The 42514-nt window shown below is 62.8% G+C and carries 29 protein-coding genes; 8 read left to right on the forward strand and 21 right to left on the reverse strand.

Annotated features, from left to right (window positions below; genetic code table 11):
• The 11 genes from J4G38_RS21505 to J4G38_RS21555 form a co-directional block, all read right to left on the reverse strand.
• The coding region (locus J4G38_RS21505; protein WP_226163646.1) for a hypothetical protein at positions 1-1057 on the reverse strand (1057 nt) is incomplete at its 3' end.
• Between the two features lie 714 nt (positions 1058-1771).
• Positions 1772-2941, reverse strand: coding sequence for a glycosyltransferase family 4 protein (locus J4G38_RS21510; protein WP_210520970.1), 1170 nt, complete (start codon positions 2939-2941; stop codon positions 1772-1774).
• Positions 2942-3046: 105 nt separating this feature from the next.
• A complete protein-coding gene (locus tag J4G38_RS21515) occupies positions 3047-3874 on the reverse strand; it encodes a glycosyltransferase family 2 protein (RefSeq protein ID WP_317198221.1) in 828 nt (275 codons plus the stop codon).
• Positions 3875-3948: 74 nt separating this feature from the next.
• Positions 3949-5235 carry a glycosyltransferase family 4 protein gene (locus J4G38_RS21520; RefSeq protein ID WP_210520972.1) on the reverse strand — a complete coding sequence of 429 codons (1287 nt, stop codon included), beginning with the start codon at positions 5233-5235 and terminating at the stop codon, positions 3949-3951.
• Positions 5232-6236, reverse strand: coding sequence for a nucleotide-diphospho-sugar transferase (locus J4G38_RS21525; protein WP_210520973.1), 1005 nt, complete (start codon positions 6234-6236; stop codon positions 5232-5234). The genes J4G38_RS21520 and J4G38_RS21525 overlap by 4 nt, the downstream gene beginning before the upstream one ends.
• Entirely contained in the window at positions 6233-7468 is a 1236-nt protein-coding gene (locus J4G38_RS29030) for a glycosyltransferase family 4 protein (RefSeq protein ID WP_210520974.1), read from the reverse strand. The genes J4G38_RS21525 and J4G38_RS29030 overlap by 4 nt, the downstream gene beginning before the upstream one ends.
• Positions 7469-7480: 12 nt before the next feature.
• The gene (locus tag J4G38_RS21535) at positions 7481-8764 is read right to left on the reverse strand and encodes an O-antigen ligase family protein (RefSeq protein ID WP_210520975.1); all 1284 of its coding nucleotides are present in this window, start codon (positions 8762-8764) and stop codon (positions 7481-7483) included.
• The gene (locus tag J4G38_RS21540; RefSeq protein WP_210520976.1) at positions 8761-9978 is read right to left on the reverse strand and encodes a glycosyltransferase family 4 protein; all 1218 of its coding nucleotides are present in this window, start codon (positions 9976-9978) and stop codon (positions 8761-8763) included. Before J4G38_RS21540 ends, J4G38_RS21535 begins: the two co-directional genes overlap by 4 nt.
• Positions 9975-11573 carry a lipopolysaccharide biosynthesis protein gene (locus tag J4G38_RS21545; protein ID WP_210520977.1) on the reverse strand — a complete coding sequence of 533 codons (1599 nt, stop codon included), beginning with the start codon at positions 11571-11573 and terminating at the stop codon, positions 9975-9977. Before J4G38_RS21545 ends, J4G38_RS21540 begins: the two co-directional genes overlap by 4 nt.
• A 131-nt stretch (positions 11574-11704) precedes the next feature.
• Positions 11705-14101 (reverse strand): polysaccharide biosynthesis tyrosine autokinase, encoded by a 2397-nt coding sequence (locus J4G38_RS21550; RefSeq protein ID WP_210520978.1) that lies wholly within the window; start codon positions 14099-14101, stop codon positions 11705-11707.
• Between the two features lie 37 nt (positions 14102-14138).
• The gene (locus tag J4G38_RS21555) at positions 14139-14930 is read right to left on the reverse strand and encodes a polysaccharide biosynthesis/export family protein (RefSeq protein WP_210520979.1); all 792 of its coding nucleotides are present in this window, start codon (positions 14928-14930) and stop codon (positions 14139-14141) included.
• A gap of 696 nt (positions 14931-15626) precedes the next feature.
• Between J4G38_RS21555 and J4G38_RS21560 the strand changes: the two genes are divergently transcribed.
• From J4G38_RS21560 to bglX, 7 genes are all read left to right on the forward strand, one after another.
• Positions 15627-16238, forward strand: a complete 612-nt coding sequence (locus tag J4G38_RS21560; RefSeq protein WP_210520980.1) for a sigma-70 family RNA polymerase sigma factor — start codon at positions 15627-15629, stop codon at positions 16236-16238.
• Between the two features lie 146 nt (positions 16239-16384).
• Positions 16385-17446 carry a FecR family protein gene (locus J4G38_RS21565; RefSeq protein WP_210520981.1) on the forward strand — a complete coding sequence of 354 codons (1062 nt, stop codon included), beginning with the start codon at positions 16385-16387 and terminating at the stop codon, positions 17444-17446.
• A gap of 144 nt (positions 17447-17590) precedes the next feature.
• Complete coding sequence (locus tag J4G38_RS21570; protein ID WP_210520982.1) at positions 17591-20923, forward strand: SusC/RagA family TonB-linked outer membrane protein; 3333 nt, start codon at positions 17591-17593, stop codon at positions 20921-20923.
• Between the two features lie 191 nt (positions 20924-21114).
• Positions 21115-22668 carry a RagB/SusD family nutrient uptake outer membrane protein gene (locus J4G38_RS21575; RefSeq protein WP_210520983.1) on the forward strand — a complete coding sequence of 518 codons (1554 nt, stop codon included), beginning with the start codon at positions 21115-21117 and terminating at the stop codon, positions 22666-22668.
• A 194-nt stretch (positions 22669-22862) separates the two neighbouring features.
• On the forward strand, positions 22863-24230 hold the full coding sequence (locus J4G38_RS21580; protein WP_210520984.1) for a glucoamylase family protein: 1368 nt from the start codon (positions 22863-22865) through the stop codon (positions 24228-24230).
• A gap of 166 nt (positions 24231-24396) precedes the next feature.
• Complete coding sequence (locus J4G38_RS21585; RefSeq protein ID WP_210520985.1) at positions 24397-26142, forward strand: family 43 glycosylhydrolase; 1746 nt, start codon at positions 24397-24399, stop codon at positions 26140-26142.
• Between the two features lie 130 nt (positions 26143-26272).
• Positions 26273-28582, forward strand: a complete 2310-nt coding sequence (gene bglX, locus J4G38_RS21590; RefSeq protein ID WP_210520986.1) for a beta-glucosidase BglX — start codon at positions 26273-26275, stop codon at positions 28580-28582.
• On the opposite strand, the gene J4G38_RS21595 is transcribed toward bglX, so the two are convergent.
• The 3 genes from J4G38_RS21595 to J4G38_RS21605 are packed head-to-tail and all read right to left on the reverse strand — an operon-like array spanning position 28563 to position 30805.
• Entirely contained in the window at positions 28563-29387 is an 825-nt protein-coding gene (locus J4G38_RS21595; RefSeq protein WP_210520987.1) for a sensor histidine kinase, read from the reverse strand. The two genes, bglX and J4G38_RS21595, sit on opposite strands and share 20 nt — an antisense overlap.
• Positions 29366-30025, reverse strand: coding sequence for a hypothetical protein (locus J4G38_RS21600; RefSeq protein WP_210520988.1), 660 nt, complete (start codon positions 30023-30025; stop codon positions 29366-29368). The genes J4G38_RS21595 and J4G38_RS21600 overlap by 22 nt, the downstream gene beginning before the upstream one ends.
• Positions 30026-30079: 54 nt before the next feature.
• Positions 30080-30805: a hypothetical protein gene (locus J4G38_RS21605; RefSeq protein ID WP_210520989.1), complete on the reverse strand. Its 726-nt coding sequence runs from the start codon at positions 30803-30805 to the stop codon at positions 30080-30082.
• Positions 30806-31146: 341 nt separating this feature from the next.
• Here J4G38_RS21605 and J4G38_RS21610 point away from each other — a divergent pair, with 341 nt between their 5' ends.
• Entirely contained in the window at positions 31147-32031 is an 885-nt protein-coding gene (locus J4G38_RS21610) for an alpha/beta hydrolase family protein (protein WP_210520990.1), read from the forward strand.
• A 33-nt stretch (positions 32032-32064) separates the two neighbouring features.
• Here the strand turns inward: J4G38_RS21610 and J4G38_RS28750 are convergent, their stop codons facing one another.
• From J4G38_RS28750 to J4G38_RS21645, 7 genes are all read right to left on the reverse strand, one after another.
• Entirely contained in the window at positions 32065-32187 is a 123-nt protein-coding gene (locus J4G38_RS28750) for a hypothetical protein (protein ID WP_262906190.1), read from the reverse strand.
• A gap of 606 nt (positions 32188-32793) precedes the next feature.
• Complete coding sequence (locus J4G38_RS21615; RefSeq protein ID WP_210520992.1) at positions 32794-35535, reverse strand: alpha-L-rhamnosidase-related protein; 2742 nt, start codon at positions 35533-35535, stop codon at positions 32794-32796.
• A gap of 514 nt (positions 35536-36049) precedes the next feature.
• Positions 36050-37966, reverse strand: coding sequence for a DUF294 nucleotidyltransferase-like domain-containing protein (locus J4G38_RS21620; protein WP_210520993.1), 1917 nt, complete (start codon positions 37964-37966; stop codon positions 36050-36052).
• A gap of 144 nt (positions 37967-38110) precedes the next feature.
• Positions 38111-38827 (reverse strand): 3'-5' exonuclease, encoded by a 717-nt coding sequence (locus J4G38_RS21630; protein WP_210520994.1) that lies wholly within the window; start codon positions 38825-38827, stop codon positions 38111-38113.
• 93 nt (positions 38828-38920) lie between these two features.
• A complete protein-coding gene (locus J4G38_RS21635; protein ID WP_210520995.1) occupies positions 38921-39949 on the reverse strand; it encodes a LacI family DNA-binding transcriptional regulator in 1029 nt (342 codons plus the stop codon).
• 115 nt (positions 39950-40064) lie between these two features.
• The gene (locus tag J4G38_RS21640; protein WP_210520996.1) at positions 40065-42221 is read right to left on the reverse strand and encodes a beta-galactosidase; all 2157 of its coding nucleotides are present in this window, start codon (positions 42219-42221) and stop codon (positions 40065-40067) included.
• Positions 42222-42379: 158 nt separating this feature from the next.
• The gene (locus J4G38_RS21645; RefSeq protein ID WP_226163650.1) at positions 42380-42508 is read right to left on the reverse strand and encodes a hypothetical protein; all 129 of its coding nucleotides are present in this window, start codon (positions 42506-42508) and stop codon (positions 42380-42382) included.
• Positions 42509-42514: the final 6 nt, after the last annotated feature.

Below are 42514 nucleotides of genomic sequence, written 5' to 3' on the forward strand. Positions count from 1 at the left end.
GGTTGGGCAGGTTGACGTTGCCCGTCACCACGCTGGCGTACGTCGGGTCGATGTCGAAACGGTTGGTAAAGGGCAGCGTTGGGCCCCAGCACACGTAGCCCACCGTGTTGTCGGCAATGCGGATGTTCGCCCCGAACGCCGCCGCCGGCGAACTGTAGTAGTTGGAGGGATTAATGCCGCACCAGAGCTTGTTGAGCTTGTCGCCGTTGGGCAGGTAGCCGCTGGTCACCACCCGGTTATTGTGCACGTTCACGTCGTGCCCCGAGGCAATGTTGATGCCCCCGTTGCACGTGCTCACAAACTGGTTGTTGTCAATTTCCACATAACCCGTGGAGGTGGCCGCCGTCGTACCGGCGCCGTCGGTGGTCATGCCCGTGCCGTTGAAGTTGGAGCTGGTGGCCGGTATGGGGTAGGCGCCCTGCACGTAGTTGTCGTGCACCCGGGCCGGGCTGGCGCTGGTTCCGCCCGAGTCGTAGAAGTTCATATTGTCGCTCACCGTGCTCTGGTTCGGCGTATTAATAATCTGGTTCCAGGCAATTTCCAGGTTGGCCAGATTATTCACGGTGTTCAGCAACGCGAAGCAGGCCGTGCCCTGCTGGGGGTTGTTGCGGAAGCTGCCGTCGAGGTTGAACGCCCGGTTGTAGCGGATTTTCACCGTTTGGCTGCTGGTGCCATCGCCCGTCCAGCGGTCGAGCACCATGCCCTGGTTGCTTTCCAGGTAGTTGTGCTCCACCACCAGGTTTTGGCCCCGGTGCATGTAGAGGAACACGCCACGCCCGGTGTTGTCGGCGGTGGGCGTGGTGCCGTAGCCGCGGCACTCGCGCACCGTCAGGTCGGCGTGGTCCACGGGCGAGAAAATCAGGTCGCCGGGGCCCACCAGTGTGCAGTTCTGCAGAGTAACGGCCTGCCTGGTCCTGATTTGGATAACGGGCACCGAAGAGTCGGTACTGCGGTAGTTGCCTGAGTAAGTGCCACCTTGGGTGATGATGAGGGGGCCAGAATAGTTGAGGTTGGGGGCTTGGGCCCTCGCCGGGCTGGCGCCTAAGAATAGGACCATGATAAACAGCTTGCCAGCCCAAGGCAGCAGTTGGAGAGAAAAGCAGCGCCGTACCGACGCCGTAAGCGAGAATCTACTAGAATTTTGCATTCGTTAAGCGGTAAGTTAAAAAAAGTGTTTTCGGACATTATTCATAATCCAATTACTGGCCCTTTTTAGACGCAGCTCCAACTGTATTTTATTACATTATTTTATTAAAATAATATAGGTAATATAATCCATTCTATTTTTCACTGCTAAACAACAAAGCTTAGCTGCGATGGCTAATGCCAACCACCTCACCAACCCACAAATCTTTATCTATCATGCTTCTAGCTAATCCAGAAGTAAGACTCAGCCCTTGCTCGCTATTCAACAGGCGGCTTTAGCAAGGGGTTGGCAAACGCGGATGCGCCTTCAAATCCTACTAAAAGTCCCATTTATAATAGCGTATTTGCTACAAAAAAGACTTTTTTCATACTCAGCATCTTATTAAAGTTACAAAAATTAACCCCACCGTCTTACGCAAATGTACAATTGCCGATTTTAAGTGGCAAAATTTCTAGTAAAAAAATATTAAAAATCTTGCATTATACAGTGAAGTTGGTATGTAAAAAATCGAAAAAAACTAGCGTACGAGTCCGTAAGCAGCGTTTTTTGGCCGAGTAAATACCCTGTTATAAAATTGTGGCTTTCGAACGAAATGCCCCCGAAATGGCCTCGCCGAGCGGCCGTTCAGGCAGGCTCGTAGAGGGCCAGCAACAGCTGCAACGACCGGGTCAAGCTGAACTGTTCTTGCGCCTGCCGGTACCCGGCCTGGCCCAGACTGGCCTGCTGGCGGGGGTGCGCTGCCAGTTCAGCAATGGCGGCGGCTAGGTGGGCCGGAGTGGGCGGCACAAGGCGGCCCGTTTCATTATCGCGCACGAGGTCGCGCAGGCCCGGAGCGTCGTATACCACGGCTGGCACCGCACAGCTCTGGGCTTCCAGCAGCGAAATACTCAGTCCTTCGAACCGAGATGGCATAACATATATATCACTGGCAATCAGGATACTTCTCACGTTTTGCAACTGCCCCAGGAAACGCACTTCGGCATGCAGCCCCAGCGACTGGGCGTGGGCCTGCTCGGCTTGGTGCAGATGCCCATCGCCGATGTGCAGGTACACCACCCGGGCCGCCAGGGCAGGCGCCAGCAAGCTCAGGGCCGTGAAGATGTCGTGGTGGTTTTTGCTTTCGATGCAGCTGCCCACCGATACCAGCACCACATCATCGGGCCGCAGTCCCAGCTTTTGGCGGGCCTCGGCGCGCTCAGCGACCGACTTGGCGGGGTAAAACCGGGCGGGGTCGGTCCAGTTCGGCACCAGCACCGTGGGGTTGAAGCTCACGCGCCGCTCGGTTTCCTGCACGGAGGTGCCAATGGCCACGAACCGCACGCCCAGCAGCCGCCGGGCCAGCAACCGGTAGGCCACGCGCTTGACGCGCACCAGGCCCTGGAAATTGAAATTATTGTGGACGGTGTGCACGAAGCGCGGGATGCCGGCCTGCCGCGCCGCCAGGCTGTACCACAGGAAGTTTTGCTCGGTGTGGTTGTGCACCACGTCGAAGCGGTGTTGGCGCAGGAATTGGCGCACGGCGCTCAAATTGGGCCGCCGGCCTTCGATACAGGGCAAATAATGCACGGTGTAACCCGCCGCCGTCAGGATGTCGGCATAGTCGCTCTCATCGGCAGGAACGTCGCTGAGGATGTGCAGCTCAATACCGTGCTCCTGGAACGCGGGCGCGGCAATTTTGAGCATAATTTCGGCTCCGCTGAAACGCAGGGCGTGCAGCACGTGCAGCACCTTGAACGCCCGCAGCGGGGGGCGGCTGACAGCCGGAGCAGCAATTTCGGACGAAGCAGCGGACATGAGCGAAAAATAAACCGGCAGCAGTGGGTAAGATTGGGTTGTCAGCAAGCAAGCGGATAAGTCCTGCTCGGTAGACGTTGGCCGGCGGCTGGCACCGGGCGCCGGCTAGTGCAAAAAATAGCCCACCAGCCGGCGCGTGTAGCCGTTGAGCAGGAACAGCGGCACGTAGGGCCGGGGGCAATTTTTGAGGGCGAAGTGGGTGAAATTGCGCAGATTGCCGCCCCCTCTGATGCCGAACAGGTGCTGGTAGTAGCCGCGCAGGCTGCGCACGCGGCGGGTTTGCTCCTGGCCGCTTTCGTCGGGGTAGGTGCGCAGGCGGGCTTCGTAGTTGCAATACACCGGGAAGCCGTGGCGGCGGGCCACGCTGGTGTAGTCAAAATCGGCCAGGTAATGGGGCAGGCGTTTCTCATCGAACAGCCCAATGCGCTCGAACACGGCCCGGGGAATGAGCAGGCCGCGGCCCGGCAGGTACGTGACGGGGTGCAGGCCGTGGCGGGCCGCAGCGGGCAATTCGGCCAGCAAATCGTGGCGGCGGTGCAGCAGCCAGTCGAGGCGCTCGCCGCCATAAACGGGCTCGCCGGTATTCAGGTCCAGTTCCAGGGCGCCGAGGACGGCGGTGGGGTGGCTTTCGGCAGCGGCCAGCATCTGGGCCACAAAATCGGGCTCGGCCACGAGGTCATTGTTGAGGGTCATGACGCGGGTGGCCCCTTCGGCCAGGGCCCGGCGGATGCCCAGGTTCACGCCAGCAGTCCAGAAGAGGTTGCCGTCGCCGGTTTCGACCAGCACTTCCGGAAATTCGCGGGCCAGCATTTCGGCCGTGCCATCGGTAGAGCCGTCGTCGACCACGATGGTGCGGAAAGCCAGCGTCGTTTGCGCCCGCAGCGACAACAGACAATCGCGCGTGAACGCCAGCCGATTGAAAACAGGAATCACGATGTAAAGCATGGCACAGGCAATTAGCAACGGGGGAAATGGCAGAGGCCTCGCCCCTGCTCAAGGGCAAGCAATCAGGTGATGGGCGCGGGCTGGGCAGCCACGGAATGGGTTTTGGCGGGCCGGCCGGCTGGCCGCAGCAGGCGCGCCACCCGCCGCTGCAGCCGGGCGGCGCGGCGCGGCCAGGTTTGGGTGCGGGCAAACTCGTAGCCAGCCCGGCCCATGGCAGCGCGGGCCACCGGGTGGTCGTAGCAATACTCGACGGCGCGGGCCAGGGCGGTGGCGGTTTCGTGGGGGGTGGTGACGGGCACTTTGATGCCGGCGGTGGCCGGAATGAAGTCGTGCGCGCCCTGGTGGTCGAGGGTGATGACGGGCAGGGCGGTGGCCATGGCCTCCAGGAACTGGGCAGCAAAAGCATCACGCAGGCTGCCGAAAAGGAAGATGTCGTGGCTGAGCATGGCGGCCTGCACTTCGGACCATTCCACGCTGCCGCGCCAGGTTACGCGGCCTTCCAGGCCGTACCGGGCAATCCAGCCGGGCACCAGCGGTCCGAGCGGCCCGTCGCCGATGACGGTGAGGTGAAACGGCACCCGCACATCAACCCGCGAGAGGGCATCGAGCACCAGCGGCAGCGCCTTGCGCGGGAACAGCCGGGCCAGCCACAGCAGCTGCAGTGTGGGCCCGGGAGTGCGCACCGGGCATTCGGGCGAGATGAAGGACTCGGGCAGGCCAGAATCGAGGAACAGCTCTACCCGCTTGCCGCCCAGGCGGCGGGCCAGCACGGCCGTTTCGGAGTTGCTGACCAGCACCACAGCGGCCCGGCGCACGTTTTGGCGCACGTTGGGGTCGAAGGTCATCAGGAGCCAGCTGATGGCGTCGCGCAGGGTTTCGGTTTTGAACCAGCCCGGCAGGTAGGCTTTGAATGCCTTGGGCGCGCGCTGGGCACCGCCCACCGGGCCAAAAACCATCGGCCGGCCCAGGCGCCACATCCAGGAGCCCATTTGCAGGCTGGCGTAGGTGGCGTGATGCACGTAGTCGAAGGCTACTTGCTGGTTCAGCTTGCGGGCGTGCCGCCAGGCCAGGTATTGCCACACGAAGTAGTGCAGGTACACGCCAAACTGCCAGCGATGCAGAAAATCGACCAAAGCCGGCACCTGGACGTAGGTAACCTGCAGCTGGCCGGGGGCCAGCTCGGCCTGGTGCTCGGCCATAAACCGTTCAATATCAGCCTTACCATCGGGATGGGTGAGGCACCACACACGATGCCCCTGCCGGATGGTTTCCCAGGTCCAGTGGAAGCCGCAGCCGCTTTCGCCGCCCGAGGTGGGGTTGCAGGCATAAGCCGAAATCAGGACGTTCATGACGAAGCAGGGACAAGGGTGAGAGCGGGCGTTGCGACGGGTTCGGCCGCGGCGGTGGGGCGCAGGCGGGCCAGGCCGCGGCGTAGTTTGGCCGTCACGCGGCTCAACAGGAACTCGCGGAACCGCTGGCGGTCGCGGGGCCGGTCGGCCAGCACGAAGGCGGGGTGGCGCAGCGGCAGGGCCAGCTCGGCGGTGGGCACGTTGGCCAGCTCGTCGGTGGCATCCAGGGTGTGCGTGCCCTGGTCGCCGAAGCCGACGTTGCCGACCAGATTCACGGCCGGCACCACGCACAGACCCGAATTTGCGGCCACTGCAAAGTGCCACTGGTAGTCCCAGACGTGGGCCGGCACGGGCAGCTGCAACACGCCCGCAATCTTGGCCAGGCGGTAGCGGGTTTCCAGCGCCGAGCTGTAGTAGCCATCCAGCCGGCCCTGCTGCCGCAGCTCAGTAAAGCTGGTGAGGTGGAAATCGAACAGCTTCCAGGCCCGCCGCCAGGTGGCCCAGCCCCAGCTGTTGACCTGCGTGGAGAAATAATAGGAGTCGGCGCCCGGTGGCAGCGGCCGTTGCGCTTCCTGGCTGAAATTATTACCCCCGATGTGCATCACGCGGGTATCGGTGGCGTAGCGCGCCAGCAGTTCCCGGCAGTAGCCAAAGAAGCTGGGCACGGGCACGCAGTCGTCTTCGAGGATGATGCCGGCTTCTTCGTGCTCGAAAAACCAGCTGATGGCCGCCGCCGGGCCCTGGCCGCAGTTCAGGTTGTGCGAACGCAGTTGGGTCATCACTTCGCAGGGCCAGTCGATGCCCTCCAGCACCACGGCGCGGGCGGCGGCGCAGGTGGCCGCGTCGGTGGGGTGGCCGGGCCGGGGCCCGTCGGCGGCCACGTACAGCCGGGTGGGGCGGGCGCGCCGAATGGCTGCCAGCACCGCCCGCGTGGTATCGGGCCGATTAAAAATAAGGAACAGCACCGGCGTGGCCAGTGGCGGTGTCAGGGCCGCGCTCATGACGCGACCGGCATTGCCGCCGCGGCTGGGGCAGCGGGGGCGCCGGTCCCCGCTTTTTCGCGCGCCAGAATGGCGCGGTAAATATCCAGGGTGCGCTGCGTGATGGTGGCGGGGTCGTGGCGCTCGCGGGCCACGCGCATGGCTTCTTGGGCCAGGCGCTGGCGCAGGGGCTCGTCGGCGCAGAGGCGCAGCACCTGGTCGGCAATGGCGCGGGGGTCGAGGCGGGCAGCCAGGCCGGTGCGCTCGTGCTCCACCAGCGAGCCCACGCCGCCCACCAGCGTCACCACCACCGGCAGGCCGGCCACCTGGGCTTCGCACACCGTGTTGGGGCTGTTATCTATATAAGAAGGATGCAGCAGGCAGAATGACTGCCGCATCAGCTCCTGGAGCTCGTCGATGCTTTGCATGCCGCGCAGCTCCAGGTCGTCGGGGCCGATGGCGGTGAGGCGCTTGCGGCGGATGTGGCGGTGCACGCGCTCGGGCTGGGTCTGGCCCACGATGATGAGCTTGGCCGGAATCTGCTGTCGGATGAGGTTGAAGGCTTCCAGCGTTTCGCGAAAGCCTTTCATCACCTGCGCGCCGCCCAGGAACAGGAAGTGCGGCCGGCCGGGCTCCGGGGCGGGCTCGGCGGCGCAGTTCAGCTCAAAAAACTGGGGTCGAATCATTTCCCAGTTGATGTGGACGTGGCAGCCCGGACTCAGGCGCCGGCTCAGGGCCGTGTCCCAGGTGGTGCGGCACGACACATCGCGCACCTGGCGCAGGTAGCGCAGCTCGTAGTAGCTGGCCGCCAGCCACATAAACCGGCGCAGCGGGTCGCCAAAAGGCAGCACTTTCAGGTATTCCCACACAATGCCCTGCACCGAAAGCAGCGCCGGGGTGGGCAGCCCGGCCGTGGCCACGTGCAGCTGCGACTCGGAGCCGTGCACGTGAATCAGGTCGTATTCTTCGTGGTGGTGCCGCACGTAAGCCCGCAGAATGGCCACGCGGCGGCTGAAGAGCGTGACCAGGTCCTGGCGCCGGCCCGGCGTGTTCAGGAAAATGTAGTTCACGCCATCGGCCTCGTAGTATTCCACGGGCTCGGCCATGTCAGCGCCGGTGCCCAGCACAGTCAGGGCTATTTCATTGGGCCGGCGGGCCAGCTGGGCAATCAGGCTAATTATCCACGGAGTGCCGACCTCGCCCTCGTTGGGGTGCGGGTGAGCTGTCAGCCACAGAATTCGTAGGAGTTTCACAGCGGCAAGGGGTTAGGTTGCAAAAACGGGTTCGGAGCGGGAAGAAGGCTCGGGAATGACGGTGGGCTGCGGGGCGGCCGGGGCGGCCTTGGGGCGGGCGGTGGCGGCCAGCATCAGCCCCAGCAGGGGGTACATATAGGGCGGCCAGTCGTAAGAAAGGCCAAATACCAGGCAGCCCGCAAACAGGCCCACCAGCGCGGCGGCCTCGGCCGTGAGCGGGGCCGGGTACGCCAGCCGCCTGACAATCTGCACAAACAGCGGCACAATGGCCAGCAGCAACCCCAGCCAGCCGAAGTAAAACAGGCGGTCCATGTAGAAACTGTGGAAGTGGTGGCCCGTACCGTCGGCCCACATCGGCAGGTCGGAAGTGGGGTCGTAAAACTGCATGGGCACTTCGAAGCCTTCCAGCCGCCAGCCCATGAGCGGGCGCTCGGCCACCAGGGGCTGGTAGGACTCCATTTGCTTGATGCGCCAGCTGCCGGTGCCCTGCTTGTCGGCCTTGGTGATGTCCTCGTAGCTGGTTTCGAATTTCTTGATGACGGCCGGGTTTTGCAGCACTGTGGCCAGCCCGCCCACGAAGAGAATGGCCAGCGGCACGAGTACCAGCGCCGACACGCGGTGCAGCGAGAAGCGGGCGCTGGGCACGCGCCGCAGCACCAGCAGGTTCACGGGCAGGGCCATGAGCGTGGCCATCCACACGGAGCGGTGCTGCAGGAAAATAATCAGCCCAAGCCCCATCAGGAACAAGCCCATTGTCAGGCCATTGCCCCGCTGCAGGTACCAGTTCAGGCACAGCATCGTGGGCAGTAGCAGCATCAGGGCCGAGGTGGCTGAAAAGCCCCGGTCATTATCCAAAAAGGCCTTGAGACTCAGGGCCTCGGGGTGAATAAAAGCCAGGTTGAGCAGCAGCACCACGAAAAGGATGCCCACGAACTGCTTCAGCGGCGGCATGCCCCGGTTATAATAATAGGCATAGGTGCCGTATATCATAAACAAGGACAACACCTTAGAGAAGACGTGCAGGTAAATTATCCAGGTGCCGTGCGTGGCGTAGGACTCCAGCATCATCCCCAGCAGGTAGGCCATCGTGCATAGCACGGCGCGGCTCATGGTCGGCTCCAGGCGCTTCCAATACCAAAGCACGGTGCCCAGTCCCAGAATCAGCATTGCCAGCTCGTAGTGCAGCAGGTTGGAGTCGTCGGAGTCCTTCACCAGGAACTCCCAGAAGGCCTGCTCCAGCCCGCACGCCAACAGCAGCGGCAGCAGCATTTTGAAAGGGCGAAGGGAGAGTTTCATAGCGCGGCCGAAGGTGAAGTGCTTGATGGCCGGGACAGCCGCGCGGCCTGGGATGCAGTGGTGGGCGCGGCGGCGCGGCGGGCGCTTTCGTAGGCTTCGACCGTGCTGGCCAGCATGGCGGGCAGGTCGAACCGGGCGGTGGCGTGGGCGTGCTGGCGCTGGCGCAGCGCGGCCCGGGCGGCAGGGCTGGCCAGCAGCCGGTGCAGGCGCTCGGCCACGGCAGCGGGTGTGGCCGCCGGAGCAAACAGGGCTTCGGGGTCGTGGGCCAGTACTTCTGGCACGGCGCCCACGCCCATGGCCAGCACCGGCACATCGCAGGCCATGGCTTCGAGCAGCACCAGACCAAAGCTTTCGTTGGTGGCGGCGTGCACATAGAGGGTGCTGGCCCGCAGCAACGGCGCTACTTCGGCGCGGTGCCCGGCCAGCCACACCACATCTTGCAGGCCGGCGGCCGCGATGCGAGCCCGCAGCCTTGCTTCGTCGGGGCCAGTGCCCACCAGGCCGAGCAGGAAGTCGGAGCGCAGGGCCCGCAAGGCTTCGGCCACGGCCAGCAGAAAAATCTGATTTTTGCGCCCTTCAAGGTGGCCAATATTCAGCAGCACGGGGCGGCCGGCGGCCCGGGCCTGCAGCTCGGCGTCGGCGGGCACAGCGGCAAATTTCTGCAAATCGAGCCCGTGGGGCACCACTTTGTGCCGGGACTGGGCTGGCAGCAAAGGGGCCACCCGGAGCTGCACATAGCCGGACACGCTCACGAAATGCTCGGCCCGGCCCAGAAAGAAATTGTGCCAGCGCACCACCGTGCGGGCCGCCCAGCCGCGCAGGCCCAGCTGCCGCACCACTTCCTGGCCGGGGTGGTCGTTGAAGTGGCCGGTGACCACCACCGGCACGCGGCGGCCCAGGGCTTGGCGCAGCAGCCAGCCGGTGGTGGCGTCCTGGGCATTCACCACGTCGTAAGTAATGCCACGGTCGAGGGCGCTGAAAATGTTGGCGCAACTGTGGATTTCGCCGCCCAGGTGCTCACCTGCCGGGCCAGCCAGCGCCAGCAGGCGGCGCAGCGCGCCCCAGGGGCGCGACTGCCACCGGCTGGCACCGGCCGGCGTGAGCACCGTCACGGTATGCCCCAGGGCCCGCAGCCCGGCCGCCAGGCGCTGGTAATGAACCCGCACGCCGCTGGGTGCCTCCGGCACCATCATCGATACAAGCAGAATATTCATGACATCAGCGGGGCGGGAACGCCCAATGAAGTGTCAAAAGAGCTGTCGGCGCGAGCGGCTACGGGGTCGAGCCAGTCCGCGTAGCGGCGCAGGCCGGTGCGGCTCCACTCGGGCGCCCGCGGCGTGGTATCCAGCCGCCGCAATGCTTTTATTATCATGGGCCGCAGCTCGGGCGAGGGCCAGCGCAGCAGCAGGCCGCTCAGGGCCAGGGCGCCGGTTAGCATTTGCAGGCCAAATACCACCAGCCTTGGCCAGTCCAGCCCGCGCAGCGCCACCGAGGCGAGCAGGATGCTGGCCCCCACCACCAGGGCATTGCGCAGCCCCGGCAGGTAAATGGCAAACAAGGCCGGATAGCCCACGGCCAGGTCTTTATGCGTGATGCGCATATATAAGAGCGTGCGCACCACCTCCCCTATCCCAATGGCCGCCGCTATGCCCACGATGCCGTAGCCCCGCAGCAGCCAGAACAAGCCCACCAGCAACAGGATAAACTCGACATTCAACACCACTTTGCGCCGCAGGTTGGCACGGGCATCGGCCACAATTCCGGCAAACATCGTGGTCAGGCTCAAGGGAATGGCTACGCACAAGGCCCGCAGCACGGGAATGGAGGCATCCCACTTGGGGCCCAGCAGCACCCGCACCATTTCGGGGGCGGCCACGGCCACGCCCGCGCACAGCGGCAGCACCAAAGTGGCCACCAGCGTGCTGCTGCGCAGGTACAGCCCGCGCAGGCGGGGAACGTCCTGCTGCACCTGGCTGAACGCCGGGAAAGCCACTTTGGCCACGCTGTTCGTGAGGAAGTACATGGGCAGGTAGAGCAGCATAAACGCCCGATTGTAGAGGCCCAGCGCCACCGGCCCCAGCAGCCGCCCAATGAGCAGCGTGTCGAGGTTGCCGTTGATAAATTCCAGAAAACTAATGAGCGACACCTGGCTGCCGTAGCCCACCAGCGCCGAATAATGCTGCCAGCCAAACAGCGGCCGCAGCGGGTGCCGCACCACGGCGTAGGTGCCCACGCTGGTGATGAGCTGCTGGGCCAGACTGGCTGCCACCAGGCTCCACACCCCGGCCCCGGCCCAGGCGCAGCCCAGGCCCACGCCGCCGTAGGCCAGCACGTAGGCCAGGACATCGAGTTTGGCCAACACCTCAAAGCGCATCTCGCGGCGCAGCACGCTGGTGGCCGTGAGCCCCAGCGACGCCACCACGAACCCCAGGGCCAGGGCCCGCACCAGCGGCACCACCGCCGGGTTTTTCAGCACCAGCAGCGAGAGCGGCGCGAGCAGCCAGAACAGCCCCGCCACCACCGCGCCCAGCAGCAGCGAACCCGTGAAGGTGGCCCGCAAATCATTGGCAGTAAGCTTGGGCCGCTGCACCAGGGCGTGGCCCAGGCCCATTTCGGCAAAGTAGCCCCCGAAGCGCAGCACCACGCCCGCCAGCGCCACCAGCCCAAAGGCGGCGGGGTCCAGCAGGCGGGCCATCACGGCGGTATAGCCCACTTGCAGCACGGCCGTAACCACGGCCGCGGCCGTGGTCCACTTGATGCCGCGGAGGGCCGCAACGCCCAAAGGAGCCGATTGTGAACTGGTCGTCATAACGAAAACAGCGAAAAACGTAGCACTGAGCAGTCGCTTAACAGTAAACGGGTTGTTAGTTGGTAGTTGTTAGTCAATATGTTGCCTGCACACTAACCACGAGCAACTGACAACTAAAACAGCCCAATAGGCTACCGGCTATAGCCGTAGGCGTAGGCATTGGCCTTGTGGCTGTAGCCGTAGGTTTTGGCGAAATTCACGTCGTTGAGCACCGTGTATATGTTGGATACTTTGTTGGCGCGGTACAGCTCGTCAATCTGGCTCAGCATGTCCTTGGCCGTATAATTCTGGCGCACGATGTACAGGCTGGCGTCGAAATGGCGCAGCAGCACGAAAAACTCCGCCACGTACCCCATCGGGGGCGTATCGAGCACCACGTAGTCGTATTCGGCGCGCATCTGCTCCACCAGAGCGTCCATGGCGCGGCTTTCCAGCAGCACCATGGGATTGGGCGGGATGGCCCCGCAGCATACCACGTCCAGGTTGTCGACGCCGCTGGCGCTCATCGCCTCGTTCAAAGAAGCCTCGCCCGATAGGTAAGCGGACAGGCCGGGGCCTTGCGGACTGCCAAAGTAGTTGGCCACGGTGGGGCGGCGCAGGTCGCATTCCAGCAGCAGCACCCGCCGGCCGCTCGCCGCCAGCTCCGAGGCCAGGTTCACGGCGCAGAACGTTTTACCCTCGCCCGGCACCGACGACGTGACGCCGATTATCTTTTTATTGCGCCCGTCCGAGAGGTATTGCAGGTTGATGCGGATTGAGCGGAACGACTCGGCGAGGGCGCCTTTGGGATTGTTCAGCTCGGCGTCGTCCTTGGTGCCGTGGGCCACCATGCCCAGCATCGGAATGGTGGTGATGGAGGCCAGGTCTTCGGGGCGCTGCACGCGGCGGTTGGCCCGCTCCAGCAGCAGCCCCAGGCCGGTGGGCACCCCCAGGCCGGCCAGCAGCGCCAGCAGTGCCACCAACAGGGGCTTCGGCGCCTCGGGGCCGCTGCCGGCCATTTGGGCACTATCCACCACGTGTTTATCCGAGGCATTGGTAGCCAATGCAATGGCCGCTTCGTTGCGCTTTTCTTCCAGAAACGTGTAGTTCTTGTCGTTGAAGTCGTTTGCGCTTTTCAGAGCGGCCAGTTGCCGCTCGTTTTCCGGCATCTGGCTTATCTGGTTGCGTACCTGGGCCAGCTGGCTGTTCACGTCGCGCAGGCCGATTTCGGCGGCCTGGTTCATGTTGGTCAGCAGCTGGGCCAGCGACTGCTTGGTGGCGCGAATGGTTTCGTCCAGCTTTTTCACCGCCGGGTTGATGGCGCTGGCGTTCACACCCAGCTCGGCCCGGTGGGTGTTCATCTGGTGCAGCTGCAGGATGAGGTTGTCGAGCACAGAGTTTTCAATGCCCACGCTGCTGGGCGATATCAGCTGGTCGATGCCCTGGTTGTCGCGCAGGTAATTGAGCATGTTCTGGCAGTATTTGCGGCTGGTGATGGCCCGCGCCTGGGCCGTTTCCAATGTGCTGAGCTGCTGAATGCCCGAGGATGACTGCGCGCCCACGTCCACCACGCCCCTGGTGGACCGGAACGTGGCCAGCGCACCCGCCGCCTGCCGGCGGGTGCCGGCCAGCTTGCCAATCTTATCGTCCAGGAAAGCCAGCGTTTTCTGGCCCGTCACGTTTTTTTCGTGCAGGTCGTTAGTTGCGTACACGGCCATGAGCGTGTCCAGAAACGCGGTGGCCTGGCCCGGCACCGAGCTCTTGACTTGCAGCTCCACAATGCGCGACTCGTGGTCGATGGGCTTCACCGCCAGCGTGCCGGCGTAGCGCCCCATGGCATCGCCCAGGCCATTCAGCTTGAAGAAATACTTCGTTCCATTGGCTTCGAATTTTGCGCCCGGCTCCGGGGTCAGCACCACGCATACCAGCGGAGTGCGGAGCGTGTCGCCGGCCGCCACGGTTTCGTCGATGTCTACGTCCTGCACGTCGCGCACCAGCTCGCCCGAGCCCAGTTTATTCAGCTGGCCTTTGGAGGCTTTGGCTTGCACCCGGTAGCGGCCCGGGCCGGCCGGCGTCACAAACAGGCGCACGCCCGTGAGCTGCGGCACGGCCCAGTTGGGTGCCACCCGGAAGGGCAGCGCCCCGGCGGGCTGCTCACGCACTTGCAGCGGACGGAACTGGTTGAGCCAGGTATTGGGCACGGCGTAGTACGACACGGCGTAGGGCAGCCGGCTCACGGCCTGCCGCACCATGCCGGAGGAAGTAATGAGGCCGATTTCGTCCTCCATTTTCATGCCTTTATCGCGCACTTCCAGCATTTGCAGCAGCTCCTGCGCCTTGCGCGAGCCCGACGTTTGGTCGCCGAGCAGCATGGTGGCGTGGAAGGCGTAGACCGGGGGCGACACCTGCAGGTACACATAGGCCAGCAGGGCGGCCAACGCCAACCCGCCCACAAACAGCGGCCAACGGTGGCGCAACCGGAAAAACAACGCATTCAGGTCAATCTCGTCAGATACTGGCGTTGAGGTCGGAGATGGGGTCGAATTCATGCTGAGCAAAGAATAAAGCGAAACAATCCAACAGGCTTCAGTTCGTGCGCAAATAACTGAGGAGCAGTACCACTGCCGAAATACCGCCAAAGACAATACCGAGGTTATTGGCGTTGGCGCGGCTGGTGCGGGCCTTCAGCGGCTCCACATACAGCGCGTCGTTGGGCATCATATAGTAGTAGGGCGAGCGCAGCAGGTCGGGGTTGGTCAGGTCCAGCAGCACCACTTCCGCGCCTTTGTCAGTTTGGCGCACCAGCTTCACGTTCTGGCGGTTGCCAAACTCGGTGAGGTCGCCCGCCAGGCCCAGGGCTTCCAGCACCGTGGCCTGCCCGTTGTAGATGAGGAAGCGGCCGGGATTGCGCACCTCGCCGAGCACCGTGAGCTTGAAGCTGAGGAGCTTGACCAGCACGTTGGCCCCCTTATTCGTCACGTAAGCGTCAATTTTTTTCTGAACCAGGGCCTGCACCTGCTCTACGGTGAGGCCCTGCACCGCCACGTTGCCGACCGTAGGCAGGTTAATTTGCCCGTCCGGATTCACCGAGTATCCCGTCAGGTACAGCGCGCTGGGGTCGCCTCCCAAATAGGAGCGGGTATCCGAGATGTTGAACAGCTCATTAAATTCGGTCTGGGCGCTTTGGACCCGGATGGAAAGCACATCGTTGGCCTGGATGTGGTACACCGCGCGGGCGTTGGCTACCTCCACCGGCTTCGCCGCCGAATAGCTGGGACTCTGCAAATAGGGTAGCTGGCGCTGCGACACGCAGCCCCCTACCCACAGCCCACACAACACTAAAAACAGGAGTCGATAAACAAGTAAGTTTTGGGACATGTAGTAGAAATAAGCAAACATCAACGGCCATTTGCCTACGCGGCCTGACCCGAAATCAATGGCACTCCTTAGAGAGTGAGTAGCAGCGAATCAAGGCACTAATATAAGGGGATTGCTGACAAACGTATATAATGAATTTATTTTTAAATTGTAAAATAACAAGATAAAAATACCTTTTCACTTAATCTTCAGCAACTTAAAAATACAAAAGCATTTTCAAAATGACTAACATTAAATATTCACTATTTATTTTTTATAGTGAAGAATTCTCCTCTGGCTCCTTTACACAAGTTGGGCGTATTGACGTCTGCTCCGAAGGACTCGCACAGGCGCTTTGCGAAGCCAGCACGGGGCCCATCTGAGCAGGGAATAGCCGATGCTGGTGAGAAACCTGAACCTTGAAAATGCACACAACGCTGTGCCTGAACACCGCTATAATCTTTTGCTTCGCCTGGGCCAATCTACTTCCAATATATCAATATGTATACACGCTTGGGAGGGGGTCCGGTGTCGGCACTTGCGAGCCAGCGGGCCGAAGCGAAAGCCGTCCAACTCGACAGTACTTGGGGAACCTGCAATAATTATTCGGCCTCCATTGATAGCGTACTACTGCCTCTTATTATATTCAAACCGTATACGGAAATCCACCGCTGCCGCACTCCCAAACCGATGCAGTAACTGGCTTATCACTCACTAATGCAATCACCTGGCAACCAAGCACAAAGTCATCCGAGGCTGTACGCTTCCTGGGATGATAGCGCGCTGGTGCAGGCCCTGCGGCGGGGCGATGTGCAGGCTTTCGCGGAAATCTATCATCGCTACGGGTTTCTGCTGCTGGAGCAGGCTTTTCGAAAAATAAACTCGCGCGAGGTAGCCGAAGAAATCGTGCAGGATTTGTTTGCCGCCCTCTGGCACAAGCGCGAAACCGCCGATATTCAGAAGCTCCGGGAATATTTGGGCTCGGCCGTGAAATACCGGGTTATCAACCTGATTAAAAACAAGCTGACCCACTCCGGCTACGTGGCCTACCGCCGCACCGTGGCCGAGGAAGCCGACCGCCGCACGGAAGAAGAAATCGCGGCCGCCGACCTGTCATCGGCCCTTAATGTGGGCCTGGCGCACCTGCCAGGCCACACCCGGGAGATTTTTCAGTTGAGCCGGCTGGAACACCAGACGGTGCCCCAGATTGCGGTGCGGCTCAAGCTCTCGCCCAAAGCTGTGGAATACCACATCACCCGGGCCCTGAGGCTGCTGCGCGTTTCGCTCAAAGATTTTCTGGTCCCGCTCATTTTGTTACTACTGCAATAAGTACCTGCTCATCAATTAGCTATTACATTGATTCTTTGTTCGTCAGCATAAGAATTCGGCTCACTGCGCATTTTTTTGCTTCCGGGTTTAGGGGGCTGGCAGGAGTTGTTTGACTATTAAGCCAGCACCCTTACGGCGGCACTGCCATGAACCAGTCAGATTTTCGTACGCTGCTGCAACGCTACCAACAAGGCGCGTGCACCCCCGCCGAAATTCAGCGCATTGAAGCCTGGTACCGCTGCCTCGGCGCGGAGCAGGAGTTCAACTTGTCGCCCGCCGAGAAGGAGGCGCTGATGGCCACGGTCTGGCAGCGCATCAACCGGCAAACAGCCCCCGCTTCATCGTTTCTCGATACATCCCCGAAAGCGGCACTGCCCGACGGCTGGGCGTCGTGGCCCGCTCGGGTGCGCTGGGCGGCAGCGGCGGCGCTGGTTATCGGAGTGAGTTTGGTGGGCTTGCAGGTGGCCCGCCTGCCCGTGCAATGGGCGGCCGGATGGCCCCCTAAACCTCTGGTAACCCCAAAACCAGCCGCGCCGACCTCCTGGCAGGTGTTCACCAATTCGTCGGCCTACGAAACGCACGTGGCCCTGCCCGATGGCAGCGCGGTGACCCTGGCCCCGGCCAGCACCCTGAAGTACCAGCGCCAGCTGCGGGGCAACCGCCGGATAGCCTACCTCACAGGGGCGGCTTTTTTCGACGTGTTTCACGACAAGCAGCACCCGTTTTTGGTGTTCACCGACAAGGTGGTGACCACCGTGCTGGGCACCAGCTTCCGGGTGCAGGCCTACGCCGGACAGGCCGAGGTGCAGGTGCAGGTGCGCACCGGCGCCGTGCGCGTGAGCCAGCGCGTGGCTGCCGCCAACACCGCCCCGGCCAGCTTGGTGGTGCTGCCCAACCAGCAGGCCGTGTACTCGCCGGCGCGCCGGCAGCTACGGCGCGAGCTGGTGCCGACGCCCGCACTGGTGGCGCCGCAGTCTTTCGTGTTTAACGACCGGCCCGTGGCGGAGGTGCTAACGGCGCTGGAAAAGGCTTACGGCGTATCTATCATGTACGACGCCAGGGCTTTGCACAACTGCACCATCAACCTGAGCCTGCGCGACGAGCCCCTGTTTACCAAGCTCGACATGCTGTGCGAAACCCTGGGGGCGACCTACGAAAAGGTTGATGGCCACATTCTGTTTCATAGCCAGCCCTGCCAGGTCGAATAATCAGTCTCGCCTTCACGCCCAATTGCCTATGCTTTAATTTCCTGCAATCGATTCCGGAAATCAACAGCGCCGCTGCTGCTGAAACACGCAGGGCTATTGCGGCTGGCTCCTCTCAAAACTTCCCACCAAACCATTCATCTCCCTATGTCAACTCCCTTACAATTCCCACCTCTTTTACGGTACTGCAAACGCCTGGCGCTCCTGCCCGGGCTGCTGCTGTGCCTGTTTGCCGGCATCGGCACGGCGCGGGCGTCGGCGGCCCAGCCCATTCTGGAGCAGCCCATCACGCTGCAAGCCACCGACGAACGAATGGCCACGGTGCTGAGCAAGATTGAAGCCCAGGCCAAGGTGCACTTTCAGTACAGCCGGCAGCTCATCGGGGCCAGCCGGCGGGTGACGGTGAACGCCGTGGGCCAGCCCCTGGCCCAGCTGCTGAACGACTTGCTGGAGCCGCTGAAAATCGACTACAAGGTCATTGACGACGGCATTATTCTGCGGCCCGCGGCGGCGCTGGTCGCGCCCGAGGCCCCCGGAGCGCCGGCCGACGCCACGGTGACGGGCCGCGTGGTCGATGAGAAAGGCGCGGGCCTGCCCGGCGTCAACGTCATCATCAAAGGCGGCACCAACGGTACCCAGACCGACCTGGACGGCAAATATTCCATCGCCGTGCCCGACGGCACCACGCTGGTGTTTTCCTTTGTGGGCTACGCGGCGCAGGAAGTGGTGGTGGGCACCCAAACCACGATTAACATCGCGCTGGCCCCCGATACCAAGGCGCTGAACGAGGTGGTGGTAGTGGGCTACGGCACCCAGCGCCGCCAGGACCTGACCGGCGCCGTGGCCCGCGTGGACGGCGCCGAAATCGTGAACCAGCCCGTGCAAACGCCCACCCAGGCCCTGCAAGGCAAGGTGGCCGGCGTGCAGATTATCAGCGACGGCACGCCGAACGCACAGCCCAAAGTGCGCATCCGGGGCACGGGCACGCTGCTGGGCGGGGCCGAGCCGCTGTACGTGGTGGACGGCGTGCAAACGACTGATATCCGCAACCTGAGCAATGCCGACATCGCCTCGATTGACGTGCTGAAAGATGCTTCGGCGGCCGCCATTTATGGCGTGCGCGGGGCCAACGGCGTGATTATCGTGACCACGAAACAGGGCAAGCTGGGCAAGCCGGTGCTGAGCTACAGCGGCACGGTGGGTTTTAAGGAAGCCGCCCACCTGGTGAAGATGGCCGACGCCGGACAGTACACCAACTACCTGAAAGACACGGCACCCACGACGGTAATTCCGACCAATCCAGCTTCGACCAACTGGTACGATGAAATCCTGAAGCACGGTACTTACCAGAACCATAATCTGGCCGTATCGGGCGCGTCGGAGAACGTGAAATACTACTTCTCGGGCAACCTGCTGCAGGACGACGGCACGGTGATTAACAACAAGTTTCAGCGCCTGACGGTGCGTTCCAACACGGCGTTTACGCTCTCGGACAAGGTCACGATTAGCTCGAATGCCTCGTTCAGCCACGCCGATACGCGGGCGGTAAACCTGAACGCGGCGTACGGCAACGCCTACCGGGCCGCCCCGATTATTCCGAGCAAAGTGAATGGCTTGTACGGCAACACCTCGGCCTTCGGCAACGTGGGCAACCCGGTGCTGGACATCGAGAAAAATGACAATAAAAGCCTCGACAACCGCTTGCAGGGCAACATTGGCATCGACGTGCGGCCCGTGGAATGGCTCACGCTGCGCTCGGCCTTCAACGTGGATTTGATGTCGAACAACAACCGCACCTACGACTACCAGTACAACAACGACGGGGCCACGTTCCTCACCACCGGCGGCAACCAGCGCAACCCGCGCAGCAACCTGGCCGTGACGCAGACCAACGCCTACCGCTACCTCTGGGAAAACACGGCCACCTTCCAGCGCACCTTCAACCAGGACCACAACCTGACCGTGCTGGCCGGCACCGTGACCGAGGAAGGCATGACCACGCCGCTCTCCGGCGCGCGCAAGGACGTGCCCGCCGACCCCAACCAGTGGTACCTGAACACCGGCGACCCCACTTCGGCCATCAACAACCCGGTGGACCCCAACAACCCCGACCCCGGCCTGCCGTCGAAAGACCGCCGCATCTCGTTCCTGGGCCGGATTAACTACTCCTACAAGGGCCGCTACCTGCTGACCACCAACCTGCGGCACGATGCCACGTCCAAATTTGCCTCGAACCGGCGCAACGGGTTTTTCCCGTCGCTGGGCCTGGGCTGGGTGATTTCGGACGAGGATTTCCTGAAGGAGAACAAGACGCTGAGCTTCCTGAAGCTGCGCGCCAGCTACGGCCAGCTCGCCAACGACCAGATTCCGGCCAACTCCTACGTGCTGACGGCCAACTCCAACATTCCCTACGTGTTCAACGGCCAGAACGTGCTGGGCGCCACCATCACCCAAATCAAGGACGGCAACGTGCGCTGGGAAACCACCACGGAATACGACGCGGCCCTGGAATTCGGCTTCCTCGACAACAAGCTGACCGGCGAGGTGACTTACTACGACAAGAAAACCACCGATGCGCTGATTCCGATTAACATCCCCGGCATTTTCGGCGACCCCGATAACCAGCTCATTACCAATGCCGCCACCATCACCAACCGTGGCGTGGAAGCAGCCCTGAACTACCGCGCCGCCATTGGCACCAGCCCCGACTGGAGCTACAACATCGGGGTGAATGCGACTTTCAATAAGAACCGCATTGCCAACCTGAACGGCGGCCAGGCCTTGTTTGGCGGCACCAACCTGGTGACCAAGTCCGACAACGGCGTGGCGGCTGGCAGCTTCTTCCTGCTCGACGCCATCGGCGTGTACCAGAGCACCGACGAAATTGCCAGCGGGCCGCGCTCCACCTTCAACCCCAAGGTGGGCGACCTGAAATACGCCGACACCAACGGCGATGGCGTGGTGGACTTGAAGGACCGCAGCTACTTCGGCTCGTACCAGCCACCGGTATATTTCGGCATCAACGGCGGGCTGAGCTACCGCAACGTGGACTTCTCCTTCGTGTTTTCGGGCAACCTGAACAACAAGGTGTACAATGCCAAAAAGCAGCTCCGCAACGCCATCACCGACAACGTGGAAGCCAGCTTCGCCGACAGCCGCTGGACGGCCACCAACCACTCCAACACCGACCCCAGCGCCCTCACCCAGAGCATGCCCAACTCCACTTACTTCCTGGAATCGGGCTCCTACCTGCGCCTCACCAATGTGGTGCTGGGCTTCACGGTGCCCGGCACGGCGCTCGAAAAGGCCCATCTGGCCTCGGTGCGCATCTACGCCGCCGCCCAGAATGTGTTTACGGCCACCAAGTACACCGGCTTCACGCCGGAGCTGGCCGGCGGGCCGCTCGATTCGGGCATCGAAGCCACCACCTACCCCACCAGCCGCACCGTGACCCTGGGGCTGAACGTCAACTTCAAATAAATCAACAGAACAATAGAAGAACAGCAGAACGTCATGCAGAGCGCAGCGAAGCATCTCGCGTGCTACCACTGATTTTTTCTTAGCGATTGATTTACTGCCACACGCGAGATGCTTCACTTCGCTGCGCTCCGTTCTGCATGACGTTCTGTTTTACGTTCCTTCTATTCCCACCAGCAATAACCATCAAGCGTATGAAACCACATTTCTCCGCCCTCCCCCGCCGCGCCGGCACGGCCGCGCTGGCCCTGTCGCTGGCCCTCGTCAGCGGCTGTAAAGACTACCTCGACGTGCCGCCCCAGGGCCAGCTCAGCGAGGATGCCATCCGCACCGACCCCACCGCCGCCCAGAAGCTGGTCGATGGCGTGTACAACGCCATGTACCTGGGCGGGTTCGGGCCGGATATCAACGGCCTGCAGTTCGTCATCCTCACCGATATTGCCTCCGATGATGCCGACAAGGGCAGCACGCCCAATGACTATGGAGACGCCCTCACCATCGACAACTTCACGCTGACGCCCACCAACGGCACCGTGAACAACGCCTGGAACGGCTACTACGCGGGCATTTCGCGGGCCAACCAGGCGCTGGATAAAATCCCGCTCAGCCCCGCTGCCGATGCGGTGAAAAACAACCTGCTGGGCCAGGTGCGCTTCCTGCGCGGTTACTTCTACTTCAACCTGGTGCGCCTGTTTGGCGGCGTGCCCAAGCTTGACCGGGTGCCGGCGGCGGCGGAAATCAACAACCCGCAGTTCCAGCAGCGGGCCACGGCGGCCGACATCTACGCCTTCATCATCGCCGACCTGCAGTTTGCCGTGGACAACCTGCCGCTGAAAGGCGCCACCGAAACCGGCCGCGCCACCAAAGCCGCCGCCCAGGGCATGCTGGCCAAGGTGTACCTCTACCAGAAAAATTATCAGAAGGCCTTCGATTTGACGAATGAAATCGTGCAGGGCCGCTCGGGCGCCTACGCCCTTTACCCGACTTATGCCGACATCTGGCGCACGGTGGGAGCCAACAGCTCGGAGTCGGTTTTTGAGGTGCAGGCGGGCATCAACGCCTCCTGCGATAACTCAGCCGTGCAGCTCTACACCGTGAGCCAGGGCCCGCGCTCCGGCGGCCGCGGCGGCTGGGCCGATTTGGGCTTCGGCTTCAACAACCCGACCACCGATTTGGTGAATGCCTACGAGCCCAACGACGTGCGCAAGGCCGGCAGCATCATCTTCATCCAGCCCACGGCCCCGGCCGGGCAGCGCTCCACCGGCACGGTGCTCTGGGACGGTTTCCGCATCCCGAGCAAGGACTCGGTGGAGAACTTCCGCTACAGCTACAAGGCCTACCACAGCCGCACCAAGGAGGCCAATTGCGGCAACAACGACTACCTGCCCAAGAACATCCGCATCCTGCGCTACGGCGAAATCCTGCTCATCCACGCCGAAGCCGCCGCGCAAATCGGCAACACCGCCGCTGCCCAAACCGACCTCAACGCCGTGCGCGCCCGTGCCGGCCTGGCCACCAAGCCCGCCACGGTCCCCAACATCTGGCAGGAGCGCCGGGTGGAGCTGGCCCTGGAGCATGACCGTTTCTTCGACCTCGTGCGCCAGGAAAGCGTGACGGCCGGCCGCATCGTGCCCATTTTCGCTGCCCAGGGCAAGACGTTCGTGAAGGGCAAGCACGAGATTTTCCCGATTCCGCAGGCCCAGATTGACTTGAGCGGCGGGCTGCTGACGCAGAACCCGGGGTACTAACGTTCTACCGGGTCACCTCACCCCCTGGCCCCCTCTCCCGCGGAGACGGGGACTAGATTTTAGCTCTGGTACAGATTTTCCAGTTTCTATTTTTCACTTCCTGACTCCCCTCAATCAGTCTAAAAACCATAGACTAGAACTAGTTCCCCCTCTCCGCGGGAGAGGGGGCCAGGGGGTGAGGTGACCCGCATGCGATGAAACCAAAACCTCTATTGCTCCTGCTGCTCCTGCTGCTGCCCGGCCTGCTCCACGCCCAGCGAAAGCCCGCGCCAAAAAAAGCCCCCGCTCCCACCACCAGATTCGACCCGCGCCAGCGCCCCCGCAGCCTCACCGATGACCAACTGTTGGACCTGGTGCAGAAGCAAACCTTTCGCTACTTCTGGGATTTCGGCCACCCCGTATCCGGCATGGCGCGGGAGCGCAGCAATGTGGCCTACGACTACGGCAACGAGGTGGTGACCACCGGCGGCACCGGCTTCGGCATCATGGCCATCATCGTGGCCGCCGACCGCAAGTGGATTACCCGCGAGCAGGCCGCCACGCGCCTCTACAAAATGGTGCGCTTCCTGGAAAAGGCTGACCAGTTCCACGGCGTATTTCCGCACTGGCTGAACGGCGAAACGGGCAAGGTTATCCGCTTCGGCGCGAAAGACGACGGCGGCGACATCGTGGAAACCTCCTTCCTGATGGAAGGCCTGATTTGCGCCCGCCAGTACTTCACCGCCGACACGCCCGTGGAGCGCGACCTGCGCAACCACATTGGCTGGATGTGGGAAAACGTGGAGTGGAGTTGGCAAACCCAGGGCGGCCAAAACGTACTCTATTGGCATTGGAGCCCCAACAACGGCTGGAGCATGAACCACCAGATTCACGGCTGGAACGAGTGCCTGATAACCTACGTGCTGGCCGCGTCCTCCCCGAAATACGCCATCGACAAACCCGTGTATGACCAGGGCTGGGCCGTGGGCCCGGAGTTCAAAAACGGCAAGGAATACTACGGCGTCAAGCTCCCGCTGGGGCCGGATTTGGGCGGGCCGCTCTTCTTCACGCACTATTCCTTTTTGGGCCTGAACCCCCACGGCCTCAAGGACCAGTACGCCGACTACTGGCAGCAAAACCAGAACCACACGCTCATCAACTACGCCTACTGCGTCGAGAATCCCAAGCACTACAAAGGCTACGGCCCCAACACCTGGGGCCTCACCGCTTCCGACAGCTACCAGGGCTACGCCGCCCACAACCCCAAGGAGGATTTGAGCGTGATTTCGCCCACCGCCGCGCTCTCGGCCTTCCCCTACACGCCGGAGCAGTCCATGCGGGCGCTCAAGCATTTTTACTTTGACCTGGGCGATAAAATCTGGGGCGAATACGGCTTCGTGGATGGCTTCAGCGAGGACCACAACTGGCAGGCTAAGTCGTATCTGGCCATCGATGAAGGCCCCATCGTGGGCATGATTGAGAACTACCGCACGGGGCTTTTGTGGAAGCTGTTCATGAGCTCGCCCGACGTGCAGCGCGGGCTGGGCAAGCTGGGGTTTGAGAGCCCGGCGGTGAAGAAGTAAGGCGATGGAAAGAACGAAAACAGACCGTCATGTTGAGCGCAGCGAAGCATCTCGCCCGCTTCGCCAGGCTCCCCTCTCCGCGGGACTCTGCGTATCAAGCAAATGCGGGCCGGGGGGGAGGTCCCCCGTCAGGCGAAGCGGTCGAGATGCTTTGGCTACGCTCAGCATGACGTTTTTCTTTCTCCTCACTCTTCTTAGCCTAACCGCCCACGCACAGTCCAAAATCACCCCGCGCCCCACGTACTGCAACCCGCTCAACCTCGACTACGGCTACACGCCCATCCCCGATTTCGCCACCGCCGGCCGGCACCGCGCCACTGCCGACCCGGTCATCACTCGCTACAAGGGAGATTATTACCTGTTTTCCACCAACCAATGGGGCTACTGGTGGAGCCACGATTTGAACCACTGGAAGTTCATCGCCCGCCACTTCCTCCGCCCCGAGCACAAGGTGTATGACGACCTCTGCGCCCCGGCCGTGTTCGTGCTCGGCGATACGCTGCTGGTTTACGGCTCGACGCACGAGAAGAATTTTCCCATCTGGATGAGCACCAACCCCAAAGTCGATGACTGGAAAGAAGCCATCCACGACTTCCAGATTGGCGCCTGGGACCCCGACTTTTTCCTCGACACCGACGGAAAATTATACCTCTACTGGGGCAGCAGCAATAGCCTGCCGCTCTACGGCCAGCAAATCAGCCGCAAAACCTTCCAGCCCATCGGCGAGCCCAAAATTATGTTCGGGCTCAATGACCAGCAGTTCGGCTGGCAGCGCTTCGGCGAATACCTGGACAACACCTTCCTCGACCCGTTCATGGAAGGCGCCTGGATGACCAAGCACGGCGGTAAATACTACCTCCAATACGGCGCGCCCGGCACCGAATTCAGCGGCTACGCCGACGGCGTGCAGGTGGCCGACGCGCCGCTGGGCCCGTTCACGCCGCAGCCGCACAACCCGTTTGCCTACAAGCCGGGCGGCTTCGCGCGCGGCGCGGGCCACGGCAACACCTTCCAGGATGCATGGGACAACTGGTGGCACGTTTCCACGATGGTCATCAACATAAAAAACAACTTTGAGCGCCGCCTCGGCCTCTGGCCCGCCGGCTTCGATGCCGAGGGCACGCTCTACACCAACACCGCTTTCGGCGACTATCCGCACTACCTGCCCACCGGCCCCGCCGACCACCTCCAGCCGCAGTTCACCGGCTGGATGCTGCTCAACTACCAGCGCCCGGTGCAGGTGTCGAGCACCCTCGGCGGCTACCTGCCAAATTATGCCGTGGACGAAAGCATCAAGACCTACTGGAGCGCCGCCACGGCCAACCCCGGCGAGTTTATCCAGACCGACCTCGGCAGCCTAAGCACCGTGCGCGCCATCCAAATCAACTACGCCGACCAGGACGCCGAATTCCTGGGCAAGTCGAAAGGGGTGTTTCATCAGTACAAGCTTTACAGCTCGCTGGATGGCAAAACCTGGAAAATTCTGGTCGATAAAAGCCGGAACAAAACCGACGTGCCGCACGACTACATCGAGCTGCCCGCGCCGGTAAAAACCCGTTTCATCAAGCTCGAAAACGGACACATGCCCACCGGCAAATTCGCCATCAGCGGCCTGCGCGTCTTTGGCCTCGGCAGCGGCACGAAGCCGGCAAGCGTAAAGAATTTCGTAGTCTTGCGCACCGAAAAAGACAAGCGCAGCGCCTGGCTCCGCTGGGCGCCGGTCGACGGCGCCTACGCCTACAACATTTACACCGGCCTCGCGCCCGACAAGCTCTACTCCTGCATCATGGTGCACAGCGCCAACGACTACACCTTCAAAGGCATGGACAAGGACCGGCCCTATTATTTCACCATCGAAGCCATCAACGAAAACGGCGTTTCGGCCCGCACGCCGGTGATGCTGGCAAAGTAGAGACGCCTAATTGCGTCTCTACTTTGAACAAATCGGAACCGCGCTATCGGTATCGTGCCGTCATTACTGTTCAACGACGAGACGCAATTAGGCGTCTCTACATCGTTCTAACTATACACTTACGCTTCCCATGAAACGAATTCCCCTTGCCACGCTGCTCCTCGCCTTTGCCCTCGCCCCCGCCGCGCAGGCCCAGAAAAAACCCGCGCCCGCCGCTACCGGCGACCAGAAGATGAAGCAATACATCGACGCCCTGATGGCGAAAATGACCCAGCAGGAAAAAATCGGGCAGCTAAATCTGGTGTCCGTCGGATTCGATGTGACCGGGCCAGTGGTGAGCAAGGACGTGGACGCCAACATCCGCCGGGGCAACGTGGGGGGCGTGTTCAATACCTACACGCCGGTGGCGGTGCGCAAGCTCCAGGAAATGGCCCTGGAGCAGTCGCGGCTGCACATTCCGCTCATGTTTGGCTACGATGTCATTCACGGGCACCGCACCATTTTCCCCATTGCGCTGGGCCTGGCGGCCAGCTGGGATTTGAAAGCTATTGAACAGAGCGCCCGCATCGCGGCCGAGGAATCGACGGCTGACGGCCTGAACTGGGTGTTCTCGCCGATGGTGGACATTGCCCGCGACGCCCGCTGGGGCCGCATCTCCGAAGGCGCCGGCGAAGACCCCTACCTCGGCTCGCGCGTGGCCGAAGCCATGGTGCGCGGCTATCAGGGACCCGCCAACGACCTCTCCAACCCCAACACCGTGATGGCCTGCCTCAAGCACTTCGCCCTCTACGGTGCCGCCGAGGCCGGCCGCGAATACAACACCACCGACATGAGCAAGCAGCGCATGTACAACGAGTACCTGCCGCCCTACCAGGCCGCCGTGAATGCGGGGGTAGGCTCCGTCATGTCCTCCTTCAACGACGTGAACGGCACGCCCGCCACCGCCAACAAGTGGCTCATGACCGACCTGCTGCGCAAGCAGTGGGGCTTCAAAGGCTTCGTGGTGACGGACTACACCGCCATCCCCGAGCTGATAGAGCACGGCATGGGCAACGCCGAGCAGGTGGCCGCCCTGGCCCTGAACGCGGGCATCGACCAGGACATGGTGGGCGAGGAATTCCTGAAATACAGCGCCGTCAACATCAAGTCCGGGGCCGTGGCCCCAGCCCAGCTCGATGCCGCCTGCCGCCGCATTCTGGAAGCCAAATACAAGCTCGGCCTGTTCACGGACCCCTACCGCAACGTGAGCGCCGAGCGCGCCAGCAGCACCCTGATGAAACCCGAATTCATCGCCGCCGCCCGCGACATTGCCCGCAAAAGCATGGTGTTGCTGAAGAACGAGCGCAGCGCCCTGCCCCTGAAGAAAACCGGCAGCATTGCCCTCATCGGCCCGCTGGCCAACCGGCAGCGCGACGTGATTGGCAGCTGGAGCGGGGCCGGCGACTGGAAGCAGGCCGTATCTGTGGAGCAGGGCCTGCGCGCCGCCGCGCCCGGCCTGAAAATCACCTATGCCAAGGGCGCCAACATCGCCGACGACCAGCAGATGATTGACCGCCTGCAGGCCCACGGCGGCGACCTCGAAATCGACAAACGCAGCCCCGAGGAGATGATAAAAGAAGCCGTGCAGACGGCCCAGGCCGCTGATGTCATTGTGGCCGTGGTGGGCGAGTCGCAGGGCATGACCGGCGAGGCCGCCGCCCGCGCCGACATCAGCCTGCCCGGCCAGCAGCTGGCCCTGCTCAAGGCGCTGAAAGCCACCGGCAAGCCGCTGGTTCTGGTGCTGATGAACGGCCGCCCGCTGGCCCTGCCCTGGGAAGGCCAGAACGCCGATGCCATCCTCGAAACGTGGTTTGCGGGCACGCAGGCGGGCAATGCCATCGCCGACGTGCTGTTTGGCGACTACAACCCGAGCGGTAAAATCACGGCCACTTTCCCCGTGGCCGTGGGCCAGGAACCCATCTACTACAACCACAAAAACACGGGCCGGCCCTACGGCGGCGTGAAGCTCGACAAGTACAAGTCGCGCTACCTCGACGTGCCCAATGAGCCGCTCTACCCCTTCGGCTTCGGCCTGAGCTACACCACCTTCACTTACGGCAAGCCCACGCTCAGCAAAGCCACCATCGGCCCCGCCGAAACCCTGACGGTAACCGTAACCGTGCAAAACACCGGCAATGCCGACGGCGAAGAAGTGGCCCAGCTCTACCTCCGCGACCTGGTGGGCTCCATCTCGCGCCCCGTGTCGGAGCTGAAGGGCTTCCAGAAAATCATGCTGAAAAAGGGCGAGAGCAAGACCCTCACCTTCCGCCTCGCCCCCGATGCGCTGAAATTCTATAACAACGACCTGAAATTCGCGGCCGAGCCCGGCGATTTCCAGGTGATGGTGGGCGGCAACTCGCGCGACGTGCAGACGGTGCCGTTTAAGCTGGCGGTGAAGTAGCGCCGACCGGGTTATCCAGCTCGATGTGGGTGCGCGTGCCCTGGCCGGGGGCCGATTCCTGCCGCAGGCGGGCGCGCAGCATCTCCACACGCACGCCAATGCTGCGCAGGCCCACCCCGCCACTCGCGGGGTGGGAGCCCGCCGATGGGGCGGCGAAACCGCAACCGTCATCTTCCACGCCCAGGGCGAGGTGCTTATCCAGCTGCCGGAGCCGGATGACCAGGCGTGTGGCCCCGTGCGCGTGCTTTAAGGCATTGTGCACCAGCTCCTGGCAGATGCGGTAGAGCGCCAGTTCCTGGGGCAGCGGCAGGGGGCGCGGGTAGTTTACCTCAAGCACCACGGCCAGCGACGTGGTGCAGCGGCAGAGCTCTGCCAGGTTTTCCAGGGCCTTGACCAGGCCCGCGCGCGCCAGTTCGGCCGGGTAGAGGCTATGCGATACGCTGCGCACTTCCTCCACGGCATTGCCCAGCACTTCGCGGGCCAGCCCGAGCAGGGGCGCGGCATCATCGAGGTGGGGGTGATTGTCCAGGCGGTCGACCAGCATCTTGGCCATGGCGATGGAGGAGGCCACGTCGTCGTGCAAATCGCGGCCAATGCGCTCCCGCTCCGATTCCTGCGCCTCGATGACGGCCAGCAGCAGCCGTTGCTGGTACTCCGCTTCGGTGGCGTGCAGGCGGAGCTGCTGCCGCAGCAGGCGCTTCTGGTACGTGACCAGAAACACCACCAACGCGCCACCCGCCAGCAGCAGCAGCGCCACGCCGCTCAGCAGCAGCGCCCCAAAGGTTACTTCTGCGGGCGCATCCATAGGGCTCGGCAATAGCAGAGGTACAGCACGATGGACATGAAAGCGTTAATGGCCCACATCAACTGGTTCAGCTGCATGGAATAGTGCGCCAGCATGTAGTTGCTGAACAGTGCAATTTGCAGCTTGGCCAGGGAATAGAGCAGCAGCCCGGTCGACACCCAGAACATGGGGTCGTCGGCCAGGCTTTGCACCCGCAGCTCGTTGAGCAGCTTGCGGAAATACAGCCCCACCAGGCCCAGCACCAGCAGGCATTCGAGCACAAGCACGCCCGGCTTAAAGCGTGCCAGCTCGGGTGCCAGGCCGCTGCTGAGGGCTGCGTATGCCGCGAAACCACCGGCCACCCACGGCCACAGCCGCGTGAAAGCCGCCGATTGCAGGGCCCAGGCGTACACCGCCGCCAGCAGCCATAGCTCACCGGCCGCGTCCAGCGGAAGGAGCAGCAGGTTGGGGATTTTCCAGAAATGCAGCAGCGTCGATGCCAGCTCCAGGGCTACCCCAAACCAAATCAGGCCCACCAGGTACCGCAGGCCCTGGGGGAGCTGGCGGTAGCGCGCCAGGCCCAGCAAACCAATCAGCAGCAATACTGCCTGCGCTACGCTCCCAACAAGCACCAACCAAAAGGCGGCGTCAGTCTTCATGGTGGTCGGCTTTTGCAATGCTTCGCTGCATGGGCAGCCCCTTGCTCCCGGCCATTACGGTGCGGGCGGGCTAGGAATTGCCACGTCATACGAGGGGTCGCCGCTGCCCCGCAACGCGTTGTCGGTTCTGGTCACCACCAGGCCGAAGACGGCGACGGGCCCGTCGTTGTCGGGGCCGGAGCTGAAGTGGCTGTGCAAGCCCGGCATCAGATGAAACTCTTCCTTGTCGATATCCTCCGGTTGCAGGCTCATCAGCGGCGCCATAAAGTCGCTGACGTTGAAGTTGTAGCCGCGCAAGGGGCCGTAGCTACTGGCAAACAGCTGCCGGGTGGTCGGGAAGCGCTTGGTATTGGCCCAGTTGCGTTGCCAGTGGGCCGCCAGCACGTTGGCCGCTTCCATATTCATATCCTCCGCCTGGCGGCTTGCGGGTTGCTGGTCTTCCTCATTCCGGTAGTCGGCCAGGTAATATGAGGTGAGTCGCAGCCCTTGCGCGTCGGCCGCAAACAGGGCCACCGTGAAACGCCCATCCGGTTTAATCAAAAAACGCGCTTTGATGCCCTGAATACCCACTGCCGACATCAGCTCGATGATTTGCGGCACCTCAAACCTCACATACCCCAGGCGCGACCCCGACTTCGTGAGGAAGCACTTGGTCAGCGCGGTGCCGTCGCTCGGGTCGTTCACGGCTTTCACCCAAGTGGCCGTGTACTCATCAAACAGCACCTGGCTGATAATGCTGTCTGCGTCGAGGTATTTCGGGAGCGGAGAAATGGACTGCATAAACAACGGTTAGGTTGAATTTTATCAAGGACCAGCAGAATTTTGCAAAGCCTGCTGGCAAAGCTAATTCCAGCGGCCTCATGCTGGTACCTGCTGCTACAACTTTGTTTCCGGGCATGGCGTTGGCCTTGCAAGGAGGTAGCACTCAGCATAGCTCCGGGCCTTTTCCCAGCCCCGACGCGGCTTGTGGTCCGGCGGGCCGGGAGGCGCGGGCTCAGGCTGCCGGCTGGTTTCTGCCCGGCTCAGGGGCCGCTGCTGTGGCTGCCGCCACGCTTCGAAAGCCTCCGGTTAACTAGCTTGGCCCCCACAAGCGCAAACTAGCCCACCATTCTCCCAAACCCATGCATTCCGACTATTCTGTGGGCTACCGCACGGTCGAGGTATTCGACCACGAATTGGGCCTGTCGTTTCCCGTGGCGGTGCTCTACCCCACGCGCACGCCGGCCGTGGCCGTGCAGGCCGGGCCCTACTCGCTGGAAGTAGCGCCCGATGCCTCCCTCGCCGAGGGCATTTTTCCGCTGGCCATCATCTCCCACGGCGGCGGGAGCACCCCGTGGGCCTACCGCACGCTGGCCTACTACCTCGTCCGCCACGGCTACGTTATCGGCCTGCCCGAGCATCCGTTCAATAACCGCCACGATGATACCTGGGGCAGCAAGCGACAGAACCTCACGGCCCGCCCCCGACACCTGCACCTGGCCATCAGTGCTTTGTTCGGCCACGCGGAGCTTGCGCCGGCGTTGCACCCCAACCGCGTGGCCGTCATCGGGCACTCCATGGGGGGCTACACCGCGCTGGCCGGGGCCGGCGGGCAGCCGACGTCCTTGCCCTGGGAATCAGCGGATGAGCAGCCTCGTCCCATTCCCGTCGTGCCCGACGGCCGCATCAGTGCCCTGGTGCTGCTGGCTCCGGCCACGGGCTGGTTTCGGCGGGCGGGAGCCCTGCGCGACGTGCGGGTGCCGGTGCTGCTACTCGCCGCCGAGCACGACGAGCCCACGCCCTATTTCCACAGCCAGATTGTCATCAACGGGCTACCTGACCCCAGCAAGCTGGAACACCGGGTGGTGGCAAATGCCGGCCATTTTTCCTTCCTGAGTCCTTTTCCCGAGGCCAGGACCAGCCCCGCTTTTCCGCCTTCGCAAGACCCGCCCGGCTTTAATCGGGGCCACTTTCAGGAAGAGCTGCATGCGGAAGTGCTGGCTTTTTTGGCGCGGACAGCTTCGTAGCGCGACCTGGGCCGCGCACCGGCCAGCCCTTCCTTATTCCACTTGCGGCGGCCGCAGGGCTTCCCAGCCGGGCAAGGCACTGCCGGCCGTCGGCACCGGCCCCCGCGGCACCACCGCCAGCGGGGGCGGCGGCTCGGCGGGGCGCAAAGGCCCCACCGTTGCCGGCTTATCCTTACCCAAAACTATTTGGCGTCCATCCGGAGAAGTTTGACCGGTTGAAGCCCCCCGATTTCGGCCTCCCAACAACCGGTCAGAGCGCCTAGGGCGGTCAGACCGGAGCAACGACTTCCGCCGGAAGCAACAGGCCCCATTGGTACCAACGGGGCCTGTTGCTTTCGGCGGCAAGCGCTTAGTTATACCCCTTCAAGTACCCCAGCTCGCGGCGCTTGGCGGGCAGTTCGGCCTCGTCATACTGGGCTTCGAGCAGCACCAGCATTTTGGAGAGCACCCGGTCGACCTGGGTTCCGAGGGTGTCTTTGGTACCTTTGAGGATACCCGTGGCCGATTCGTGGGCTTTGGCAGCCTTGGCGGCCCGCCGGTAGGCGGCTTCGATGGGCTGCCAGAAGGCCAGGCCGTAGTCGCCGGCGGTGAGGCCGTGGGTGGTGAGGGGTGGCGCTGGCGCGCGTCTGCGACGCGCTGCCTACTGGCTGCGAGCCTGCGGCTCGGTCGTTAAACAGGGGGGCGAACAAGTCGTTCGCCCCGCGCGTCAGAGACGCGGAACCAGTGGCAGCGCGTCGCAGACGCACGCCAGCAGCGTCGCCCCTATTCCACCCGCATCACGCGCAGGTAATCCAGCATGGCCTGGTTCACCTCGCCGTTCATGTTCTGGTTGGCGGGCTCGTAGGCGAGGGTGAGGAGGTGAGTGCCTGTTGAGAGGCGCACGAGGATGGGGTTCGAGAAGCCCCAGTTGCTCCATTCTTCCACGCCGCGCTGGGGCAGCACCACGGTGCCCAGCAGCGTGGGGCCGCGCCGCAGCGTGCGGATGGCGCACTTGTTGTTGGTATTGATGGGGCCGTTGCCGTTGGCGTAGCGAAAATCGAGGGCGTAGAGGCCGGTTTCGGGCACGGTGACGGGGATGGTAAGGGCCGTGTTTTTGGTGGCCGTAATTTCGACGAAGCCCTTGCCGGTGTAGCCTTTGTAGGCCTGGGTGGCTTTGGGGGCCACGGTTTCGAGCTGCACCGGCCGAATAGCGGCCGCATCGGTCCCCGTTTCGATGGGTTCGCTGGCAAAAGATTCCCGGCTGGCATCGTCCACGGCAATCACCTGGTAGGCAGCGAAGGGACCGGCGGGCACGGCGTATTCGGTGGCTTTGGTGGTACTGATGAGCAGGCCGTTTTTCAGCAGCTGGAATTCTTCGGCACCCTCGGGCTTGTTCCAGTTGAGGCGGCCCTGGGCGAGGGTGGCGGTGGGCGTTTCGGGGGCCACGGCATCGGTCACGCGGTTCACGGCTTGAGTAGCCGGGGCTTCGCTGCTGAGCATGATTTTCACCGCGTGCCGCCCGGTGAGGCCGGCCGAAATGGCGGCATCGGGCAGCGGCTGGCCATCTAGCGTAATGCTCTTGATGGTGTTGCCGAAGCCGCTCATCTCCACGTCGAGCACGGCCTTGCGATACCGGAAGCCGCTGAGGCGGCGCTGCCCCGCAAACGCCTGCGGCACGAAGGGCCGGAACACCAGCTGGTCGCCCTGGTACTGCATCCCAAACAGCACCTTGTACACCAGCCCCAGGCTGCCCGACAAGCTCCAGAGCATGTTGCTGCTGTTGATTTGGGTGCCCGCGAAGTCCCCGTTGCGGGCCACGAAGTTTTCCTTGTTGGTGAGAAACAGCGCGGCCGGCCGGTAGATGGCGGCCATGCTTTCGGTGAGGGAGGCCTCGTTGCCGGCTTTGGCGGCGGCCAGCGCCCAGAAGCTCTGCACGAAGGGCCACACGGCATCGTTGTGGTAGGCCGGAATGCCTGAAATCTGCGGATAGAGGCAGGAAATGCCGTAGGGCGTGGTGGGAGTTTTGCTCACCACCGTCTGCGCCCGCTCGCCTTCGGCAATGCCGAACAGCACGCACAGGGCCTCGCCCAGCGCCTCGGCTTTGGGCGAAAGCATCAGCGCGGTGCGGCCGTAGAGGTACTGGCCGTAGTAGCCCTTGTCATCCTGCCAGAGGTGCTGGTTGATGGCGTCTTTGATGGTGGCGGCCTGGCGCTTGTGCTGGGCGGCCACGCCGGGCTGGCCGAGCTTGGCCGCCATCTGGGCCAGCACCACATTGCCCTGGTAGTGGGCGGCGTTGGTGCCCAGGTTTTCGCTCTGGTAGATGTCCACGGGCTGCATCCAGCGCGGGTAGGTCTGCTCGCGCCAGTCCAGGAACGACGACTCGCCGCGCACCAGGCCCGTGGCGGGGTCGTAGGCGTTCTGCACGTCGTCGGCAATGCTCTGCCTGATGATGGGGTACACCTTGCGCAGCCAGGCCTCGTCGCCGGTGGCCTGGTAAATTTCCCAGGCCGCCGTGGCCCAGATAATGCGGTCCGTCGAGCACGGGTAAGCCCCGCCCGTGCCGGTGTCCTGAATAATGCGGCCGCTCGGGCTCACCTTGCGCAGGAGGCTGTTCATGGCCACTTTGGGCTGCAGGGTGGCCTGCGCCAGGATGATGCTGTAGCTCACGTCGCGCGTCCAGACGCCGGCCCACTCCTTGCCGGTGCGGAAGGTGCTGTCGGGCTCCACGGCACGGCGGGCTTCTTCCAGGGCCAGGTTGTAGAGGGCATCGGCCAGCGGGTAGTCGGAAGAGTATTGCGGGAAATCGGCGGTGTTGATGCTCTTTTTCCAGCTCTGGGCGGTGGTTTTGGCGGCGGCGGGCTGGTTCAGCGTCAGCGTCACTTCGTAGATGCCGTCGCCGTCGGGGTCCTTCAGCTCCAGCTCGGGCTTGTTGGTGAGGTTGTCGAAATCCCAGCTCAGCGGGGCCGTGCCGCCGGCCACGTACACGTGCTTAAAATCCTGCTGGTACAGCTTGTCGCCCTTGAATGTGGTATAGAACCCCTGCTTCCTGAACGCCGCCAGCACGGGCCGCAGGTCGAGGCGGATTTTCACCGGCGTGTTCGGCGCCAGGTAGGTATCGGCCGTTGCGGGCGTGGCGTCCACGTAGTGCTGGCCAAACACGATGGGCGGCGTTTCGATGGGTCCGCCGCCCGGCCGGGGCACGGCCACCAGCAGGTGGTTCAGGCCCGAAGCCATCTCATTGTCCTTGCCGTTGATGCTGAATTTGAACTCCACGCGCGGGCTCTGCCGGTCATTCGCCGGGCTCTGGTAGTTCGAAACCAGCTCGGTGGCGGAGAGGGCGCGGGCCTCGTATTTGCCCTGCACCACCCGGTCGCGGTACAGCGTGTAGGCGTCGGATTGCCAGATGGGAGTTGTCACAACGGGAGCGGTGGCGGTGGCAGTAGTTGCAGCAGGCTTAGGCGTCTGGCAGGCATTGAGCAGGCCCAGCGTGAGCAGGAAGCCGGTGGCGAGAGGGGCGGATTTCATTGTAGCGTTTAGGCGGTGGGAATGGCTCGGGCATGCAAATTACGGCGTTTCGGGGCTGGGCGGTCCACCTCACCCCCCGGCCCCCTCTCCCGCGGAGAGGGGGAGCTGGACGATTTTCACAAACAGATTTTGTCAACAACCAAGCCGATTAGCTGCGGAGCCGCAGCAGGTTTGTAGCATTCATCAACGCTGTGAAGTCCGAGCCGCGTAGCGGTGACAGATTAGTCCGAACATTTCTGTCACCGCTACGCGGCTTTCCACAGCTTACGGCGGGGTTTATTTACCAGGACTTACGCAGTCGAAAAAGCCGCAAAGCGGCGACACGTTGGTAGCCTGGGAGTTGTCGTCAGGTTTTGAGCCGCAAAGCGGCGGCACTTATGGCGTGAACAGGGTGCCGCCGCTTTGCGGCTATGCACTTATTTTCAGCGCTTTACTACCAACGTGTCGCTGCTTTGCGGCTTTTTCGACTGCGTAAGCCCTGTTTACAAAGCTGCTGCCGCCACGCGGCTGGTTTTTACCCCAGCGACTTCGTGAACCCCACCTTAATCTTCAGCTGGAAGTCGGCAATCACCTTGAAAATTTCTTTCAGCGTCACCTGCTCCACTTTGGTCAGGCTTTTGGGGTCCAGGTAGTTATCCGGCGGCACTTTGTCGCTGATAATCTGGACGGCCTGCTTTTTCAGGCGCACGCCCATCAGGTAGTAGTAAGATTGGAGCAGCTCCTGGGTTTCGCTTTCCGTGAACACGCCCAGGACTTTGAGGGCCTCCAGGCGCTCGCCGGTGTTGGTGGCGAAGATGCGGTGCTTGAGGGCGTACATGCGCACCAAATCGACGATGGGCGACATGGTTTTCTTGAGGTTGAACACCTGCTGCGTGCCCACGGTGAAGGTGCGGATGTTGCGGAAAAACGTGAGCGGCGGCTCGTATTGCAGCGCGTTCACGGCCATGTAGTGGAAGAACCGGTCGCGGGGTTTTTGCAGCTCCACGTCCAGAAATTCGTGCAGCTCGTCCATGATGGTGGCGTCGCCGTAGAGGTAGCGGCAGTCGAAGGACGCGGCGAACTGCATGCCCGTTTCGGGGTTCGAGTCGGTCAGCCACTCCACGTAGTTGCGCTTCCAGTGCGAGAGCGAGTGCGTCCACTTCGGGTTTTTGGCCATGAAGCCGCCCTCGCAGTAGCTGAACCCGATTTCGTTGAGCTGGTCGCTCACGATTTCGGCGAATTTCAGGAAGTAGTCGCGCACCAGCTCGCGGTGCTCGTTGGCCTTGTCCTCGTAGATAATGGCGTTGTCCTGGTCCGTGAGCAGGGTTTGCTCCTTGCGGCCCTCGCTGCCCAGCACCATGAACACGAACTTGGCCGGCGGCGGGCCCAGCTCCGCAATGGCGCCCTCAATCACCTTCAGGGCAATGGTATCGGACACGGTGGTGATGACCTGGTTCACGATTTCGGGCTTCACGCCGCGGTTCAGCAGCTGGTACACCATCTCGGGCACCTGCTCCCAGCGGCGCTTCAGCTCGGGCACGGCCTGGGCCAGCTTCACCGACTGGATGAAGATAAACGGCGACTGCGCCTGGTCGTCGGTCAGCAGCTTGTTGCGGCTGAGAAAGCCCACGTATTCGCCCTCGTTCTCCACCAGCAGGTAGCGCGTCTTGGTCCGAAACATCAGCAGAATGGCCTCGTACACAAAGGCCTTGGTGCTGATGCTCACAATGGGCGTGTCCAGAATGGTGCCCACCGGCTCGCGGGCATCGGCCAGGGCGGCCACCACTTTGTCGCGCAGCGTAATGTCGGTCACGTAGCCGATGATGTGGCCGTTTTCGTCGGCATTGGTGATGAAGTAGCAGCTGGTGCGGGCGGCGGCCATGCGCTGGGCCACCTCAAAAATGGGCGTGTAGGCGGCGCACAGCACCACCGGGCGCAGCTCCAGCGTCTCGATGCGGCGCGAGTAGAGCTGGTCGGACGTGAGGTAGCTTTCGGCGGCGCTGCCCCGGTTGGGCCGCACAAAGTGGGCGTATTCCTCGTTGAGCATCCGCTGGCCGTAGCGCGCCGTGAAGAAGTGAAAAAAGTCCTCGTAGGCCTGGCAGAGGGCCAGAAACTCGCGGCGGTGCAGGAAATACACGCGGGTGTCCTTGCGGGCCACCACCGTGCGGAGCGACCTTTTCTTGTTCAGCAGCAGCGAAATGCCGCCGTAGCAGTCGCCCCGGCGGCTGTGCTCCACCACGCGCCGGTTCTGCTGGCTGTCGTAGAAAAACGTCTCGTACTCGCCGTCTACCACGATGTCGAGGCCGCGCATTTTGGTCGCGTCCTGGTAGTAAATAATGGCCTCGCGGGGGTGCCGCACTTCCTGCAGGCCCTCGGCCACTTCGGCCAGTACTTCCTCGGGCAAGCGGTTGAAAGGCGTGACCGTGCGGAGAAAATCGAGTTTTTCGCTCATGGGGCGGGGCAAGTGGTGGGCCCGTAAAGTTAGAGCGTCAGGCAGCAGAACGGCATCAGCAAAACGTTATGGAAAGCCCGCCCTGCCTCGGCTGCGCCCGGCAGGACGGGCTTTTTTTACGCTCTTACCTTTCCGACCCCGCCCTTACGCTATCAGAAAAAAGGCCAGCAGCACCAGCACCAGGCCGGCCATGAGCAGCCAGGGGGCCACCCCAATCTGCAGTTTGCGCGCCGCAGTCATCGGGAGCGGAAACCCTACCGGCGGCCCTTGTGCGGCCATGGTTTCGTCGGTGATGGTGCCCTGGCGGCGCATTTCGAAGAAGCAGCGGGCAGCGGCGTACGCATCGGCCAGGGCATCGTGCTCGCGGGGCTGGGGCTCGTGGAACAGCCGCTGGTACAGCTCGCCCAGCCGCAAAAATCCCTGCGTGGAATGCCGCAGCAACGGCCCCGTGGCGCGCATGGTGCAGAAAGTGGGCAGCCCCAGCAGCGGGTTGGTGAGCCCGGCCCGATGAAAGCCCACGCCCACCATGTGATAATCGAGCTGCATGAAATGCGCCACCACCAGCGGCTGGTAGTGCAGCAGGTCGCGGTGCAGAAGTTGCATCACGGTGTGCCGCGACTTGCCGTTTTCGCGCAAAAAGTCCAGCGTGAGGCCGTGCACACTGCCCGAAGCCGGGTCCATGTCATAGTCGCTGGCCTGGATGTAGTGGTTTTCGGCCTTCACTTCCTGGCCGTCGCGGGTGTACACCACCCAGGCCAGCTGCGCGATGTGCGGCCAGTTGTCGCGGCTGGCATACGGCTTATTCCAATCGCGCGGGATGCCCGAGGTTTCGGTATCAACGAACAGCAGGTAGTCTTTCAATTTTCAGTTAACAATTAGCAGTTAACAGTGAGCAATGAACAACAATAAGTTAACAGTTTTCATCAGCTCCCTGTTCACTGCTCACTGAACCTTTCACCTCCGCCCCGGCTGCGACGACGCCCGGGTCATCAGCTTGGGTTGAATCACGATTTTGCGGGGGGGGCGGTCGTGGTTGCGGTCCTGCACCATTTCCAGGAGCAGGCGCATGGCGGCCTGGCCCATTTCCTCGCAGCACTGGTCCACGGAAGTGAGGTTAGGCTCGGTGAGCGACGTGAAGCTTTCGTTGCTGAAACCGGCCAGCGCCACGTCCTCGGGGATGCGCAGCTTGCGCTGCTTGAGCACCAGCATGGCCCCGACAATGGTAAAATCGCTGGCCGAAAAAACGGCGTCGGGCGGCTGGGGCAGGGCCAGCAGCTGCTTCATGCCCACGTCGCCATCTTCCTGCCACATCTCGCTGAAAATCACCAGCTCGTCTTCCACCGGCAGGCCGTATTCGAGCAGGGCCTGGCGGTAGCCACCGAAGCGGTTGATGTAGATGTGCAGGTGCTGCGGGCCGCCGAAGTGGGCAATGCGCCGGCAGCCCTGCTCCAGCAGGTGCTTCGTGGACTGGTAGCCGCCCTGAAAGTCGTCCAACTCCACCGCATTCATCTCGAAACCGTCCGGAATGCGGTCGAAGAACACCAGCGGAATGTCGCGCTTGGTAATCTTGTCGAAGTGCCGAAAATCGTGCGTCGTGCGCGCCACCGACATCATAATGCCGTCGACCTGCGCGTTAATCATCGTGTCCACGTTTTTCTGCTCCTGCTCGTAGTCCTCGTTCGACTGGCACAGCAGCACGTTGAAGCCGGCGCGGTTGGCCAGCACCTCGGCGCCCTTCATCACCTGCGAAAAGAAGTGCCCGTCAATGTGCGGCACGATGACGCCCAGCGTGCTGCTGCGGCCCTTGCGCAGGGCCGCCGCCAGGTGGTTGGGCTGGTAGTTGAGCTGCTCGGCCAGCTTCCACACCCGCTGCCGGGTGGCCTCGCTGATGCGGGAATGGCCGCTCAGTGCCCGCGAAACGGTGGAAACGGCCAGGTTCAACTCCTTGGCAATGTCCGAAATAGAAGCGCGTTTTTGGGCCAAGATGGTGGGAAAACAAATGGTGGGAATTCAAAAGTACAGGCAGCACATTAATTATGGATGAGCACGGCCCGCCCGCTGGTATCGGGCAATAATGAAGTACCGTCCCCCCTCCTCCCTACTCCTGCCACACGGCCACGCCGCCGGGCGCTACCTCGCGGGTGCCCACCAGCAGCCTGGCACCGGCCGGCACCGGGGCGGCGTGCGTTTCGGAAGTGAAGTTGGCGGCCACCCAGAAGCCGTCGCGCCAGTTCACCACAAACTGGTCGGGCAGAGCCTCCACGGGCACGTTGGCGGCGGCGTACACGCTACGCAGCACGTCGCGCTCCAGGTCGCCGAGGTACGAATCGACGCCTACGTAAGTCACGGTGCCTTTGCCCAGCTTGCGGGTGGTCACGGCCGGGGCGCCGGTGTAGAACTGGTCGGCGTATCTGGCCAGCGTGGTGGTGCCGGCGTTGGGCACCAACAGCTCGCCCCAGGAGCCCCAGTCGTAGTTTTTGCCGCCAAACGCGACCTTGCCCAGCACCTGACCGGGCAGCATATCGAAGGGCCGCTCACCGAATTTCGCGCCGATGAGGTCCAGGATTGGCGCGGCCCAGGGGCCTTCCCAGAGCATGCCGCGGCGGTCTTTCTGGCCGGTGCGGGTGGATAGAATGAGGTGGCCGCCATTCTGCACGTAGGCCGTCCAGCGGTCCACCAGGGCTTTATCGAGCAACTGGTAGGCCGGGGCCACCAGGAACGGGTACCGGCTGAAATCCTGGTCTTCGGTGATGACGTCGACCGGGCAGCTCATGGCTTTGAGGGCACCGTAGTACCGAAACATGTGCTCCAGCGTGCCCCAGCGGGTGGTGGAAGGGTGATTGTCGAGGTCGAAGCGGTTGTCGAAGTTGTAGAGGAAGGCCGTGCGGCGGGCGGCGTAGCGGGCCGGCATGGCGGCGTTGGGCTTGCGTAGTTTCCGCAGCTGGTTGATTTCCTGCATGGCCTGGGCGTATTCGAGGCCGCCGGGCAGGGGCGTCACCCCATCGGGCCCCACAAAACCGTAGTGGTACAGCTCGCTGCCGGCCCGCGGCTGCCGGTAGCGGTACGAGCAAATCAGCTTCGCCCCCGAGCCGAAGGCGTGCATGAGCCACATGTGCACCGCGCCGGGCAGCGGCTGCGGGTTGATGTCGCCCCAGTTCACCTGGCCGGGCTGCAGCTCCATGATGCCCTCGCTGCCATTGAGGGCGCGGGCGAAGTCGTGCATGAAGCCCAGGCCGTTGGCGCTGCCCAGCCGGAAGCCCAGCGGACCATTCTGGCCGAACATTTCGCCGTGCACCGGATAGGTGGTCCAGGTGGTGATGTCCACGTCCTGGCGCGACAAGGCGGGATTGAGGTCGCGGTGGTTGGCCATGTGGTTGGTGGTCACCCATTGGTGGCGGGCGTACTGGCGCAGCGTGGTAGCCTGGGCGCGAATGTAGTCGGCTGCCTCGTCGGCAAAAAAGCGCTGGAAATCCAGCAGTGCGTGCGGGTTGGGCGTGGCCACCAGCTCTTCCTGGTTGGGGATGCGCACCTGCCCGAAATTCTGGTAGAGCTGCGACCAGAACGTGTTGCCCCAGTCGCGGTTCAGGTTGGCGATGGTGCCGTATTTCTGCTTCAGCCAGGCCTGAAACCGGGCTTTGCTGAAGTCGTCGTAAGAAAACTGCCGGCCGTAGTGGCTAAGCTCGTTGTCAATCTGCCAGCCCACCACGGCCGGGTTCCGGCCGAAGTGCTGGGCCAGCTGGGCGTTGATTTTGGCCACGTACTGCCGGAACAGCGGCGAGCTCCAGTTGCCCTGCTGGCGGGTGCCGTGCTCCATGCGGCGGCCCTGGGCATCCACCATCAGGATTTCGGGGTGGTTTTCGGCCAGCCACACGGGCGGGGTGGCGCTGGGGGTGCACAGCACCACTTTCAGGCCGGCTTTGCTGGCCAGGGCCACGGCGCGGTCCAGCCAGTCGAGGGTATATTTGCCTTCCTCCGGCTCGTAGAGGCCCCAGGCAAACTCGCCCATGTGCACGAATTCCAGGCCCAGCTTGCGCATGTTGGCGAAATCGCGGGCCCACTGGCTTTCCGGCCACGCCTCGGGGTAGTAGTACACCCCAATGGTCATCATATCGGCCGCCGGGAAGTAGTCGGGCGCGGCTTTGGCAGCGGCAACTTTAGTGACTGGCGCGGCTTTTTGCGCGGTGGCAGCGGGCACGGCGTTTAGGAGGAACAGGCCAGTCAGGAGGCCGCAGAGTAGCCGGGTTGAGTGGAGCATGGGGCGGGGTTTGGAGATGCTTAAAAAAGAACGTCATGCTGAGCGAAGTCGAAGCATCTCGCGTGCAGTAGTAATTCAATCGATTGGTTTACTACTGCACGCGAGATGCTTCGACTTCGCTCAGCATGACGTTCTCTCGATAACGTTCAATCAATCAGCTATTCTACTTCTACAGTTCCCTTATAGTGCACTTCCGACTGCTCCCGGAGCCGCCCGGCACTGAATTCCGGCGTGATATCCCGCTGCGGGTCGCCCAGCATTTCGTAGCCCACCATGAACTTGCGCACCGTGGC

It is taken from the genome of Hymenobacter terricola, assembly GCF_017921975.2.
Classification (GTDB): Bacteria; Bacteroidota; Bacteroidia; order Cytophagales; family Hymenobacteraceae; genus Hymenobacter; species Hymenobacter terricola.

Bases quoted from the DNA above. Each gene is read 5' to 3' on its own strand.
- J4G38_RS21585 (WP_210520985.1), top strand. From the start codon at position 24,397: ATGACGTTTTTCTTTCTCCTCACTCTTCTTAGCCTAACCGCCCACGCA.
- J4G38_RS21555 (WP_210520979.1), bottom strand. From the start codon at position 14,930: ATGTCCCAAAACTTACTTGTTTATCGACTCCTGTTTTTAGTGTTGTGT.
- bglX (WP_210520986.1), top strand. From the start codon at position 26,273: ATGAAACGAATTCCCCTTGCCACGCTGCTCCTCGCCTTTGCCCTCGCC.
- J4G38_RS21565 (WP_210520981.1), top strand. From the start codon at position 16,385: ATGAACCAGTCAGATTTTCGTACGCTGCTGCAACGCTACCAACAAGGC.
- J4G38_RS21550 (WP_210520978.1), bottom strand. From the start codon at position 14,101: ATGAATTCGACCCCATCTCCGACCTCAACGCCAGTATCTGACGAGATT.
- J4G38_RS21605 (WP_210520989.1), bottom strand. From the start codon at position 30,805: ATGCAGTCCATTTCTCCGCTCCCGAAATACCTCGACGCAGACAGCATT.
- J4G38_RS21560 (WP_210520980.1), top strand. From the start codon at position 15,627: ATGCAATCACCTGGCAACCAAGCACAAAGTCATCCGAGGCTGTACGCT.
- J4G38_RS21595 (WP_210520987.1), bottom strand. From the start codon at position 29,387: ATGGATGCGCCCGCAGAAGTAACCTTTGGGGCGCTGCTGCTGAGCGGC.
- J4G38_RS21520 (WP_210520972.1), bottom strand. From the start codon at position 5,235: ATGAACGTCCTGATTTCGGCTTATGCCTGCAACCCCACCTCGGGCGGC.
- J4G38_RS21640 (WP_210520996.1), bottom strand. From the start codon at position 42,221: ATGCTCCACTCAACCCGGCTACTCTGCGGCCTCCTGACTGGCCTGTTC.
- J4G38_RS21575 (WP_210520983.1), top strand. From the start codon at position 21,115: ATGAAACCACATTTCTCCGCCCTCCCCCGCCGCGCCGGCACGGCCGCG.
- J4G38_RS21620 (WP_210520993.1), bottom strand. From the start codon at position 37,966: ATGAGCGAAAAACTCGATTTTCTCCGCACGGTCACGCCTTTCAACCGC.
- J4G38_RS21610 (WP_210520990.1), top strand. From the start codon at position 31,147: ATGCATTCCGACTATTCTGTGGGCTACCGCACGGTCGAGGTATTCGAC.
- J4G38_RS21570 (WP_210520982.1), top strand. From the start codon at position 17,591: ATGTCAACTCCCTTACAATTCCCACCTCTTTTACGGTACTGCAAACGC.
- J4G38_RS21525 (WP_210520973.1), bottom strand. From the start codon at position 6,236: ATGAGCGCGGCCCTGACACCGCCACTGGCCACGCCGGTGCTGTTCCTT.
- J4G38_RS21600 (WP_210520988.1), bottom strand. From the start codon at position 30,025: ATGAAGACTGACGCCGCCTTTTGGTTGGTGCTTGTTGGGAGCGTAGCG.
- J4G38_RS21615 (WP_210520992.1), bottom strand. From the start codon at position 35,535: ATGAAATCCGCCCCTCTCGCCACCGGCTTCCTGCTCACGCTGGGCCTG.
- J4G38_RS21545 (WP_210520977.1), bottom strand. From the start codon at position 11,573: ATGACGACCAGTTCACAATCGGCTCCTTTGGGCGTTGCGGCCCTCCGC.
- J4G38_RS21540 (WP_210520976.1), bottom strand. From the start codon at position 9,978: ATGAATATTCTGCTTGTATCGATGATGGTGCCGGAGGCACCCAGCGGC.
- J4G38_RS21535 (WP_210520975.1), bottom strand. From the start codon at position 8,764: ATGAAACTCTCCCTTCGCCCTTTCAAAATGCTGCTGCCGCTGCTGTTG.
- J4G38_RS21580 (WP_210520984.1), top strand. From the start codon at position 22,863: ATGAAACCAAAACCTCTATTGCTCCTGCTGCTCCTGCTGCTGCCCGGC.
- J4G38_RS21510 (WP_210520970.1), bottom strand. From the start codon at position 2,941: ATGTCCGCTGCTTCGTCCGAAATTGCTGCTCCGGCTGTCAGCCGCCCC.